Raw genomic sequence first — 55,624 nt, 5'->3', positions numbered from 1 at the left:
GGCGCGTACGAGGTCGGCGAGTGCCTCCTCCGCAGATCCGTGGCGCAACGAGGCGCGCAGTCCGCGTCCCAAGAGCTCCATTGCGACGTGCACGGTCGTCGGCGCTACGTCAGCACCCGTGTCGATGTCGGCATCGGCACCTGCGTCGCTCCGGCCGACGCCGATCTGCGCGATCAGCGCACGCGTGCGCGCATCCGCCGTGCTCGGCGGAATCGCGCGGTAGAACGCGCTTCCCATCTCCAGCATGCCGCGCGCCGACCATGTCGCGGCGCCCGTGTCGGCAAGTGCCGGGTCATCGCCCTGGCCGGACGACATCGCCGCATCCACCAGGAGCGCCGCCGAATCGAGATCTCCGCGCGCCCACGCAGCACGCGCGCGGTTGGCCGCGACGTCTGTCGCGGGCGTGCCGACGCTGACCGCCAGCGCGTACAGCTCCTCGGCACGGCGTGGATCCGAGTCCACCAGTGCGTCCGCGCTTGCCGCCAGCGCCGCACCGAGTCGTCGATCGTTGATCTGGGTCAGCCACTCGCCGTTGGTTCCGATGCCCGCACCGTTGACCCCCAGCTCCGTGATGTAGCCGACCAGCCGTCGCGTGGGAATCGCCGCGCGGACCGCCGAACGCACGACCGGCACAGTCTGCCCGTTCCGGAGCAGGAGACCCTCCGAATAGCCCTGCGCGATCAGGTCGTCCAACTGCTCAGCTCGATCGGACTCGCCGGTCGGAAGGATTTCATAGGCGTCGAAGCTCAAGGTCTCGATCGTCTGGCGAAGGTCGGCCGGGGCGGCATCGATCCTGTGGGCGATGCTCTGCTCGAGGATGCCGGCGAGCGACGCGTGTGTCGGATCATCAGCACAATCCCGGTCGTCGTGTGCGGAGATCGCTGCCGACACCAACCACGAGACCCCGCCGGTCAGCCGAAGGATGAGATCGAGGCATGTGGGTGACAGTTGCCGTTCATGGCTGTCGAGGTAGTCGAGCACATCCGATCGGGACACCTGCCCCAGAACGATCGCCGGCTGACTTCGCTCGAGACTCCGCGTGATGTCGGTCAGTGTCTGCGACTTCGGCCAGGGGCGGCCCGCGACGACGAGACCTGTGCTGGGGTCCTCTCCCCGTGCACGGATGCGGCGCAAGGTCTTCTCGTCGAGTAGATGCACGTCATCAACCAGAAGGACATGCGCACTCGGCATCGCTTCGAGGTCGGTGTCGGCACGAAACAGTGTCCAAGGCGTGTCGTGCTCGTCGAGCAGGAACTGGAGTCGGCGCAGCACGGCAGTCTTTCCTGCCCTAGCGTTGCCGGAGATCACGATGCGAGCGATCCCGGCATCGATGGCCGCCGCATCGAGCGCTGAGGCAGCGAGGTTCGCGCCGGTGAAGTACGTGACGTCGACGAAGGCGCCCCGTGGGCGGGCAGCGGTAGGCATGGTGCTCAGGCGCAGGGGTCAGACGGCCGGGTGAGCGGGGACGGGCCCGGACCCGCGCGCCGCTGGAGGGCTGTCCACGTCGGATCCGCCGTCGACGTCGGTAGCGCCGCCATCGACGTCGACGCTCGTGATGTCGACGCTGCCGTCGGTGGTGGTCCCGTCGGTGGTGGTCCCGTCGGTGGTGGTCCCGTCGGTGGTGGTCCCGTCGGTGGTGGTGCCGTCGGTGGTGGTGCCGTCGGTGGTGGTCCCGTCGGTGGTGGTCCCGTCGGTGGTGGTCCCGTCGGTGGTGGTCCCGTCGGTGGTGGTCCCGTCGGTGGTGGTCCCGTCGGTGGTGGTCCCGTCGGTGCTGGTGCCGTCAGTGTCCTCGCCCCCGCCTGTGGGTGTCGGGGTCTGCGTCTCGCTCGGGGTCGGCTTCGGTGTCGGCTTGGGTGACGGCGAGTCGTTGGAGGGCGTCGGCTTCGCCGACGGCTTGGCCGGGTCGGAGATCGTCTTGACGTTCGTCGTCTCGCGCGTCTCGGTCGTCTTCTGCGGCGCGCGACGCTGCGTTGCGGGTGAGCGGCTGTCAGTCTGCTCCTGCGGCGCGGACTCGGCGACCGGACCGGGGACGGCAGACGCCGGCGCGGGCGGAGCCGCCACCGTGGGGTTCACCTTCGACCAGTCGACCAACGGCTTGACGGTGCTGGCAGTCGGCGTGAAGAAGAAACCGGACCCTGCGGTGAAGGTGCTTCCGAACACGATTGCGCCGGCGATGAGGACCGCGCCGCCCGCAAGGGCGAGGGTGTGGACCTTGCCGGTCTTCGGGGCGGCGGCGTTGACGGGCGCGGCGAGGGTGGCGACAGCGCCGGCCGGCTGGAAGAGCTCCAGCGCTGCATCTCCGGCAGGCTCGATGAGCGCCAGCTCCGACCCCACGCCGAGATCGCGATCGTTGTGACGCACCAGCCCGGTCAGCGCTGCGCCGAGCGCGATGGATGACTTCGGATCGGCGTCGATCGCCGTCGGCCGGTCGAAGCGCTCGGAGAGTTTCTGGGTCACCAGTGGGATGCGCGAGGAACCGCCGATGAGAAGGATGCACTCGATGTCGTCGCCGTCGACGCCGCCTTCCTCGAGCGCGTCGTCGAGCGCGTTGATGGTCTTCTCGAGCGACGGATCGATCATCGACTCGAATTCGGACCGCGTCAGACGGATACGCGCGCTGCGCGTGGGCAGCAGGACGGGGATGGTGGCATCCGAGTCGAAAGAGAGCGCCTCCTTCGCGTCGACGCATTCGCGGCGAAGCTGGGCCAGCGCGAGCCGCGTGTCGGGATCGGCCGGGTCGAGGCCGATGACCTTCGCGGACTGCAGCACGTGCCGCAGAACGGCGTCATCGAAGTCGGCGCCGCCCAGATTGTCGATGCCGACGGGGTTCCCGACGAGGGCGAACGCGCCAGAGGCGTCCTTGCGGAGAAGGACGGCGTCGAACGTGCCGCCGCCGAGGTCGTAGACGGCGAGCGTCTGGCCGACGGCCAGGGGGCGGTAGAACTCGTAGCTGCGGGCTGCGGCTTCCGGCTCGGAGATGAGCTCCACCTCGCCCACACCTTCGACCTCGAGCGCGGCGAGGATGAGGCCCAGCCGATGGGGCCCCCACGTGGCGGGATGCGTGAGCGTGATCGAGTCGGGACGGGCGCCTTCACGTTCCGTGACCTGCTCCACGACCATCGCAACGGTGTGCGCGTACAGCTGTTCTGCGGGGATCGATCGACCCGCCACGACGAGCGGAATCTCGTCGCCCACGCTTCGTTTGAACTCTCGGATGAGACGGTCCGGCTGCGCGACACCGCGGCGCTCAGCGGCATCGCCGACCAGGAGTTGTCCGTCCTCCGCAACGAAGACGACCGTCGACACGCTGTCGCTGCGTCGACCCAACGCGAACGGCGTCGTGAGGATGCTGCCGTCTGCCGCGAGTCTGGCTGTGGCGGCCGCGACGCGGCTCGTCCCCACATCGACCGCAAGGTGGTACTGCTCGTTCATGCGTATAGCCCCCGAACTCTTTGCGCGGGCCCCGTTACCCCGCGCAGCAGACAGACTTCGTCGTCCTGTAATGCGACTACCGTCCCCATGAAGTGGTAGAAGCTGGCTGCTCTCCGATGATACAACTCACGCCATGTTTCTGGGAGGTTTCTCAGAAATGGACCCGTGCGATTTGTTCGGAGCGGCCGCGCGATCGGATTGCACGTCGACGGACGTCACGTTCTGGCACTCACGTTGCATGAGTGCCAGCCCTTCCCTAGACTGGAATTAGCACTCTCAGGTGGAGTTTGCTAATCCAGTCTTGAAGTTTCAAGGAAAGCAGAGGTAGACCGTGTCGGTTTCCATCAAGCCGCTCGAGGACCGCATCGTCATCCGTCAGGTCGAGGCAGAGCAGACCACCGCGAGCGGTCTGGTCATCCCGGACACCGCCAAGGAGAAGCCCCAGGAGGGCGAGGTCGTGGCGGTCGGCCCCGGTCGCATCGACGACAACGGCAACCGTGTTCCGCTCGATGTCGCCGTGGGCGACCGCGTGCTGTACAGCAAGTACGGCGGCACCGAGGTGAAGTTCGGCGCTGACGAGTTCCTCGTGCTGTCGGCTCGCGACGTGCTGGCCGTCGTCGTCCGCTAGGACTTCGCGCACCATTCCAACAGGGCCCGGATGCTTCGGCATCCGGGCCCTGTTGCGCGCTCTACGCTGGGGGAGTGACCCGTGATCCATCCGCAGCCCAGGCCGCGGCATCCGGCACACCCGATCCGGCGCGAGAGCGCGCCCTCGGCGGGGTCTACGCGTTCAGCGCGTACTTCCTCTGGGGATTCCTCCCGCTCTACTTCCTGCTCCTCCTGCCCGTCGGGCCCTTCGAGCTGGTCGCGTGGCGCATCCTGCTGTCGCTGGTGTTCTGCATCATCCTGCTGACGGTGCTGCGGGGCTGGGGTCGCCTCGTCGCGATCATCACGCAGCCGCGACTGCTGATGTGGACGGCGCTCGCCGGTGGCCTCATCTACATCAACTGGCAGGTCTTCATCCTCGCCGCCCTGACCGGGCACATCATCGAGACCAGCCTCGGGTACTTCATGAACCCGATCGTGACGGTCCTGCTCGGAGTCTTCATCCTGCGCGAACGGCTGCGCCTGACGCAGTGGCTCGCGCTCGGGCTGGCTGCCGCGGCCGTCATCGTGATCGTCATCGGATACGGCGCGTTCCCCTGGATCGCGCTGAGCCTGGCGTTCTCGTTCGGCCTGTACGGCTTCGTCAAGAAGCGCATCGGACCGTCCGTGGACGCCGTGAGCGGCTTGACGCTGGAGTCCGCGTGGCTGGTGCCCGTGGCGAGCGTCCTGCTGATCGTCGTCGCCTCGACCACGGGCCTGGAGATGGGACAGAACGGACCGCTGCACACGCTGCTTCTGAGCCTCGTGGGCGTCGTCACGGCCATTCCGCTGCTGCTGTTCGCGGCCGGAGCCCGACGATCGAGCCTGACGACCATGGGACTGCTGCAGTTCGTCGCGCCGATCCTGCAGTTCATCATCGGCGCATGGCTCCTCGGCGAGGAGATGTCGCCGGCGCGCTGGATCGGGTTCGCCCTGGTGTGGCTGGCGCTGACGATCCTGTCCGTCGACTCGATCCGCCACGCACGCAAAGCCCGCGGGGTGTCGGACGTGGGCGAACTGGTCTGAGCCCGTTCGTGCCGCGGAGCCGGGGTGTGCGGGGCTTCGGCTAGCGCACCAGCCGCGCGATCGCGGCCGTCGCCTCGGCGATCTTCGCGTCGGCCTCGTCGCCGCCCAGGCGCGCCGCGTCCACGACGCAGTGCCGCAGGTGGTCATCGAGCAGCCCGATCGCGACGGCCTCCAGCGCGCTGGTCAGCGCGCTGATCTGGGTGAGGATGTCGATGCAGTACTTCTCGTCCTCGACCATGCCGCGCACGCCGCGGGCCTGGCCCTCGATCCGCTTGAGGCGATTGAGGTACTTGTCCTTCTCGGTGATGTAGCCGTGCGAGGCGTGATCGGTCATGCGGACTCCAGACTCTTGAAACGCCGCAGGCGCAGGCTGTTGCCGACGACGAAGACGCTGGACAGCGCCATCGCCGCACCGGCGATCATCGGGTTGAGCAGGCCGAGCGCCGCCAGCGGGATCGCCGCGACGTTGTACGCGAACGCCCAGAACAGGTTGACGCGGATGGTGCCGAACGTCCGTCGCGACAGCCGGACGGCGTCGGCGGCGCTGCGCAGATCGCCGCGGACGAGGGTGATGTCGGATGCCTCGATCGCCGCATCCGCTCCGGTGCCCATCGCCAGGCCGAGGTCGGCCTGGGCGAGCGCGGCGGCGTCGTTGACGCCGTCGCCGACCATCGCCACCACGCGCCCCTTCGACTGCAGCGCACGGATCGCCTCGAGCTTGCCGGCGGGAAGCACGCCGGCCAGGACCCCGTCGATGCCGACCTCGTCCGCGACGCGGCGGGCGACCGTCTCGTTGTCGCCGGTCAGCAGCACGGGTTCCAGGCCGAGCGCCCGGAATCGGCCGACCGCCTCCCGGCTCGTCGGCTTGATCGCGTCCGCCACGACGAGCAGGCCGCGTGCGGCGCCGTCCCAGGCCACGAGGACCACTGTGGAGCCGGATGCCTCGGCATCCGCCTTCGCGGAGGCGAGCTCCGGAGGCAGGTGGATCGCCCAGTCGGCCAACAGCGATTCACGCCCCACGACGACCGCGTGGCCGTCGACCATTCCCGAGACACCCAGCCCGGGCGTCGCGGCGAACGATCCGACGGGCGGCAGGTCGCCGACCTCCTTCGTGGCGGTGACGGCGATGGCGCGGGCGATCGGATGCTCGGAGGCATCCTCCACCGCCCCGGCGAGGCGCAGCAGTTCAGCGCGCGCTGCCGCGGCATCCGCCTGCTCGTCGGTGAGGATCACGTCGACCACGCTCATCCGGCCCGTCGTCACCGTCCCGGTCTTGTCGAGGACGATCGTGTCGACGGCGCGGGTCGATTCGAGCACCTCCGGTCCGCGGATCAGGATGCCCAACTGGGCGCCCCGCCCGGTTCCGACCAGCAGCGCGGTCGGTGTCGCGAGTCCGAGGGCGCACGGGCACGCGATGATCAGGACCGCGACGGCGGCGGTGAACGCGGCCGCGGCCGGGAAGCCGAGGAGCAGCCACGCCGCCAGGGTGAGGACGGCGATTCCCAGCACGATCGGGACGAAGACGCCCGAGATGCGGTCGGCGAGACGCTGCACGTCGGCCTTGCCCGACTGGGCCTCCTCGACGAGGCGCGCCATCTGGGCGAGCTGCGTGTCCTGACCGACGCGCGTCGCGCGCACCACGAGGCGACCGCCGACATCGACCGTCGCCCCGACCACCGCGTCGCTCGCGCCGACCTCGACGGGCACCGATTCGCCGGTCACCATCGACATGTCCACCGCGGAGGTGCCGGAGACCACGACTCCGTCGGTGGCGATCTTCTCTCCGGGCCGCACGACGAACTCGTCGCCGACCTTCAGTGCCGAGACCGGCACGCGGGTTTCGATGCCACCGCGCAGGACGGCCACGTCCTTGGCGCCGAGTTCGAGCAGCGCCCGCAGGGCGGCACCGGCGCGGCGCTTGGAGCGCAGCTCGAAGTACCGGCCCGCCAGCACGAACATCGTGACGCCGGCCGCGACCTCCAGATAGATGTCGTCCGCGCCCTCGGAGGGCTGGATCGTCCACTCGAAGGCGTGCATCATGCCCGGCATGCCCGCGCCTCCGAGGAAGAGGGCGTACAGCGACCACAGGAACGCGGCCGAGACGCCGATGGAGATGAGTGTGTCCATCGTGGCGGCGCCGTGGCGCAGGTTCAGCCAGGCGGCGCGGTGGAACGGCCAGGCCGCCCACACGACGACGGGCGCTGCCAGGGTGAGCGAAAGCCACTGCCAGTACTCGAACTGCAGGACGGGGATCATCGCGAGCAGGATCACCGGCACGGCCAGGACGACGGCACCGATCAGCCGCTGGCGCAGCGATGTCAGCTCGCGGTCCTCGGGCTCGGGCCCGCTGGAGGGATCGGCTGCCGGGGGAGCCGGAAGGACGGCGGTGTAGCCGGTCTTCTCGACCTCGTCGATGAGCAGTCGGGCATCGAAGCCGTCGGGGGCGGTCACGGTCGCCTTCTCAGTGGCGTAGTTCACCGAAGCCGTCACGCCGTCGAGCCGGTTCAGCTTCTTCTCGATGCGGTTCGCGCAGGAGGCGCAGGTCATTCCGCCGATCTCGAGCTCGATGCGCGAGTTCGGCAGCACCGCGGCATCCATCAGCAGCGCACCGCCTCGTACCCCGCCTCGTCCACGGCGGCCAGGACATCTGCTTCGGGCAGCGGCTCGGCGGAGGTGATGACGAGGATGCCGTCGGCTGCGCTCACAGCCACCGATTCGACGCCCGCGAGCTTGCTCACTTCGCCCCGCACCGCCGCTTCGCAGTGTCCGCAGGACATTCCCGTCACCCGGTACTCGTCGATCGCCGCCATCACCCACACCTTCCGTTCGATACCCCTAGGGGGTAGGTCGCCGAGTGAAACGCTATACCCGCGAAGGGTATTCCGGGCCGCTTCGCCGAATTACGGGCGTCGTCTCCGTTGGTAACGATTGGGTCGCGTTACAAACCGTTAACGAACGGCAACATTCGCGAGACCGCTACCGGTTTAGGTTTAGTGCACTGGACAGGCGCCCGAGTCTGCCCGCGTTCATACACAGCAAGGAGCACCATGAGCGTCTTTTCCCGAGGCAACGCCTCCCGCTCGCGCCTGCGGACGGTGATCGGCGGTATCGCCGTCGCCGGAGTCAGCGCGCTCGTCTTGGCCGGATGTTCCGGCGGCGGCGGCACGGCAGACCCCTCCACCTCCTCCGGTCCGAGCGAGGAACTCACCCTCAAGATCGGCACCGTTCTGCCTCAGACCGGCAGCCTCGCCTTCCTCGGCCCGCCCGAGGAAGCCGGCGTGCAGCTGGCCGTGAACGAGGTCAACGAGGCCGGCGCCGGCATCACCGTCGACGCCACGTTCGGCGACTCGGGTGACGCCGACAACAAGGCCTTCGAGACCACGGTCCCGAAGCTCCAGAGCGAAGGCGTCTCCGCCATGATCGGCGCGGCGTCGTCGGGTGTGTCGAAGCTGTTCCTCGACAGCAACGTCTCCGAGGGCATCATCACCTTCTCGCCCGCGAACACCTCGCCGGACTTCACGACGTGGGATGACAACAACCTCTACTGGCGCACCGCTCCCAGCGACCTGCTGCAGGGTGAGGTGCTCGGCAACCTGGTCGCCGAGGACGGTCACAAGAACATCGCGATCATCTACCAGAACGACGCCTACGGCACCGGTCTGTACGGTGTCGTCAAGGAGGTCTTCGAGGCTTCCGGTGGAACCGTCGTCGCCGACGCGTCCTACAACGACGGCGACACCTCGTTCGACGCGCAGGTCGCGACCGTGACGGCTGCGAACCCGGACGCGATCGTGCTGATCACGTTCGACCAGTTCGCGACCATCGCGCCGCTGCTGGTGAATGCCGGCCAGTCCGCCGAGAACTTCTACCTGGTCGACGGAAACCTCAAGCAGTGGGGCACCGACGTGTCGGTCAGCCTCGAGGGCGCCAAGGGCACCACGCCCGGACCCGTGCTCGCGGACGACTTCCAGGAGCGCCTGAACGACGCCTGGACCGCTGAGGGCAACTCGGACCTCGAGGACTTCTCGTACGCAGCGGAGTCCTATGACGCCGTGATCCTGCTCGCCCTGGCTTCGCTGGCCGCCGGTTCGACCGACGCCGCTGACATCGCCGAGAAGCTGCAGGAAGTCTCCGGCGGTTCCGGCGACGGTGAGAAGTGCGACTCGTTCGAGGCGTGCGCCGAGATCATCAACGGTGGCGGCGTCGCCGACTACGACGGCTACTCCGGTGGCGTCGCGTTCGACGACGCGGGCGACCCGACCGAAGCGACGATCGGTATCTTCCAGTACAAGGCCGACAACACGCACGAGCGCATCAACTAGTTCCTGCGCTTGTCGGAAGGGCCCCGGATGCTTCGGCATCCGGGGCCCTTCGCGTTGCGCGTGACGGAGGGAGCTCGGCAGAACGAAACGGAGAGCGGATGCCTCGCGGCATCCGCTCTCCGTTCGTGTCGGCGCGGGGGTTCAGACGCCGTCGGCGCCCAGCGTTCCGAGATACAACCCGATGACCTTCGGGTCGTTCAGCAGGTCGCGACCGGAGCCCTCGTAGGCGTCGCGGCCCTGGTCCAGGACGTAACCGCGGTCGCAGATCTGCAGGCAGCGGCGGGCGTTCTGCTCGACCATGATCGTCGTCACGCCGGCCTTGTTGATGTCGGAGACGCGGATGAACGCGTCGTCCTGCCGGACCGGGGACAGGCCGGCTGAGGGCTCGTCCAGCAGCAGCACCGACGGGTTCATCATGAGTGCCCGCGACATCGCCACCATCTGGCGCTCACCGCCCGAAAGCGAGCCGGCGCGCTGCTTGAGGCGCTTGCCCAGCTCGGCGAAGATGCCGGTGACGAACTCGAGGCGCTCGCTGTAGATCTTGGGGTTCTGGTAGAGCCCCATCTGCAGGTTCTCCTCGATGGACAGCGACGGGAACACGTTGTTCGTCTGCGGCACGAAGGCGACGCCCCGCTGGACGAGCTTGTCGGCCTTCAGCCCGACGATGCTCTCGCCGTTGACGGTGATCTCGCCACCGCGCACCTTCACGAGCCCGAAGATCGCCTTCAGCAGCGTCGACTTGCCGGCGCCGTTGGGCCCGATGATGCCGATCAGCTCGCCCTGCCGGGCGATCAGGTTCGTGCTGTTGAGGATGTTGACGCCCGGAAGGTAGCCGGCCACGAGGTCGGTCACCTCGACGACGACCGCATCGGTCTTGGCGACCGACCGCTCGCCGGCATGGCTCATGTCGAGGGTCACTTCTTCTCCTCCGCCTCGGCGATCGAGGCCTCTTCGACCTCGTGGATCTCGGCGAGCAGCTCTTCGGCTCCTTCGCCCAGCTCGCCTTCGAAGCGACCGGTGATCACACCGAGGTCGACCTCCTGGTGACTGCCGAGGTAGGCGTCGATGACGGCCTTCTCGTTCATCACACTCTCCGGCGGGCCCTCGGCGACCACGCGGCCCTCCGCCATCACAACGACCCAGTCGGCGATGTGGCGGACCATGTGCATGTCGTGCTCGACGAAGAGCACTGTCATGCCGAGGTCCTTGAGGTCGAGGATGTGGTCCAGCAGCGACTCGGTCAGGGCCGGATTGACCCCGGCCATGGGCTCGTCGAGCATGACCAGCTGCGGGTCGCTCATCAGCGCGCGCGCCATCTCCAGGAGCTTGCGCTGACCGCCCGAGAGCGATGCGGCGAAGTCCTTCTCCTTGGCGTCGAGTTTGAACCGCTTGAGCAGATCGCGAGCCTTGTCCTCGATGCCGGTGTCCTGGCTGCGCCAGAACGCGGGGATGAAGCTCGTCCAGAACTTCTCGCCGCGCTGCCCGGTCGCGCCCAGCTTCATGTTCTCCAGCACCGTGAGCAGCGACAGCGCCTTCGTCAGCTGGAAGGTGCGCACCTGTCCCATTCGGGCGACCTTGAACGCCGGAATGCCCGAGAGGGTCTTCCCGTCGAACGACCACGTCCCCGTGTTCGGCTTGTCGAAGCCGCACAGCAGGTTGAACAGCGTCGTCTTGCCGGCACCGTTGGGTCCGATGAGCGCAGTGATGGCGCCGCGGGGGATCTCGAGATGGTCGACGTCGACGGCGGTCAGACCGCCGAACCGGCGGGTGACGTTGTCGACCACCATGATGGGGTCGACCTTGGGGACGCCCGGAACTGACTCGCCTGCGGCCAGTCCCTGCGTCTTGGGGCGGCGGACGCTGCCGGTCGTGGGCACGGTCTCCGCAGAGCCGTACTCCCTTTCGCCACTTGAGGCGCCGTTACTTGACAAAGGTCATCTCCCTCTTGTCGCCGAGGATGCCCTGCGGTCTGAAGATCACCAGGAGCATGAGGGCCACACCGACGAGGATGTAGCGGAGCGTTCCGGCCTGGATGGCGGTCATCGGCAGGATGCCGGCATCCGCCATCTCCGGAAGCAGGTTGCCCAGCAGCGCGATGACGACCCAGAAGATCACGGCACCGAGCGAGGGACCGAAGACCGTGGCCGCACCGCCGAGGAGCAGGATCGTCCACAGGAAGAAGGTCAGCGACGTCGTGTAGCTGGAGGGGACGACCGCCGAAGGCAGGACGTAGACGATGCCGCCCATCGCGCCGATGCACCCACCGACGACGAGGGCCTGCATCTTGTAGGCGAAGACGTTCTTGCCGAGCGAGCGCACGGCATCCTCGTCCTCACGGATGCCCTTGAGCACACGGCCCCACGGACTGCGCATCAGCGACCAGACCAGCAGAATCGCCAGGGCGAGCATGAGCAGACCGAAGACGCGGACCCAGAGGCCGGTCTCGTTGAACGTCCATGGCCCCCAGCCGTACTGGCCGGGCGGGAACGGGTTGGCCGCCCGGAAGCCCTCGTGGTAGCCGCCGAGGCCGTCGGCGGAGTTCGTGAACTGGTCGAACACCTGGGTGGTGAACAGCAGTCGCACGATCTCAGCCGCCGCGATGGTGACGATGGCGAGGTAGTCCGAGCGCAGTCGCAGGGTCGGGATACCGAGGATCACGGCGAACAGCGCCGCGGCCAGCAGCCCGATGATCATCGCGATCCACCACGGGATGCCGAAGCTCAGCACCGAGATGGCGTAGCCGTAGCCGCCGAGGGCCATGAAGCCCGCCATACCGAAGTTGAGCAGTCCGGCGTAGCCGAAGTGCACCGCGAGGCCGGTCGCCGCGAGCGCGTACGCGATCGTGACGGGGCTCAGGATGTAGCTGAGCGTGTTCGAGAGAATTGCTCCCCAATCCATGGCCGCTACCCCAATCTTTCTTTGCGACCGAGCAAGCCCTGAGGTCTGACGAGCAGGATCAGGATCAGAACGACCAGTGCTCCCGCGTACTTGAGGTCGGACGGGATCCAGAGCGTGGAGACCTCGACGACGATGCCGACGATCAATGCACCCAGCAGCGCCCCGAAGGCGGTGCCGAGACCGCCCAGGGTGATCGCCGCGAAGATCAGCAGCAGCATCTGCGTGCCCATGTCCCATTTCACGCCGGGGCGGAAGTACGCCCACAGGATGCCGGAGAGCGCCGCCAGGACGCCGGCGAGGACCCACACGATGCGGATGACGCGATCGACGTTGATGCCCGATGCCGAGGCGAGCTGCGGGTTGTCCGAGATCGCGCGCGTCGCCTTGCCGATCCGGGTGCCCAGCAGGAAGTACGCCACGAACAGGATGACGACGATGCTGACGCCCATGCTGATGAGGTCGATGTACGACAGCGAGATCGGCCCGAACTGGATGGGCGCGGGGCTCGCGCCGGGCAGCTGGTAGGTCCTGCCGCCGATGAAGTACTGGAACGTGTAGCGCAGAGCGAGCGAGAGGCCGATGCTGACGATCATCAGCTGAACGACCCCGAGGCCTCTTCGCCTGAGTGGTCGCCAGAGGCCGGCATCCAACACGAGCCCGAGCACGCCGCCCATGACCACCGCCAGGATGATCCCGATCCAGAAGGGCAGGGACCAGAAAGAGGTGAGGACCAGCGCCATCAGGGCGCCCCAGGTCACCATCTCGCCGTGGGCGAAGTTCGACAGGCCGGTGGTGCCGTAGATGAGCGATGCGCCCATCGCGGCCAGCGCCAGCAGCAGCCCGAAGTTCAGCCCGTTCACGAGGCGCACCATCAACTGGTCGAAGAACGATTGCGTGACGCGTTCACCCTCACCGAGGAACAGGTTCACGATCTTCGAACCGGTGAGTCCGAACTCCACCTCCTGCGAGGCGGACTCGCCGTCGACGATCACGCCGTCCGGGAGCGTCGACTCGTCGACGGTGAGCGTGTAGGTCTCCTTCTCGGGGACGTACAGGCGCCAGCGGCCCTCGGCGTCGGTGATGGTCTCGGCTTCGAAGCCACCGCCGGAGACCGACACGGTCACATCCGGCACGCCCTTCTCCTCGAAGGTGATGACACCGCCGAAGTAGAAGTCCGTCGCCTCCTGATCGCCGCCTGGCGTGTCCGGCGCCGCGGCGAACGCGCCCGGGGCACTCAGGAACACAATCGCGGCTGCCAGCAGCGCGCCGAGAACGGCGACCAGCCAGGGCTGGACCCGTCGAACGTGTGAAGTCGTGGGACTCACAAAACCTCCAGTCCGCTGTCGCGCGCCGAGGCTCGGGTCGCACAGCGCTGATCAACGACGGTACGAGCGTAATGTGTCGTTCTTGTTTCGCCTACAACAACTCTCCCCGGTCGTGATGGATCCGAGACCTTGGTATGGTGCCCGGCTCGAGGAATGAATCCGCGCCCGGGCGGCTTAGAATTCAGTACGGCGCGTTCTTCGCGCACCGGCCGTCGACGTCCACCTCGATCAAGGCGCCGCGCGCGCAGGAGAACTCATGGAGCACAACGACCCGTTCGGTTTCGTCGGACTCACGTACGACGACGTCCTCCTGCTGCCCGGTCACACCGACGTGATCCCGAGCGAGGCCGACACCTCGTCCCGCGTGACCCGGCGCATCACGGTCGCGACCCCGCTGCTCTCCAGCGCGATGGACACCGTCACCGAATCCCGGATGGCGATCGCGATCGCGCGTGAGGGCGGCATCGGCATCCTGCATCGCAACCTCTCCATCGAGGAGCAGGCCGCGCAGGTCGACCGCGTGAAGCGCAGCGAGTCGGGCATGATCTCGAACCCGATCACGACGACGCCCGACGCGACCATCGACGAGGTCGAGTCGCTGTGCGCGCAGTTCCGCATCTCGGGACTGCCGGTGGTCGACCCCGACGGCCGCCTGGTCGGCATCGTCACCAACCGCGACATGCGGTTCGTCTCGGGCTTCGAGCGCTCCACGACGCTCGTCAAGGACGTCATGACCAGCGACGGCCTGGTCACCGCGCCGGTGGGCATCGGCGCCAACGACGTGATCGCGCTGTTCGCCAAGCACCGCGTCGAGAAGCTGCCGCTCATCGACGACGAGGGCAAGCTCGCCGGTCTCATCACCGTCAAGGACTTCGACAAGAGCGAGAAGTATCCGCTCGCCACGAAGGACGAGCAGGGACGCCTGCGCGTCGGCGCTGCGATCGGCTTCTTCGGCGACGCCTGGCAACGCGCCGAGGCGCTGCGGGATGCCGGCGTCGACGTCCTCGTGGTCGACACCGCCAACGGCCAGTCCGCCGGGGTCATCGATCTCGTCACGCGGCTCAAGGCCGATCCGACGTTCGCGCACATCGACGTCATCGGCGGCAACGTCGCCACCCGCGAGGGCGCGCAGGCGCTGATCGACGCCGGTGTCGACGCCGTGAAGGTCGGCGTGGGTCCCGGCTCGATCTGCACCACGCGCGTCGTGGCCGGAGTCGGCGTGCCGCAGGTGACCGCGGTGTACGAGGCATCCCTCGCCGCCCGCGAAGCGGGCATCCCGGTCATCGCCGACGGAGGCCTGCAGTACTCGGGCGACATCGCGAAGGCCCTGGTGGCCGGCGCCGACACGGTCATGCTCGGCTCGCTCCTGGCCGGCACCGACGAGTCGCCCGGCGAGATCGTCTTCCAGGGCGGCAAGCAGTTCAAGCAGTACCGCGGCATGGGATCGCTCGGCGCGATGCAGACCCGCGGGAAGAAGACCTCCTACTCGAAGGACCGCTACTTCCAGGCCGACGTGCCCTCGGACGATAAGCTCATCCCGGAGGGAATCGAGGGCCAGGTCGCCTACCGCGGACCGGTCGCCGCCGTCGCCTACCAGCTGATCGGGGGTCTGCGTCAGTCGATGTTCTACGTCGGCGCCCGCACGATCGACGAGCTCAAGGCGAAGGGCAAGTTCGTCCGGATCACCGCGGCGGGGCTGAAGGAGTCGCACCCGCACGACGTGCAGATCGTCGTCGAGGCGCCCAACTACAAGAAGTAGCGGCCGGCGCGCGGCCGGGGTCGCCGCCGCCGTTTCGGTGGCAGTTCGCGCGGGCTCGGTGGCGCTGAACCCGCAGATGCTGCCACCTCGCGATGGCGGGGTCGTGGCGGGGCTGCTCATGGGACGGGCTGCTCATGGGCGGGGTGGCAGTTCGCGTGGGCTCGGTGGCGCTGAAGCCGCAGATGCTGCCACCTCGCGATGGCGGGGTCGTGGCGGGGTGGGGGTCCCCGTGGGGTCGGCGGCGCTGAACCCGCAGATGCTGCCACCTCGCGATGGCGGGGTCGGGGCGGGGCTGCTCATGGGCGGGGCTGCTCATGGGCGGGGTGGCAGTTCGCGCGGGCTCGGTGGCGCTGAAGCCGCAGATGCTGCCACCTCGCGATGGCGAGATCGTGGCGGGGTGGGGGTCCCCGTGGGCTCGGCGGCGCTGAACCCGCAGATGCTGCCACCTCGCGATGGCGGGGTCGGGGCGGGGCTGCTCATGGGCGGGGCTACTCATGGGCGGGGTGGCAGTTCGCGCGGGCTCGGCGGCGCTGAAGCCGCACATGCTGGCACCTCGCGCTGGCGGGGTCGTGGCGGGGCTGCTCATGGGCGGGGTGGCAGTTCGCGCGGGTTCGGTCGCGCTGAAGCCGCACAACGTGACACCTCGGTCCGCGGCGCGCGTGGCGGAGTCGCACCGCACGACGTGCAGATCGTGGGCGAGGCGCCCGCCGACGAGAACCGGCCCCCGTCGCTAACCTGTGCATATGGCACGGCAGGCGAAGCACAGGTATTACGCGGCGGCGCGGGTCGAGGCCTATACCGACGCGGTGTTCGCGATCGCCGCGACGCTGCTCGTCCTGGATCTAACCACGACGGCCATCGGTGCCGTCCAGACCGACGCCGAGCTGTGGGCGGCGCTGGGCGGGATGTGGGAGACGTTCCTGTCCTTCGGCATCAGCTTCGCCCTCCTGAGCGGCCTCTGGGTGATCCACATGAGCCAATTCCGCGACATCGGCCGCGCTGACGCGACGCTCCTCTGGCTGAACAACGCGCGCCTGCTGTTCGTCGTGCTCATCCCCTTCACCACGAGTCTGGTGGACGAGTACTCCGGGCTCCTGGCCGGACGAGTGCTCCTGCCCATCAACTTCTTCTTCGCCGTCCTGCTGGGGGCTGCCACCTGGACCTGGGCCGCGGCCAAAGGCGGACACCTGCTGAAGGAGGAGGCCAGAGGGGATGCCGCGGACCAGAACATCGGCGGGACGGTCGCCGTGTTCTGCGGGGCTCTGACCGTCGCCTTCTCGCCCTGGTTCGGTTCATGGGCCTTCGTGGCCTTCGTCCTGAACGGTCCGCTCACCGCGATCATCCAACGCCGCCGCTCAAGGCGCCTCGCCGCCCGATCGCAGGGCTGACAGGGCCGGGTCGCCCGCGTACCGTTGTCGGCATGTGCCGGAACATCCACACCCTTCACAACTTCGAGCCCGCTGCCACGAACGACGAGATCCAGGCGGCGGCGCTGCAGTACGTCCGCAAGATCGCGGGGACGACCAAGCCGTCCAAGGCGAACCAGGAGGCCTTCGACCGGGCCGTGCATGAGATCGCCCACATCACCGGGCATCTGCTGCAGGATCTCGTGGCTGTGACCCCGCCGAAGAACCGCGAGGAGGAAGCGGCCAAGGCCCGCGCGCGGGCGATCGCCTCGGGGCGGTACTCGGCCGCGTAGGCGCGACGGTTACGCCGCCGTCGCCGGGCGCTGAGTGCCGATGAGTCGGTTTCGGGCGTACCGAGTGGACTTCAGTCACACCTCGTCCTGCGACCGGCACCCATGACGCAGTTCCTGACGCTGCATCGACCGGGTAGTCTGGTCGGCTCGCCATCTGCGGGCCGGCGGGGAACGCCGACGGATGCCGCGACTCGCGGCCCCACGAGGGTGCCAAGGCTATGGGCTACATCGACATCAACGGCGTCGGCTTCTCGCTGCCCGACGGCAGGCCGTTGCTGGATGACGTCTCGTTCCGGGTCGGCGAGGGATCGACCACGGCGCTGATCGGTGCCAACGGTGCGGGCAAGACCACGCTGCTGCGCATCATCCGCGGCGAGGAGGCCGCGCACGCGGGCGCTGTCACGATCGGCGGTGCGCTGGGCGTCATGGATCAGTTCGTCGGGCACGGCGCTCCCGGTGCCACCGTGCACGAGCTGCTCATCGATGTGGCGCCCCGGCGCATCCGCGCCGCCGCGCTGGAACTCGAGGCGGCAGAGGCGGCGATCATCGAGAATGACGACCTCGACGCGCAGCTGCGGTACGCGACGGCGCTCGCCGACTACGCCGATGCCAGAGGGTACGAGCACGAGACCGTCTGGGACCAGTGCACGGTCGCGGCGCTCGGGGTCCCGTTCGAACGCGCGCGGTTCCGCGAGCTGACGACGCTCTCGGGTGGCGAGCAGAAGCGGCTCGTGCTCGAGGTGCTGCTGCGAGGCCCTGATGACGTGCTGCTGCTGGACGAGCCGGACAACTATCTCGATGTGCCGGGCAAGCGATGGCTCGAAGCGCAGCTGAAAGCCACTGCGAAGACCGTGCTGCTGGTCTCGCACGACCGCGAGCTGCTGGCGCGCGCCGCGGATCGCATCGTGACGCTCGAGACCGGCGCCGCAGGCAGCACGGCGTGGGTGCACGGCGGGAGCTTCTCCACGTATCACCGCGCGCGCACCGATCGGATGGACCGGCTCGACGAGCAGCGACGTCGCTGGGACGAGGAGCACGCCAAGATCAAGGCGCTCGTGGCGGCGATGAAGGTCAAGGCGACATCCAGCGACGAGTTCGCGTCGCGATACCGTGCCGCCCAGACCCGGCTCGCGAAGTTCGAGGAGGCGGGGCCGCCACAGGAGCGCCCACCCGAACAGGACCTGCAGCTGCGGCTGCGCGGCGCCCGCACCGGAAAGCGCGCCGTGGTGGCCGAGGGGCTGGAACTCACCGGCCTCATGAAGCCTTTCGACCTGGAGGTATGGTTCGGCGACCGGGTCGCGGTACTCGGATCCAACGGGTCCGGGAAGTCGCACTTCCTGCGGCTGCTCGCGCGCGGCGGGACCGAGCCGGATGCTCGACTCGGCCACATCACGTCGGCAGCGGCGGGCCTGGAGTCGGTGGCGCATGCCGGTCGAGGCATCCTGGGCGCACGCGTCGTTCCCGGCTGGTTCGCGCAGACGCACCGGCATCCGGAATTCGCGGGGCGGACGCTGCTCGAGCTGCTGCACAAGGGAGACGACAACCGGCCGGGGATGCCGCGCGATGCCGCGAGCTCGGCCCTGGACCGTTACGGGCTCGTCGCCCAGGCACAGCAGAACTTCGAGACGCTGTCGGGCGGCCAGCAGGCACGGTTCCAGATCCTGCGGCTCGAGCTGTCCGGGACGACCCTGCTCCTGCTGGATGAGCCCACCGACAACCTCGACATCGCCTCCGCCGAGGCGCTCGAGCTCGCGTTGTCGCGGTTCGAGGGCACCGTGCTCGCGGTCACGCACGACCGCTGGTTCGCCCGATCGTTCGAGCGGTTCCTGGTCTTCGGATCCGACGGGACCGTCTACGAATCGGACCAGCCGGTGTGGGACGAGAACCGCGTGGCGCGGGCGCGCTGATCCGGCGGGGCGTGGGTGCGGGAGACCTCAGCGCAGGCGGAACGCAGGTGCGGCGCGCGCCGCCGGGTCGAGCGCGAGATCGGCCAGCACCGCGCCGACGCCCGGGGCGAACTTGAACCCCTGACCGGAGAACCCCGCGCCGAACACCACGCGACCCGTGCGGTCGAGCACGAACGCCTCATCGCGGGTCGACGTGTAGGTGCAGCTCAGGTGCACCGCTGAGGCGGGATCGAGCCCCGGCATCCAATCCCGGACGTACTCGGCGAGCAGCCCCGCGTGCTTGTCGAGCCGGAACGGCCGGGCATCCGGGTCGACCTCGTCGCCGATCGCGTGGAAGCCGACCTTCACTCCCTCGCCGGGTGTCGGCATGCCGTAGACGTTCGCCGGCCACGCGCCCGGAGCGACGAAGTGGTTGAACGACGGCCACGGCTCGCGCGGATCGCGCGGCGTGAAATGCGCGGGGTTCTCCTCGGTGACGGTGAGTGCAGGCAGGGGGATGCCGAGACCGCCGAGCGTCGACGATGACCAGGCCCCGACCGTGACGACGGCCGTCCCAGCGCGGATGGTGCCGGACTCGGTGCGAATCGTCACACCGTCCGCATCCTGGTCGATCGAGAGCGCGGGACTCTGCCAGCGCACCTCCCCGCCCGCTTCGACGATGCGGCGCTCGAGTTCTCCGAGCGCGGCCGCGGCCCGGGCGACGCCGGCGTCGGGGGAGTACAGCACGGTCTCCTCGAAGCGCATCCCCGGCCAGCGGCGCGCGGCCTCGGTCCCGTCGAGGAGTTCGGCCGGGATGCCGCGGTCGTGCAGTTGCGCGTGGATCGCCGCCACCCCCGGAGCGGCGCCTTCCTTCGCCGCGCTGCCCAGCGCCGCGCCGGAACCATGCGAGACCAGTCCGTGCAGCCGGAGCAGCGGCTCGCCGCCGACGGAACCCAGCGCGTCCCAGCCCTCGCGGGCGCGGGCCAGGAGATCCAGGTAGTGCTCGTCCGCGTACGCGTTGTTGAAGTTGCGCGTCGCGCCGTGCGACGCACCCTGCGCATGCCCCCGAGCGAAGCGCTCGAGCACGATCGGCCGCTCGCCGCGGCGGCTCAGCGCCCAGGCCGTCGACAGACCCATGACACCGCCACCGATCACGACGAAGGGCGCGCGCTCATCCATGCCTCGATCCTCCCAGGTGTGCCGCCGTAGGCAGATCGGCGCGAGGACTGCCAGGATGAACGCAGGCATCCGGGGGCTGGTCCCCGTCGAGCACGAGAAGCTGGAGCCCTGCATGGACCTGACCCCGCGCGAGATCGACAAGCTGTACGTCTACCAGGTTGCGGAGTTGGCCCGACGTCGTCGCGATCGCGGCACGAAGCTCAACATCAGCGAAGCGCAGGCCCTGGTCACCGAGGCGATCCTCGAGGCCGCGCGCGACGGCAAGTCGGTCGCCGACTGCATGGAGCTGGGCAAGAAGGTCGTCACGGTCGACGAGTGCATGCCGGGCGTGCGCGAGCGCATCACCCTGCTGCAGGTGGAGGCGACGTTCCCGGACGGCACGAAGCTGGTCTCGTGCCACGACCCGATCGCCGGCTGAGCGCGTGCCCACCCCTCGCGTCCGGACGATCCTCGTCGGCGGGCACGAAAGCGCCGATGGCGCACACCTGGTGCGCCTCGAGGCACTGCTCGAGGACACCCGTACCGCACGGCCGGGGCGGCAGTTCCACAATCAGGTGAGCGAGGCGCGCTCGGCGGGCGAGACCGTCGTGGTCGTGCCGATGACGTTCGGGCGGAACCCCACCATGATCGCCGACACCGCCAAGACGCTCCGTTGGCTCGGGCCGCGGCATCCGCATCGCCTCGCCCTTGCGGCACCCTTCGGGACGACCGACCATCTCACCGCGTGGGTGCGCACGGCAGCCAACACCGCGCGAGCGGAGCATCCGGATGCTGCGCTGGTCGTCGTCGCGCCACGGTCCAATCCCTTCGACGAGGCCGAACTGCACCGCATCGCCTACCTGGCCGCCACGCACGGCGCGGCGGACGAGGTGTTCCCGGCGATCCTCGACTCGGACCGCGCCCTTGCGCCCGTGATCGACCGCCTGCAGCGTCTCGGCATCACCCGGTCGGCGATCGTGCCCGCCGGGTTCGCCTCCACAGCCACGGAGGCGTTCGGAGCGGGCGAGTACGCGGGCGCGCGGTTCGCCGGCCCGCTCATGTCCGATGCCGCGATCGCCAGGACGGTGCGCACGCGTGTGGCAGACGCGCTGACCGCCCTCGCCGCCGGGCATGACGGCATCGCCGCTGGACTGGACGCCGATCACGGACACGGCTACGCGCACTCGCACGCCTTCGAGGAGTCCGGGCACGCGCACACGCACTCGCACGGCGGGTACGCGCACGCGCACGCGCGCCCGCACTCGCACGGCGGGAGCGGCGATTCCACGCACACGCATGCCGACGGCGCCACGCACGATCACGACCACGACGGGCTGCACGCCCATGTCCACGCGTCATAGGGGAGGAACACATGGTCAGCAGGAAGCCGCAGTATCAGCACACCGGCGATGACATCGAGATCAACGCCGGACGCGCGTCAGTGACGATCAAGGTCACCAACACGGGCGATCGGCCGGTGCAGATCGGCTCGCACTTCCACTTCTTCGAGGTGAACCGCGCCATCCGCTTCGAGCGCGAGAGAGCGTGGGGCATGCACCTGGACATCCCGGCGGGCACCGGCGTCCGCTTCGAGCCAGGAGAGACCAAGCAGGTCACGCTCGTGGCGTACGCGGGCGGCCGCCACGTCGTCGGCTTCAACGCACTCGTCAACGGCGGTCTGGACGCGCCGCAGACCCGGATCGACGCGATGAAGCGTCTCGCGGAGAAGGAGTTCGAGAACGGCGCACCCGATTCCAAGGTCGGCACGCCCGCCGCGAAGTCGACGACGAAGAACGAGAAGGGGAACTGACGTCATGGCCATCATCCCTCGCCAGACCTACACCGACCTGTTCGGCCCGACCGTCGGCGATCGCGTGCAGCTCGCCGACACGAACCTCATCATCGAGATCGAGAAGGACTACGCCGCCGGCAGCTACGGCGACGAGGTCGTCTACGGGGGCGGCAAGTCCGCCCGCGACGGCATGGCCGCGGACCCGCAGGCCAGCCAGTCCCAGGGCGCGCTGGATCTCGTGATCACGAACGCGATCGTGATGGACGCCGTGATCGGCATCGTCAAGGCCGATATCGGCGTGAGGGACGGGAGGATCGTCGGGATCGGCAAGTCCGGCAACCCGCAGACGCAGGCCGGTGTCGACCCGAAGCTGCTGGTCGGGCCGGGCACCGAGGTGATCGCCGGCGAGCATCTGATCGCCACCGCCGGGGCGATGGACTCGCACGTGCACTTCGTCTCGCCGCAGCAGGCGTACGCCGCGCTCTCCAACGGGATCACCACCCTGTTCGGCGGCGGCACCGGACCGACCGACGGCACGAACGGCACCACCTGTACGCCGGGAGCGTGGAACATCCACCGCATCCTGCAGTCCTTCGAGGGCATCCCGGTGAACATCGGCATCCACGGCAAAGGCAACGGCTCGCTGCCGCAGGCGCTCATCGAGCAGATCGAGGCGGGCGCCGCAGGACTGAAGGTGCACGAGGACTGGGGCACCACACCCGCGGTGATCGACATGGCGCTGCAGGTGGCCGACGAGTACGACGTGCAGGTCGCCATCCACACCGACTCGCTCAACGAGGCCGGATTCGTCGAGGACACGATCTCGGCCATCGACGGCCGCACGATCCACACGTTCCACACCGAGGGCGCCGGCGGCGGCCACGCGCCGGACATCATCCGGGTGGCCGGGTACCCGAACATCCTGCCGTCCTCGACGAACCCGACGCTGCCCTACACGGTCAACTCGGTCGACGAGCTGCTGGACATGGTGATGGTGTGCCATCACCTCTCCCACGACAGCCCGGAAGACCTCGCCTTCGCCGACTCGCGCGTGCGGGCCGAGACGATCTCGGCCGAGACCGTGCTGCACGACATGGGCATCATCTCGATGTTCTCGTCGGACTCGCAGGCAATGGGCCGCATCGGTGAATCCGTGACGCGCGCCTTCCAGACGGCGCATCACTGCAAGGACAAGCGCGGGCCCCTCCCCGAGGACGCGGACGGAAACGACAACTTCCGCGTGCTGCGCTACCTCGCCAAAGTCACGATCAATCCGGCGATCGCGCACGGCGTCTCGGACTACGTGGGATCACTCGAGCCGGGGAAGATGGCCGACATCGTGCTGTGGCCGATCGACGCGTTCGCCGCCAAGCCGAAGATGGTCATCAAGGGCGGCCTGATCAACTGGGCGCTCATGGGTGACCCGAACGCATCGCTGCCGACGCCGCAGCCGGTCTACTACCGGCCGATGTTCGGCGCGTTCGGAACGACGCTGCAGAAGACGCGTGCGACATTCATGTCGAAGGCCTCGATCGCGAAGGGCGTCCCGGAGCAGCTCGGTCTGCAGAGCCAGATCTTCCCGGTGCACGGCAACCGCACGATCGGCAAGAAGGACATGGTGCGAAACGACGCCACGCCGGTCATCGAGGTCGACCCCGAGACGTACACGGTCACCGTCGACGGGGAGCGCGTCCACATCGAGCCCGCCCAGTCGCTGCCGCTCAGCCAGTTGTTCTTCCTCGTCTAGCGGGGCCATGACGACATCGACCTCGATCGGACGGCTGCTGGTCAGCCTGCAGCTGTCCGACTCCGCATTCCCCAGTGGCTTCTACACGATGTCGCACGGGCTGGAGGGCTTCGCCCAGGCACGGCTGATTCCTGCCGGTGGAGCGGGCGCGCTCCTCGAGGACCTGCTGGTGGCATCCATCGGGCCCGGGGACGCGACGGCGCTCGCCCGCGCCCACAACGCCGCGGAGCGGCGGGACTGGGACGCGGTGACCGAGCTCGACCATCTGCTGTTCGCGTCGAAGCTGAACGCCGAGCTGCGCGTCGCCTCTACCCGCAGCGGTCGGCAGCTGATCGACATCGCCGCCGAGACCTTCGCCGGAGCCGAGGGCGGCGCCGACATCGCGGAGTGGGCCCGGCGCGTGAAGGCCAAGGCATCGCCGGGGTGTCAGCCCGTCGCCACGGCGGTCTGCTACGCGGCGACCGGAGTGCCGGTGGCCGAGGCCGTGGCATCCGATCTGTTCGCCTTCTGCGTGAGCTTCGCGGGCGCCGCACTGCGTCTTCGTCTGACCGACCATCGCGGCGCGCAGGTGATGCTGCGCGAGATCCAGCCGATCATCGAGGTCGTGACAGCGGATGCCGCGGTCCGGCCCGCAGCCGACATCGGCGGCTTCGTCCCGAACGCCGACATCGCCTCCGCCGCCCACGAGCGTGCCGACGCGCGACTGTTCACCAGCTGACCCCCACCAAGGAGACACCCATGAGCGACAACGTCCTGCGACTCGGCATCGGCGGTCCCGTCGGAACCGGCAAGACGGCCCTGACCGAGGCCCTCGTGCCGCTGTTCATCGCCGCCGGCCGCACTCCGGGCGTGATCACCAACGACATCTACACCCAGGAGGACGCGCACCACGTGCGGCGCGAGCTCGCCGGCATCCTCGACCCGGAGAAGGTGATCGGCGTCGAGACCGGCGCCTGCCCGCACACCGCGGTCCGCGACGATCCGACGATGAACCTCGCCGCGGGCGAGGAGATGCTCGAGCGCTTCCCCGAGATCGACACGCTCATCTACGAGTCCGGCGGCGACAACCTGACGCTCACCTTCTCGCCTGCGCTCGCGGACGTGTTCGTCTTCGTGCTGGACACCTCCAACGGCGAGAAGATGCCGCGCAAGCGCGGCCCCGGGATCACCGAGAGCGACATCCTCGTGATCAACAAGATCGACATCGCCCAGTACGTGCGCACGAACCTGGAGATCATGGAGCGCGATGCGCACGCAGTGCGCGACGGGAAGCCGGTCGTTCTGACCAATTCCCTGGACGGCACGGGCCTGCACGAGCTCTTCGACCGGATCCTCGCGCACTGGGACGCCACCAGACCCGAGCTGGTCGCGTGAGCCCCACCGCCACGGCGGCGGACGGTCCGCTGTACGGCGGACCCCGCCTGCAGCCCGCGCACTTCGAACCGGATCGCGTGCCGGTCGAGGTCGCCCGGCACGGCGTCGACCCGCACACCCTGCAGGTCGGCAGCCCGGGCAAGGTCGGCATCCTCGAGCTGGACTTCGAGCTGCGCGGGGCCGCGGATGCCGGAAGCGGCCTGCGGCGCACCGATCTGGTCCACCACTACCAGAAGACACCGCTGCAGATCATGCGGCCGCTGTACTACAACCCGCTGCGGCCCGACATGCCCTACACGTACATCCTGACCACGGGCGGCGGCGTGCTGCACGGGGACCGGCAGCGCACCGACCTGCGCTTCGGCGCGGGGACCTCGGCGCATGTGACCACGCAGGCGCACACCAAGCTGTACCGGATGGAGACCGGCTACGCGACGGCGCTCGTGAACATCGACGTCGAGGCCGGCGCCTACGCGGAGTACCTTCCGGACCCGGTGATCCCGTTCGCGGGGTCGCGGTACTACCAGCGCGTCGCCGTCACGATGCAGGAGGGCGCATCGCTGGTGACGGGCGAGACGATCTACGCCGGCCGCCTCACCCGCGGCGAGCACAACCAGTACGACGTCTACGCGAGCGACTTCGAGGTGCGAAGGGTCGGCGGCGGCGCGGAGGGCCGCCCGCTCGCGATCGATCGGGTGCGCCTCGTTCCCGAGCGCGGACACGTCGGTGGACTCGCCGTCCTGGACGGACGCGACATCTTCGCCAGCCTGTACGTCCTGTCCGGACTCGTTCCCGCCGCACGCATCGCCGACGCGCTGTACGCGGCGGTGGGCGCCGTGGTCGCGGCATCCGATGATCCATCCGCCCGCTTCGGCGTGAGCGTCCTGCCCGGCGACACCGGAGCCTGGCTGCGCCTGATCGCCGATGACACCATCACGGCGCTCGCATCCCAGACCGCCGCCGCGGCGGCTGCGCACGAGCTGCTGACCGGCCGCGCGGCGCCGCGCATCCGCAAATCGTGACGGTGGCGACCTCGACATGAGCACTGCGACCGCGAAGACCGGACCGAACACCTGGGTGCAGTACGGGCTGGGCATGCTGCACGGGCCGTCGCAGATCTACTTCCAGCAGAACGTCGTCACCGGCCTGCTGATCCTGGTCGCGTTCGTCGTCGCAGACTGGCGGATGGGGATCCTCGCGGTGATCGGGGCGACCGGCGGGATCCTCGGCGGGCGTCTCATCGGGTTCGACCTCGCATCGGTCGCGGCCGGCATGCAGTCCTTCTGCGGCACCCTCGTCGGCGCCGCAGTCTTCGCCGCGCTCGGCGGCGATGCGTGGTGGAGCTACGTGCTGGCCTTCGTCGGCGGCATCGCGACCGGGCTGGTGACCTGGCTCGTCACGCAGCTGTTCGCACAGACGCCGCTGCGCTCCTACGATCTGCCGTACACCACGGCCCCCTTCGTGATCGTCGCCGCCGTCATCGCCCTCTCGACGCTGCAGCTGGCGGTGGACTCGCCGCCGACGATCCTGACCACCGATCCGGTGCCCGCGTTCCTGGCCTCCCTGCTCACGAACGTCTCGCAGGTCGTGCTCGTCGACAGCCTCCTCTCGGGCGCGCTGATCCTCATCGGATTGTTCGTGGCGAACTGGAGGGTCGGCATCGCCGCGCTCCTGGGCAGTGTCGTCGGGTCGGTCACCGCGGTGGTCATGGGCGAGCCGCAGAGCGAGATCGCCAACGGCCTCGCGAACTACTCCGGGGTCCTGACGGCCATCGCGCTCGCCGTCACGTTCCTGCGCAGCAGCACCTGGTCGTGGCTGTACGCGCTGCCGTGGATCGTCGTCACCGCCGTGGTGACCCTGGTGATGCACCGGCTGGGCCTGGAGACCTACACCTGGCCCTACATCCTCACGACGTGGGCCGCGCTGATCGTCGCGCATCACGTCGGTGCGCTGAAGCGGACCTGAGCTCAGCGCGGATCGGGCGTGCGCAGGGGATCGAAGCCCCACGGCAGCTCGAGCCCGTGCGCGGCCATGAACGCGGCGTCTGCCAGGAGTTCGCGCGTCGGTCCGTCCGCGACGATGCGGCCCCCATCCAGCACCAGCGCGCGCGGACACAGCTCAAGCGCGTAGGGCAGGTCGTGGGTCACGACGATCACGGTCGCCGGCAGTGCATCCAGCGTCGCGGAGAGCTCGCGGCGCGCGGACGGGTCGAGGTTCGAGGTCGGCTCGTCCAGCACGACGACATCCACATCCATCGAGAGGATGGTCGCGATCGCAGCACGGCGGCGCTGACCGAGCGACAGATGCTGCGGAGGGCGGGATGCCGCATCCGCCAGTCCGACCCGAACCAGCGCGCTCGTGACGCGGGCCTGGAGCTCTGCGCCGCGGACGCCGAAGTTGGACGGCCCGAATGCGACGTCCTCCCCGACGGTGGGCATGAACAGCTGGTCGTCCGGATCCTGGAAGACGAGCCCGACGCGCCGGCGGATCTCGCGCAGCGTGTCGCGCGCGAGCGTGGTGCCGCCGATAGCGACCTCGCCCGAGGATGGGGAGAGGATGCCGTTGAGCTGCAGCATCAGCGTCGTCTTGCCGGCCCCGTTCGGTCCCAGAACCGCCACACGCTCGCCAGCCGTGATCTCGAAGCTCACACCGTCGAGTACGGCCGGCGCGCAGTCGCGACCGCCCGGGTACGCGAAGCGCAGGTCGCGGACCGACACCGATGCGCCCGTCGAGGTCACGGGGCTCCGCCTTCGGCGTATCCGCGGGCGAGCATCGCCAGGTGCACGCGCTCGCCGCGGGCGTGGGATCTCGCGAAGAGCGCTCCGACACCGGTGGCCAGCACGCCCCACGACCGCGGCCCGCGCGGCTCGAAACCGCGGGACGCGCGCGCGGTGCGCATGCGCCCCGACTCTCCGACGATCACATCGAGGTAGCGCAGCATGAACGCCATGATCGAGGTCAGCTGGCGCGGCAGCCTGAGCGACTCCAGCGCCAGCACGATGCGGCGCGGCTCGGTCGTGCTCACGAGCACCACGGAGGCCAGCAGCGCGAGGGTCGCTTTGATGAGCAGACCCCACGCGCCCCAGAGTCCCTCGACGGAAAGCGTGAACGGGCCCACCTCGACGCGTGGGCCGGTGGCGATGAACGGCATGAGCGCAGCGAACACGAGGAACGGCACCTCGATCACCATTCGTCGCAGCACGGTGCGGAGCGAGACTCGGGCGAGCACCAGCATCCCGATGACGAACGCCGCGTAGCAGGCGAACGCGACGAACCACTCCCGCGGAGTGGCGACGACGATCACCGCGAAGACGACGAGGCAGATCAGCTTGAGCCGAGGCGACGCGCGGTGCAGTGCGGAGTCGCCGGGCGAATGCCCCCACACCGATCGGGTCATCTCAGCCGTCGGTCGAGCGTCGCTTGGCGGCGCGGCCGACCAGCCAGGCGAGCCCGAAGGTGACGGCGCAGCCGATCGCGCCGGCGAGGGCCACCGAGAGCCATGGGTTGTCGACGAACACGACGCCGTAGTCGGCGAGCGGGCTGCCCGCCGTCGCGCTGTCCTGTGCGGCGTCGAGGAAGCCGGTCGAGCCGGCGACGAACTCGAGGCCGTCGGGGTTCGCCGATGCCCACAGGCTGACGACGCACGCGATGACCAGGGCGATCCCCAGAGCGGCGATCGTGAAGGCTCGGGTGGAGATGCGCCCGCGCTGTGCGGCGGATGGCGGGGGCGACTCCGAGGCGCTCATGCCCTCACCTCTGCCGCGCTGCGCACCCGTGCGGGGCGCTCGAACCTCGCACCGTAGACGAGGTCGGGTCGGGTGGCCAGGACCGCCGAGACGATGAGGCCGGTGATGACCGCCTCCCCGAGGCCGATGACGGCGTGCCAGCCGACCATGGCGGCCATCACCGCATCCAACGGCACCGGCACGGCGCCGCCGATCGCGAACAGGAGGACGAAGACGGCGGCGGCGGCGGGCACCGAGACGAACGCGCCGACGGCGGATGCGACGGCCACCGACCAGCGTCGACCGGGGAGCAGGAGCATCAGGGCGCGGAAGACCCCCCAGCCGACGAGCACGGTCACGACGCCGATGAGGGTGATGTTCGTGCCGAGGGCGGTGATCCCCCCGTCGGCGAAGAGGAACGCCTGCACGATGAGCACCACGCTGATGCATAAGAGGCCGGTCGCGGGACCGACCAGGACCGCCGCGAGGGCGCCGCCCATCAGGTGTCCGCTCGTGCCCGCGCCGACCGGGAAGTTGATCATCTGGGCTGCGAAGATCAGCGTCGCGACGATCCCGACCATCGGGGCCTTGCGGTCGTCGACGAACTCCGATCGGGAGCGGCGCAGGGCCACCGCGATGGCGCCTGCTGCCACCACGCCGGTGGCGATCGATGTGGGCAGATTCAGGAATCCGTCGGGAACGTGCATGCGACCTCTCGGAGCGATCGTGCGGACAGTCCGCTCCGCTCGGGAGGGACTCCTGCGGCACACTCTAGTGCGACGCAGTCGCAGGACGCCAGACGACCGAGATCCGGAGAGGCGCACGTGCCACGATGGGGCCATGTCCGCAGACACGACGTCGCCGCCATCCCCGCACGATGCGCACGAACTGCTGCATCGGACGGCGCCGGATGCCGCCGTCGAGGCCGCGCTGGACGACCTGCGGGCCCACGGTCAGCGGGTCACGCAGGCCCGCCGCGCTGTGCTCGAGGTCCTCGCAGGAACCCCGGATCACGTCACCGCGGATCAGGTGGTCGCGCTGCTGTCCTCGTCGCACCCGCAGGTGCACCGGGCGACGGTCTACCGCACGCTGGAGACCCTCGTCGAGTTCGGCCTGGTCTCGCATATGCACGGCTCGGCCGGCGCGACGCTGTACCACTTCGCCTCCGCCGCGGAGGGCCACGGTCATCTGCACGCGCACTGCCGCATCTGCGGCCGGGTGGTCGTGCTCGAGGCGGACGTGCTGGCCGAGGCCGCTTCGAGGTCGGCCGACGAGACCGGATTCCGCCTGGAGCCGTCGCAGTCGGTGCTGGTGGGTCTGTGCGCGGCCTGCGCCGCGTGAGCGTCAGCTCGGCGAAGAGAGGGTGAGTTCGGGGGAGGATGCTGCGGCGGCGGGCTCAGCGGGGGCGAAACGCCCCGAACGACCCGACGGGAGCCAGAACGCCGCGATCATCCCGACCACCAGCACGGCGGCACCGACCAGGACGGCGGGGCGGGCGGCATCCACATACAGGTCCGGACGCAGTTCGCCCCCGGCGCTCACGAACACCGCCGTCATCACGGCCGTCCCCAGGGCGATGCCGATCTCGCGCACTGTGGAGTTCACGCCCGACGCCTTCGCGTGGTCGACCAGCCCCAGGGTCGCCAGCAGCGCCGTCGCCGAGGGAGCGAAGACCAGGCCCATGCCGACCCCCGCCATCACGAACGGGATCACGAGCTGCGCGTAGTCCAGGTCGGTCGACAGCAACAGCGCCAGCCAGCCCAGCGCGATGGCCTGCAGCCCGAGCCCCGTCACCATCAGCACGCGGGTGCCCACGCGCGGCGCGAAGATGCCCGCGAGCGGCGCGACGATCATCGGCGCCAGGGTCCAGGGGGTGGTCTGCACAGCTGCTTCCAGCGGCGACGAGCCCTGGACGACCTGCATGTACTGGATCAGGATGAACACCGCCCCGAACGTGCCGAAGCTGAACGCGAAGCCGACGACGTTGGTGACCGAGAACGATCGGTCCGAGAAGAGCCGCAGCGGCACGAGCGGCGACGTCGCGCGCACCTGCCACAGGACGAAGCCGACCAGCAGCACGACAGCGCCGACGATCTCCGCGATCACTCCGAGCGAGTCCCACCCGTCGTCGTTGCCCCGCACGATCGCGTGCACCAGGGCGAGCACGCCGAGTCCGGCCAGCAGCGCCCCGAAGACGTCGATCCGCGAGCGTGAGCCGAAGTCGTTGCGCAGCACGAAGTACGCGAGCGGGATCGCGATGAGGGCGACCGGCACGTTGATCCAGAAGATCGCCTGCCAGTTCCAGCCCTCCATGACGGCGCCGCCGACGAGCGGGCCGACCGCGACGCCGAGCCCCGAGATGCCGCCCCAGATGCCGATGGCCAGCGGCCGGCGTTGCGGAGCGACTCCGCCGGAGATCAACGCGAGCGAGAGCGGCAGCACTCCGGCGCCGCCGAAGCCCTGTAAAGCACGAGCGGCGATCAATTGCGCCGGGTCGGTGCTGAGGGCCGCCAGCACGGAGCCGACGCCGAAGATCGTGATCCCGATCAGGAACACCGTGCGGCGCCCGAACCGGTCGCCGAGGGCGGAGGCCACCAGGATCATGCTGGCGAACGCGAGCGTGTAGGCGTTCACGAACCATTGGAGCTCCTCGACCGTCGCCCCCAGCCGCTCGTGCAGCACCGGGAGCGCGTTGGTCATCACGAGGTTGTCGAGCGTCGCCATGAACATCGGGACGGATGCTGCGGCCACGACCAGCCCGAAGGCGCGGCGTCGCGGGGGTGCGAGCTGAAGGGTGTCGGTCATGAGGAGCGCCTCTCGAACGTGGTTGTAATCGGATGATTACTGCGACTCGAGCAACTGTAGTAATCGACTGATAACATGTCAACTGTGAGCGCGCAGAAGATCGACGAGGCTGGAACCGCCCCCGACCCGACCAGGCGGATGAGCTCCGACGAGCGACGGGAGCAGATCGTCGAGGCCGCGATCGCGGTCTTCGGCGCCAAGGGCTATGTCGGCACGACCACGGACGACGTCGCGCGCGCGGCATCCGTTTCCCAGCCCTACGTCGTCCGCCTCTTCGGGACGAAGGAGAACCTCTTCCTCGCGGCGCTCGACGATGCGCTGAAGCAGCTGCTCACGGCCTTCCGGACGGTGCCCGACGACACGGACCTGCACGATCGCGGCGAGGCGATGGGCGCCGCCTACCTCGGCCTGCTGCGGGTGCGGGGACTCCATCAGATCCTGTCGCACGCGTTCCTGCTCGGCGCCCACCCGGTCATCGGGCCGGTCGCGCGGGGCGGATTCGCGCAGGTGTGGCACTACCTGCGCGACGAGGCCGGCTTCTCGGCGGAGGAGGCGCAGAAGTTCCTCGCCGCGGGGATGCTCATCAACACGATGATCGGCCTGCGCCTGACCGACGAGTACGGCAAGGACGCCGGGATGACCGAGCTGTTCAACGAGTGCTTCCCGGTGAGCGTCCAGTACGTGCTCGACGAAGCGCCGCGCGTCGACGAGGCCTGGTAGCGCTCCCGGGACTGCTCCGCCGTCGCGAACCGCCCTTCGCGCTGCGCACCAGGGGCGGTCGGCGACAGGGGAGCAGTCCCCGTCCGCGTCGCTGAAGCGGCCCCGCGATAGGCTTGGTCCGTGAGCATGGAGATCGAGATCGGCCGCGCCAAGCGCGCTCGTCGCGCGTACACGTTCGACGACATCGCCGTCGTCCCGTCGCGCCGCACGCGCAATCCCGAGGATGTGTCGACGGCCTGGTCCATCGACGCGTTCCAGTTCGCGATCCCGGTGCTGGGGGCGCCGATGGACTCGGTCGTCAGCCCGACGACGGCGATCATGCTCGGCCAGCTCGGCGGCCTCGGCGTCCTCGACCTCGAAGGCCTGTGGACGCGCTACGACGACCCCGAGCCGCTGCTGGTCGAGATCGCATCGCTCGACGACGGCCGGGCGACCCAGCGCATGCAGGAGCTGTACGCCGAGCCGATCAAGCCCGAGCTCGTGCGCGACCGCCTCGCGCAGATCCGCGAAGGCGGCGTCACCGTCGCCGGCTCCCTCACCCCGCAGCGCACGCAGGAGCTCTACGAGACCGTGGTCGCCGCGGGGGTGGATCTGTTCGTCATCCGCGGAACGACCGTCTCGGCAGAGCACGTCTCGAGCGTCGACCAGCCGCTGAACCTCAAGAAGTTCATCTACGACCTCGACGTCCCGGTCGTGGTGGGCGGCGCGTCGACCTACACCGCGGCGCTGCACCTGATGCGCACCGGCGCCGCCGGCGTGCTCGTGGGCTTCGGCGGGGGAGCCGCGTCGACCACGCGCGCCACCCTCGGCATCCACGCGCCGATGGCCACGGCCGTCTCGGATGTCGCCGGGGCCCGCCGCGACTACCTCGACGAGTCGGGCGGACGCTACGTGCACGTGATCGCCGACGGTGGCGTGGGCACGTCCGGTGACATCGTCAAGGCGTTGGCGATGGGGGCGGATGCTGTGATGCTCGGCGTCGCCCTGGCTCGCGCCACGGACGCGCCGGGCCGCGGGTTCCACTGGGGTCCTGAGTCGCATCACCCCAAGCTTCCGCGCGGTCGCCGCGTGGCAGTCGACCAGGTGACCACCCTCGAGTCGGTGCTGTACGGCCCGGCTCCGGTCGCCGACGGCACGGCGAACCTCATCGGGGCGCTCCGCAAGTCGATGGCGACCACGGGATACTCCGACCTCAAGGAATTCCAGCGGGTCGACGTGGTGGTCGCTCCGTACAGCGCGGGATGACGTTCCCCGACCCTTCGGCGGGTGCTGGGACCGGGGCAGACGCGCCCGTCGAGGTGTTCCCGCCGACCCTCCGCGAAGTCATGCTGCGAGGCCGGTGGATCGCGATGCTCGCGCTCTGCCTCGTCGTCGCGGGTGTCTTCGCGTGGCTGGGGCAGTGGCAGCTCGGCCGCGCGATCGACACCGACCCGACGCCGCCGGGCGCGACCGAGGAGGTCCTGCCCCTGGCCGAGGTCGCCGCTCCCGGCGAGTACCTCTCCGAGCCCCTGGTCGGACAACGCGTCACGGTCACCGGGACCTGGGTCCCGGACGACTTCGTCATCGTCTCGTCTCGCTTCAACGACGGCGCCGCGGGGTACTGGGTCACCGGACAGCTGCGCATCGCGGGTGGCGACGCCGACGGCGCGCCCGCATCGATCGCGGTCGCGATCGGCTGGGCGGGCACGGAGCAGGAGGCGATCGAGGCGGCCGGGCAGCTCAACGAGACCGCATCGACCGCCGACACCGATGCCGCGCTGGCCATCACCGGTCGCCTGATCTCCGACGAAGGCCCCGTCCTTCCGCCGAAGGGCGCCGACCCCGAGACGCTGACCCGCATGTCGCCCGCTGCCCTGCTGTCGCGCTGGCACGATGTCGAAGGGCTGAACGTGTATCGCCCGTACCTGGCCTCCGAGGTCGCACAGGGACCGCTCACCGACATCGCATCGCCGGCCCCCGACGAGGGGTCCGGCGTCAACTGGCTCAACATCTTCTACGCGATCGAGTGGGCCGTCTTCGCCGGCTTCGCGTTCTACCTCTGGTACCGGCTGGCTCGTGACGCCTGGGAGAAGGAAGTGGAAGACCTGGAGGATGCCGCTGGCCAGGCATCCTGAGCCCGTCACCGCGCAACCGGCGCGCCGGATCGCGCGGGTAAACTGGGGCCATGCCCCGAGCCCCGAAACTCGCCTCGTTCCCGGCGATCCGCGGAGCCCTGCGGTTCTACCAGATCTGCTCGGTGATCACCGGCGTCGGCCTGCTGCTGCTGTGCGCGGAGATGGTCCTGAAGTACACGCCGCTGCACGTCGAGCTGTTCCTCGGCGGATCCGGCGGGTTCCTCTGGTTCGCGCCCGTCGTCGAGGGCGCGGAGGGACTGGTCTCCACCGGCGACGGGATCAACCTGTCGCTGGGCATCCTGATCGTGCACGGCTGGTTCTACGTCGTGTACCTGTTCAGCTGCTTCCGGGTGTGGAGCCTGATGCGCTGGAACTTCCTGCGCCTGGTGATGCTCGCCTCCGGCGGCGTCATCCCGTTCGTCTCCTTCATCATGGAGGCCATCGTCGCCCGCGACGTGAAGCGCTACCTCGCGGAGCGTGAGGCGGCCGAGGGTGCCGCCGGCGCGGCATCCGTCCCCTCCACCGCCCCCGTCCAGCCCGCTCCGGAAGGCACCCGTTGACCGCACAGACCGAGACCGATCAGCGCCCCGTCCTGGTCGTCGACTTCGGAGCGCAGTACGCCCAGCTGATCGCCCGTCGCGTGCGCGAAGCCGGCGTCTACAGCGAGATCGTGCCGCACACCGCCTCGGCCGCCGAGATCGCCGCGAAGAACCCGGTCGGCATCATCCTGTCCGGCGGTCCGTCCTCGGTGTACGAGGAAGGCGCGCCGGCGCTGGACGGCGGGGTCTTCGACCTCGGCGTGCCGACGCTGGGCATCTGCTACGGCTTCCAGGTGATGGCCCAGGCCCTCGGCGGCGAGGTCGCGAACACCGGCCTGCGCGAGTACGGGGCGACGGATGCTGCGGTCACCGGCGACGGCGGCGTGCTGCTCGGCGGTCAGCCGATCGACCAGAACGTGTGGATGAGCCACGGCGACCAGGTCTCACGGGCTCCTGAGGGATTCGACGTGCTGGCATCGACGTCGGCCACCCCGGTCGCCGCGTTCGGAAGCGACGAGCGGCGGATGTACGGCGTGCAGTGGCATCCGGAGGTCAAGCACTCCGACCACGGCCAGCGGGTCATCGAGAACTTCCTGCATAAGGCAGCTGGGCTGCCGGCGGACTGGAACAGCGGGAACGTCATCGCCGAGCAGGTCGCGCGCATCCGCGAGCAGGTCGGCAGCGGTCGCGTGATCTGCGGCCTGTCCGGCGGGGTGGACTCCGCGGTCGCCGCGGCGATCGTGCACGAGGCGGTCGGCGACCAGCTGGTGTGCATCTTCGTGGATCACGGTCTGCTGCGCAAGAACGAGCGCGAGCAGGTCGAGAACGACTACGTCGCATCGACGGGCGTGCGCCTGGTCACCATCGACGCCCGCGAGCAGTTCCTGAACGCACTGGCCGGAGTCAGCGACCCCGAGCAGAAGCGCAAGATCATCGGCCGCGAGTTCATCCGGTCCTTCGAGGCCGCCGAGAAGGCGCTGGTGGCCGAGGCGGCCGCCGACGGCGAGCCGATCCGGTTCCTCGTACAGGGCACGCTCTACCCCGACGTGGTCGAGTCGGGCGGCGGCACCGGCACCGCGAACATCAAGTCGCACCACAACGTCGGCGGCCTGCCCGAAGACCTGCAGTTCGAGCTCGTCGAGCCGCTGCGCACCCTCTTCAAGGACGAGGTGCGCGCGATCGGCCGCGAACTGGGGCTTCCCGAGGTGATCGTGGGCCGTCAGCCGTTTCCGGGCCCCGGCCTCGGCATCCGGATCGTGGGTGAGGTCACCGCTGACCGCCTCGAGATTCTGCAGGATGCCGACGCCATCGCCCGCGAGGAGCTGACGCGCGCCGGGCTGGACCAGGAGATCTGGCAGTGCCCCGTGGTGCTGCTGGCCGACGTGCGCTCGGTCGGCGTGCAGGGGGACGGCCGGACCTACGGGCATCCGATCGTCCTGCGCCCGGTGTCCTCAGAGGACGCGATGACCGCCGACTGGACGCGCCTGCCCTACGACGTGCTGGCGCGCATCTCCAACCGGATCACCAACGAGGTGCGCGAGGTGAACCGCGTGGTGCTCGATGTCACCTCGAAGCCTCCGGGGACCATCGAGTGGGAGTAGCGCTCAGCGCCGAGTGCACGCCTTCGCTGCGAGTGCACGGCATCGCCGCGGTGCGCAGGCCGTGCACTCGGCGCGAAGCCGTGCACTCGCGTCGCAGCAGAGCCCGCGTCACACGGTGATCAGCTGGAACTCGCCCGCAGCCAGGTCGACCTGACGCGGCGCGCCGCCGGTGAAATCCGTCGCGGCGAGATCGATCGCCACGGGCGTGGGATTCGCCTGCGTGCGCACGATGTAGCGGCCCGCGCTCAGGCTCGCGATGCTCGACCACTTCGTCTGGTCGTCCTGCTCGAGGCCGGTGCCGCCCACACCGCTCATCATCCCGATCGGGATGTCGAAGTTGTTCAGGGCGTGCAGGCTCAGGCTCTCCAGCGCCGGAGCGTCGGCGGGAGCCTGCAGCGTCATCACGTAGGCGGTCGCGCGCAGGAAACGCCCCGTGCTGCCCGAGTCGCCGGGAAGGCCGACGAACCCCTGGCCCTGTGACAGCGGCGCGAACTCGACGCCGTTGATCGTGACCGGTGCAGGGTTGGCGGCGCTCAGCCGCGGCATCCAGTTGCGCACGTTGTCGTAGTGCCAGTCGAGGTAGGGCGCGTTCGTCGCGACGCCCAGCGGATTCCCGCGGTGCTGCTGCGCGCCGTCCTCGAACTCGATCACCCCGGACGCACCGGTCGCATCGTGCAGCACGAGGTGCAGCGGCGGGACGCCGTTCAGGACCGGGTTGGATGCTCCCCACACCGTGATCTCGGAGAATGCGGCGAACACCTCTGCGACCGTCGCGCAGGTCGTCAGGGCGTAGACGACCGCATCGAGCACCTCCAGGTTGCGCGAGGCATCGGCATCGGGCTGTTCGTACGACGCGAACCCCGGCATGTAGAGCGCGCCGGCGTACAGCCCCTGCTCGTTCTGGCCGTCGGTGAGCAGCTGCGCGGCGCCCACGGCGTCCATCCCGACGACGCCGTACTGCGTCGTCCACGCGAGGCCGGTGCCGTCCGGTGCGGAGGAGTGCAGGTTCAGGCCGCGGGGCATGACGGTGAGCTTCGCGCCGAGCATGTCGGGGAACTCCATCGTGCGCGCGACGCACACGCTTCCGTCAACGGCCTTCAGCTGAAAACTCGTGCACACGCGTCTGCGCCCCCTCGTCGGTGAACCGGTCGATTCCGGCGTCAGGCTACACCGGGCGCGTGACGGGCGGGTTTCCTGTCGCCGCGGCATCCGGTCGGGCAGGATGAGGGGGTGAGATACGTGCGACCGTCTGGAATCGACGGGGTCTTCAACGGCGTGGTCGGCTGGCTGACCCGCATCGGCCTGCCGCTGGCGGGCAGCCGCGTGCTGTCGGTCCAGGGTCGCAAGAGCGGCGAGTGGCGCTCGACGCCGGTGAACCCGTTGCGCTTCGATGGCGTGCGCTATCTGGTCTCGCCGCGCGGGCATACCCAGTGGGTCCGCAACATCCGCGTCTCCGGTCGGGGGCGGCTGACCACCGGCCGCCGCACCGAGGAGATCAGCGCCATCGAGATCGGCGATGACGAGAAGCCGCCGATCCTGCGCGCCTACCTCAAGGCATGGGCGTGGGAGGTGGGGCGGTTCTTCGAGGACGTGGATGCCTCGTCCTCCGAGGAGCGCCTGCGCGAGATCGCCCCCGACTTCCCCGTCTTGCGCATCCAACCGGTGGCCGGCACGTGAGCGAGGGGGAGTTCCCCGATGCCGAGTACGTGATCGTCTCGAGTCGCCTCATCCCCGATCACGATGGCGGCTTCACGCTGGCCACCCTCGCCCGCGCGAGGCAGATGGCTGCCGCCGGCGTGCACGACGGTGCGGGTCCACTGCTGCTGACACTGGACCCCGGCATCCCGACCGATCACGCGCGGCACCGCGCGGCGTTCGCCGGTCGCGACCTGGTGGTGGATCCCGCGCGCATGCGAAACCTCTTCGACGAGGCCGCCGACTCGCGGGGCGGGGCAGCGGCATGGCTCCGGGCCGCGGCCGAAGCCGGTGCGCCCGATCCTGCGCTGGAATACCGGGTGATCGCGGATGCCGCGGACCGCCCGGTCGTCTCACTCCCGGTCATCGCCGGCGATCCGGACTGGCACGTCACCACGGCGCCCGTCGCGGTCCACGACGAGCACGGCCGCGTCATCGGTGTCGTCGGCGGGTTCGGGGCGCTGTACCGGGCGTGGCTGGAGCACGTCGTCGCGCAACTGCGGAGCAGGTCCGGTGCGGGTTCGACCGAAGCGGATGCTGCGGCACGCCCGGTCGTCGTGATCTGCGAGTCGCGTCAGCTCGGCGAGCTGCTGGCCGGGTGGGACGACCCCGATGTGCGCCTCGTCCACACGATCCACACGATTCATCTCGAACCGCCATTCACCCCCGATGCGACGGTCAACGCGCTGTGGTCGCGCTGGTTCACGCTCGCGGAGCGATTCGACGCGGTGCTCTGGCCGACGGCCGCGCAGCGGTCGGACGTGCAGGAGCGGTTCGGCGCATCGGACGTGCACGTCGTCGTCCCGAGTGCGGTCGCGCCCGTGGCATCCGTCGCCCCGCTCGCCGCCCGCGCCCCGCACCGCATCGTGATGCTCAACCGCCTCGCGCCCGGCAAGCGCATCGATCATGCCGTCCGCGCGCTCCAGAGGGTGCTTGCGTCCGTTCCCGACGCGACCCTGGACATCTACGGCGACGGGCCGGAGCGCGAAGCGCTTCATGCGCTCATCGACGAGCGAGGACTCGAGGCGCACGTCGCCCTGCGCGGGCTCACCGGGAATCCCGGCGGGGTGCTGGACGAGGCATCCGTCTTCCTGTCCACCTCCGCCTTCGAAGGGCAGGGGCTCTCGTTGGCCGAGGCCCTTGTGCACGGCTGCCCCGTGGTCGCGTACGACGTGCGCTACGGACCGGCCGACATGCTCGCGGAGGGCGGAGGCATCCTCGTGCCCGACGGGAACATCGACGCCCTGGCCGCTGCGCTCGTGCACCTCCTGACCGACATCGAACTGCGGGCGCGCCTGACCGCCGAGGCGGTGGCCGCCGCGCGCGCGGTGCATCCCGATGCCACGATGGCCGCGCTCGCGCAGGCCGTCGACGACGTGCTCGGCCGGCCGTCACGGCGCACCCCGCCTCGCTGAGGGTGTCGCGCCCGCGTTCGCTGCCTCGTCACGATCCCTCTTGCGTACGATTTGCCTGTCCACGACACTGTTCGCGGGGGCGGAACACATTTCAACGACGAGATGTCTGGGGTTTCACCATGGGTACACCGAACACACGCAGGAGTCCGCGCCGGATCGTGACACTGGTCACCGCCGCAGCGGCGGCGATCGTCCTCGTCTCGGCAGGCGCATCCGCCGCCTCCGCTGACGGGCAGCAGCCGTGGACCGTCGCCAGCGGACTGGACAATCCACGCCAGGTCTCCATCGGCGCCGGAGGAACCGTCTACGTGGCCGAGGCGGGAACCGGCGGCGACGGGCCGTGCGTGCCGAACCCCGAGGATCCGACCGCGACCGAATGCCTCGGCGCCACCGGCGCCGTCACCGAGATCCGTCGCGGATCCCAGACCCGCGTCGTCACCGGCCTTCCCTCGCTGGCCGGCCCGGACGGTTCCGGCGCGACCGGACCGGCTGCGGTGAGCGTGCGGGGCAACACCATCGCGGTCCTGATGGGCCTCGGCGGCAACCTCGACAAGCGTGCTCAACTCGGGCCGGACGGCGCCACGATGGGCACGATCCTCACCGGGCGCATCGGTCAGCCCCTGAGCGTCGCCGTCGATGTGACGGCATACGAAGAGGCCAACAACCCCGACGGCGCGCAGGTCGACTCCAACCCGAGCGGCTTCACTGATGTGAACAGCAAGCGGTGGGCCGTAGCGGATGCCGGGGCCAACGCCATCCTCACGCTCGGTGGCAACCTGCCCGACGCCACGATCGCCGTGCTGCCGCCGGCTTCGGGTGTCCCGCCGTGGGGCGGCGACCCGATCCCGGCCGAGGCGGTCCCGACGAATGTGGTGACCGGACCGGACGGCGCGTACTACGTGTCGCAGCTCGTCGGCTTCCCCTTCCCGCTGGGCGAATCGCGCATCTGGCGGGTCGTTCCCGGTCAGGCGCCGACGGTCTACGCGTCCGGCCTGAGCAACGTGACGAGCCTCGCATGGCAGGGGCAGACGCTGTACGCCGTGCAGTTCAGCGACAGCAGCTTCCTGAGCGACGGCCCGCCGATCGGCTCGCTGCGCCAGATCGTGCCGGGCGCCAGCGAGCACCCCGCGGTGCTGGCCGGCCTGTTCGCCCCGTACGGCGTGGCGATCTCCGGCAAGACCGCGTACATCAGCACGGGGTCGGTCCTGCCCGGCGGCGGCGAGGTGCAGGCGCTGAACCTGCGCTGAGCGGGGAGCGGAGAGCCGCGCGGCTGACAGCGGATCGGCCGGCGGCAGAGCAGCGGGACAGGACGGATGCCGGCTGTGCAGGCTGTTCGCATGGCTGAAGACGGAAAGATCCCGCAGTTCGGAGCCGAGGCACGGCGCGAACTGCTCCACCAGCGCGTCCTCGTGCTCGACGGACCGCTCGACGACGACAACGGCACGATGATCGCGACGCAGCTGCTCGCGCTGGCCGCCGAGGACGAGGCATCCGACATCGCCCTGTGGATCCATTCACCCGGCGGCTCGGTGCCCTCGATGCTCGCGATCCGCGACGTCATGCGGCTGATCCCGAACGACGTCGCGACCCTCGCGCTGGGGCTCGCGTGCAGCGCAGGGCAGTTCCTGCTGTCCGCGGGGACGAAGGGGAAGCGCCGGGCGCTCCCGCATGCGCGGATCCTGATGCATCAGGGTTCCTCCGGCATCGGCGGCTCGACCGTCGAAGTCGAGGTGCAGGCCGGCGACCTGCGGCACATGCGCGATACGGTGCTCGGACTGATCGCTTCCGATACGGGCCAACCCGTGGAGCGCATCTTCGAAGATTCGCTGCACGACCGCTGGTACACCGCGGCCGAGGCGCAGGCATACGGCTTCATCGACGGGATCGTCACCGACTTCGCGCAGGTGGTGCCGCGGCGACGGCGGCCGGCCGGGCTCGGACTCGGCCAGCCCGCTGGGGACCGTGCGGGGGTGGCGGCATGAGCGGCTACACGATCCCGAACGTCGTGTCGCAGCATCCGCGCGGGGATCGCATCATGGACGTCTACTCGCACCTGCTCGCCGAGCGCGTCGTCTACCTCGGCACCGGCATCGACGCCGGGGTCGCCAATGCCCTGATCGCACAGCTGCTGCACCTGGATGCCGACAGCCACGACCGCGACATCCAGCTCTACATCAACTGCGAGGGCGGCGATCCGTCAGCGATGCTCGCGATCTACGACACGATGCAGCACATCCGCCCGGACATCGCCACGACGTGCGTGGGCCAGGCGATCGGCGTCGGTGCGGTGATGCTCGCCGCCGGCGCGCCCGGCAAGCGCGCGGTGCTGCCGCACGCCCGGGTCGTGCTGCACCAGCCGGCGGGCCAGGGGAGAGGCACGATCCCGGACCTCATCCTGCAGGCCGATGAGCTGGTGCGCGTGCGCGGCGAGGTCGAGGAGGTGCTCGCGACGCACACGGGGCAGGATGCCGCGAAGCTGCGCGCCGACACCGACCGCGATCGCGTGTTCACCGCTGACGAGGCGGTCGCCTACGGCCTGGCGGACCGGGTGCTCGTCCGAGCGCTGACGACTCAGCGCTCGGACGGCCCCCCGGGCCAGGACTTGCCCGCCCACGGGTCGTAGTCGGCCAGCAGCTCGCCCTGCTCCGGCCTGGACGCCTCAGGGACGTGCTGCAGGTTGATCCGGACGCGGTACCAGAGCGAGCTCGACCCGCGCATCCCGTCGATGAGGACATCGGCCGGATGCAGCTGCGCAGCCACCTCCGGATTCGCGGATCGCCACTGCTCGAGCAGTTCGGTCGCCTCGGGCTTGGTCTTGGTCCGGGCGATCTCGATGAGCGGCATCGTCGAGGCGCGCCTGCCCGATCCGTCCGACCCGCGCGGCGGCTTCTCGGCTGGTCCGAGCTCCTTCGCCAGTGCCAGCAGGCCGTCCAGCGTGCCGACGGCGTCGTCGATGCCGGCGTGCGGATCCCCGAGTTCGGCGAACCGCGCAGGCACGGTGAGCGCGGTGAACTCCTCGGGCCGGCGCTCGCGCACCTCGTCCCAGTCCAGCGGTGTCGAGACGCGTGCATCGGGCAGCGGGCGGATCGAATACGCCGATGCCACGGTGCGATCCTTCGCGTTCTGATTGAAGTCCACGAAGACGCTCTCGCCGCGCTCCTCTTTCCACCACCGGGCGGTCGCCAGCCCGGGCGCCCGGTTCTCAACCTCGCGCGCGAGGGTCTCCGCCGCCAGGCGCACGTCACGGAAATCCCACTCCGGCGCGATGCGCACCAGAATGTGCAGACCGCGCGACCCGCTGGTCTTCGGCCAGCCGACCAACCCGACGTCATCGAGCACCTCACGCGCAACGAACGCCACATCGACGATCTGCGACCAGTCCACGCCCGGCATCGGATCCAGGTCGATACGCAGCTCGTCGGGATGATCGAGGTCTTCGGCGCGAACGGGGTGGGGGTTCAGGTCGAGGCAGCCCAGGTTCACGACCCACGCCAGGCCAGCGGCATCCCGGATCACCGCCTCCTCTGCCGAGGTGCCTCTCGCGTAGTGCAGGGTCGCGGTGTCGATGTAGTCGGGGTGGTTCTCGGGGACCCGCTTCTGGAAGAACGCCTCCTGATCGATGCCCTTCACGAAGCGCTTGAGCACCATCGGGCGGCCGGCCGCGCCCCGCAGCGCGCCCGGCGCGACGGACAGGTAGTAGTTCACGACGTCGAGCTTGGTGAGCCCGGCGTCTGGGAAGACCACCTTGTCCGGGCTCGAGACGCGCACCTCGACGCCGTCGACGTCGATCATCAGCTCTTTGCGGGCGGGGCTCACCCGGTTCACGCTACCCAGGAGCGGATGCCGCGACCAGGCCTTGCCTCGGGAGCGAGAAGCCACTCGCGCGGCGACCTCGGCGGATCAGGCGACGAGGACGAGCGCGGTCTGCACGCCGACGGCGGCGGACGAGCCCGCCGCGCGGTCGCCTGAGCGGTCGCGCAGCTCATCGCCGACGGCGGCGGTGAGGTCGACCAGGCTGATCTCCAGCGCGCCTGCGACGGCCGCGATCATCTCGCTCGAGGGCTCTTTGAGGCCGCGCTCGATCTCCGAGAGGTACTGCGGGGAGACGCCGGCGCGCTCCGCCGTATCGGCGAGGCGCTCGCCGCGTTGCTGCCGGATGCGCCGCAGCTGGGCTCCGAGCGCATCGCGCCAGAGCGGCTCGGGCTCGCGAGCCGGACGTTCTCGGCGCTTGGGCAGCGGGATGAGCTCGGCCATGCCTTCACGATAGGACGGCTCTGCGCGGCATCCCGAGTCGTTCCGCTCAGAGCAGAACGCCCCGACGACGAAGGGGCCGCCCGGATGGACGACCCCTTCGACGACGTTCGACGGTCAGTTGCTGCCCCGCGCGATCGCGATGATGCGAAGGATCTCCAGGTAGAGCCAGACGACCGTCACCATGATGCCGAAGGCACCGAGCCAGGCGAACTGGCGGGGAGCGCCGTTACGCACACCCTGCTGGATCTGGTCGAAGTCCAGGACCAACGAGTAGGCGGCCATGATCACGACGAGGACGCCGATGAGCACGCCCCACGGAATGCCGAACAGTGGGCTCGGCTGGCTGCCGATTCCGAACGCGTCCGGTACCACGCCGGTCCACATGAGGATGAGGTTGAGCAGCGAGAACGCGAGATAGCCGAACATCGCGACCATGAAGATCTTGGTGGCCTTCTTGGAGGCGCGGATCTTGCCGCTGGCGAACAGCGCGAGCGTCACGCCGACCACGGCGAGCGTCGCGAGCGTCGCCTGCAGGACGATGCCCTCCCACCGGATCTCGAAGAACGCCGAGATCCCGCCGACGAAGAGCCCCTCGAAGGCCGCGTAGGCGAAGATCAGCGCGGGGCGGATCTTCTTGCGCGAGGTGAAGATGACCACCATCGCCAGGACGAAGCCGCCGAGCGCGCCGATGATCCAGGGGAGAAGGGTGGGCTGACCGGTACTGGCGACCGGAGCCATCGTCCAGATCCACCCGGCGACGGCGGCGACGACGAGGATCGCGAAGAGCCCGACCGTTTTCCAAACGGTGTCCTCGATCGTCATCCGGCCGGTCTCCACGGCGCCGGCGGGCGGGGCGGCGAATGCGCCCTCGAGCTGAGCGTTGGCTGCCGCATTCACCGTCGCGTGCTGCGCGGAAGCGGTCTGCGTCTGCGTCCCGTAGGGAGCGGGCGGCGTATTGGTGGGGTACGCCTTGCCGGCTTTCGGGTCCTGGAAGGCGGGGTTGTTGAACGCGGGGTTGTTGAGGGCCACTGCTCTCACACTCCAAAGTCGAAGGTTCGACAGCACCGTGCTGTTGCGCTCTACGATATCGGACCCGTGGTCCAGCGCCGAGGGTGGCACCTGTGAGAGGCCTTTGAGGGCGCTCCCGGCATGCGCCCTGCCATCGGCGCACGCTCGAGCCGCGGGTAGCCTGAAACGGTGCCGCGCACCTCACCGCTGATCATCGGCCACCGCGGTGCGCCCGGGTATCGGCCAGAGCACTCGCGGTCTTCGTACGACCTCGCGTTCGCCATGGGCGCGGATGCCGTGGAGCCCGATGTCGTCATCTCGCGCGACGGGGTGCTCGTCGTCCGTCACGAGAACGAGATCTCCGGAACCACGGACGTCGCCGACCGGCCGGAATACGCGAACCGCCGCACCACGAAGATCGTCGACGGTGCCGAAATCACCGGCTGGTTCACCGAGGACTTCACCTGGGACGAGCTCTCCACGCTGCGCTGTCGCGAGCGGCTCCCCGCCCTGCGGCCCTCCAGTGCGACGTTCGACGACCAGCAGCCGATCCTCCGGCTCCGCGACGTGCTCGACCTCGTCCGCGCGGCGTCGCTCGAGCGGGGGCGCGAACTCGGCGTCGTGCTGGAGATCAAACACGCGACCTACTTCGACGGCCTCGGTTGGGATATGGCCGAGCTCGTCGAGACAGAACTCGCCGACGCCGGATGGGCGTCCGGGCAGCTGCCGCTGACGATCGAGGCGTTCGAGTCCACTGTGCTCGGGCGCCTCCGCGAGCGCGGCATCCCGGCGGTGTACATCTACCTGCTCGAAGCGGCTGGGCGCCCGGCCGACCTCCTCGCCTCGCTCGGCGCCGCTGCACCGACCTACCGCCGCACCGCGCAGCCGGCGGGCCTGGACGCGCTGGTCGGGGTCGTCGACGGCATCAGCGTGGACAAGCGGATGATCCTCGCCCCCGACAAGCTCGGCCGCGCCACCGGCCCGTCGGCCGTGGTCGGCGACGCGCACGCCCGCGGCATGCGGGTCTTCACCTGGACCTGCCGTCCCGAGAACGCGTTCCTGGTCGGCCAGTTCCGCAGTCGCGGGGGATCGGGAGCGTTCGGCGACTATGAAGCCGAGTGGGGGATGATCCGGGATGCCGGGGTCGACGGCGTCTTCGTCGATCATCCAGATCTCGGGGTCGACGTCTTCCGCGGCTGAACCGCCGCGCACCTTCAGCGCTCGGCGAGGACGTCCAGGTAGTGCTGGTTGAACATCACGCCGACCACGTTGCCGAACGGGTCGTACACCGACCCGGTGACGAAGCCCGGACCCTGCTCGGTGATCGGGATGTGCGGCTCGGCGCCGTGCTCGATGAGGCGGTCGTACGCCGCCTTGACGTCATCGACCGCCCAGTACGCGACCGTCCCGCCCTGCTGCTGCGGGGACGGGCCGACGTAGCGCCGATCGAGGATCCCGAGCTCGTGCGAAGCATCGCCGAGGCGGAATTCGACGTAGGCGAGCGCGTCGCCGAATTCCTTGCGGAAGTACGGTTCAACCCCCAGCACCTCCTCGTACCACCGGGCGGCGGCGGCGACATCGTCGGCGGAATACGTGATCGTGGTGAGCCCTCGGAACATGGTGTCCTCCTCGTCGATGCAGCCATTCTCCTCGGGGACTCCGACATCCCGACGAGTTGCACCTGCGTCGATCGCTGACATACGGTTGAGGTAAGGCTCACCTTATCGTCGCCCTTGCACGGGGCGCGTCGATATCGTTCCCACGAGTCGCCTGAGCCTTCAGCATCCACCGATCACACGGGAGTTCCGCATGCGTTCCAACCGATTCCTCGCCGTCGCGGCGATCACCGCGACGGCCGCGCTGGGCCTGGCGGCGTGCAGCGGCACGACAGCCGCAGACCAGAGCGCAGACGCCGGTGCGTCCGCCGAGGGGTACCCGATCACGATCGAGAGCGCGCTGGGCACCGCGACCCTCACCGAGAAGCCGGAGCGCGTGGCGACGGTGAACTGGGCAAACCACGAGGTGCCGCTCGCGCTCGGCGTGGTGCCGGTCGGTATGGCCGCGGCCAACTTCGGCGACGACGACGGCGACGGCCTGCTGCCGTGGGTGTCCGAGAGGCTCGAGGAACTCGGAGCCGAGACCCCGGTGCTCTTCGATGAGACCGACGGCATCGACTTCGAGGCGGTCGCCGACACGAACCCCGACGTCATCCTGGCCGCGTACTCCGGCCTGACGCAGGAGGACTTCGACACCCTGAGCGAGATCGCCCCCGTCGTCGCCTACCCCGACGCGCCGTGGTCGACGTCGTGGCGCGACGTCATCGAGGTCAACGCGGCCGGCATGGGCATGGCCGCCGAGGGCGAGCAGCTCGTGGCCGACATCGAGGACGAGATCGCGGCATCCGTCGCCGAGTATCCGCAGCTCGAAGGCAAGTCGACCATGTTCCTCACCCACATCGACCCCGCCGACCTCAGCGAGGTCAGCTTCTACACGTCCAACGACACGCGATCCGCGTTCTTCGAGGACCTCGGCCTCGCGACACCCAAGAGTGTGCAGGAGGCATCGGCCAGCGGCGAGTTCTCCGGCACCGTCAGCGCCGAGCAGGTCGACACATTCGAAGACGTCGATCTCATCGTGACCTACGGCGACGGCGACCTGGTTGCGACGCTCGAAGGCGACCCGCTCCTGTCGCAGATGCCCGCGGTGCGAAACGGCGCGATCGTCGCGCTGGACGGCTCTGGCCCCCTCGGTACGGCCGCCAACCCGACGCCGCTGGCGATCTCGTGGGTCCTCGACGACTACCTCGCGCTGCTGGCCGAGGCCGCCGACAAGGTCCAGTGACCTCTGCCGCGTGACCTCGACCACACTCGCATCCGATTCGGGCGTCGCTCTCGTGCGACGCCCGAATCGCGTGCGCCTGCTGTGGCTGCTGGTGGTCCTCGTGCTGCTCGTCGTCCTCTCGGGGATCTCGCTCGCCGTGGGCTCGCGAGACGTCTCGTGGGACGACCTGATCGCCGGTCTCGCCGGCGGGACGGAGAACCTCAGCCAGGCGGCGGTCGTCAAGCGCATCCCGCGGACGGTGCTGGCGCTCGTCGTCGGCGCGGCGCTCGGTCTGTCCGGCGCGGTCATGCAGGGCGTGACCCGCAACCCGCTGGCCGACCCCAGCATCCTGGGTGTCAGCATGGGCGCGTCCCTCGCGGTCGTCGCCGGGATCGCCTGGTTCGGACTCTCGAGCGCCTCCGGCTACATCTGGACGGCGATTCTCGGCGCCGCACTCGCGGCGGTGTTCGTCTACGCGATCGGCTCGCTCGGCACAGGTGGGGCGACACCGCTGAAACTCGCGCTCGCCGGGGCGGCGACCTCAGTCGCACTGGTCTCGTTCATGACCGCGATCGCGCTGCCGCGCGGTGACATCTCGGCGATCATCCGCTCCTGGCAGATCGGCGGCGTCGGCGGCGCCTCGTTCGACACGATCCTGCAGGTGGCGCCGTTCCTCGTCGTCGGAGCCATCGTCTGCCTGCTCTCCGCGCGCAGTCTGAACTCCCTCGCGCTCGGCGACGACCTGGCCGCGAGCCTCGGCGAACGCGTCGCGATCGTCCGTGCGTTCGCCGCCTTCGGCGCCGTGCTGCTCTGCGGCGCCGCCGTCGCGGTGGCCGGACCCATCGCGTTCCTCGGGCTCATCGTCACGCACATGTGCCGGCTGCTGGTCGGCGTGGACCAGCGCTGGCTGCTGCCGTTCTCAGCACTGACAGGCGCGGCGCTGCTGGTCGTCGCCGACATCGTCGGACGCATCGTCGCCCGGCCGAGCGAGATCGACGTCGGCATCATCACCGCGCTGATCGGAGCACCCGTCTTCATCGCCATCGTTCGACGGCAGAAGGTGCGGGCACTGTGAGCGGCGCACCCGTGCACGCCCCGACGCGAAACCCGACCGCGCTCGCGGTGGCCTCGGCACGTGGACGCCGGACTCGCCGGTGGCGGTCGATGGTCGGCATCCTGCTCCTGCTCATCCTCACCGTCTTCGCGATCAGCCTCATGGTCGGCCAGACGTTCTATCCGCCCGCCGACGTCCTCGGCGTCCTGCTGGGACAGGACGTCGACGGTGCCTCGTTCACCGTCGGCCGCCTCCGTCTGCCGCGCGCGGTGCTCGCGATCGTGGCCGGATTCAGCTTCGGTCTGGCGGGCGTCACGTTCCAGACGATGCTGCGCAATCCGCTGGCGAGCCCGGACATCATCGGCATCAGCGCCGGCGCCAGCGCAGCGGCCGCCTTCGCGATCGTGATCCTCGGGCTGAGCGGCACCGCCGTGTCGCTGTTCGCGATCGTCAGCGGGCTGGGCGTGGCTCTGCTCGTCTACGTCCTGTCGTACAAGGGCGGAGCGGCCGGCACGCGGCTGATCCTGATCGGAATCGGGATGGCGGCGATGCTGGATGCCGCGATCAACTACATCCTCTCCCGTGCGGGTCAATGGGACCTGCAGGAGGCCCTCCGCTGGCTCACCGGCAGCCTCAACGGGACCACGTGGACCCAGGTCGTCCCCGCCCTGATCGCGATGATGATCCTCGGTCCGCTGCTGCTCAGCCGGTCGCGGAACCTGGGCGCCCTGCAGCTGGGCGACGACACCGCCGCGGCCCTCGGCGTCCGCGTCGAGCGGACTCGACTCGTCGTGATCGTCGCCGCCGTCGGCCTCATCGCCTTCGCCACGGCTGCGGCCGGACCCATCGCCTTCGTGGCGTTCCTGTCCGGGCCGATCGCCGCCCGCATCCTCGGTCCGAACGGATCCCCGATGCTGCCAGCCGGTCTGATCGGCGCACTGCTGGTCCTGGTCGCCGACTTCTGCGGACAGTACGCCTTCGGCACCCGGTTCCCCGTGGGCGTCGTCACCGGCGTCCTCGGCGCCCCTTACCTCATCTACCTCATCGTCCGCACGAATCGTGCGGGCGGCTCGCTGTGATCGGCAGGCACATGACCGAGAACCATCAGCTCACCGCAGAGAACCTGACGCTCGGGTACGGCGATCGCACCGTGATCGAGGCGCTCGATCTCGCTGTGCCGCCCGGGCGCATCACTGCGATCGTCGGCCCGAACGCCTGCGGCAAGTCCACCCTGCTGCGCTCGATGTCGCGGCTGCTCGCACCGCGCGGCGGTCAGGTGCTGCTGGACGGCGCGCAGGTGCACAAGATGCCGGCCAAGGAACTGGCCCGCACGCTCGGTCTCCTCCCGCAGTCGCCGATCGCGCCCGAGGGCATCACGGTCGCCGATCTGGTGGGACGGGGCCGTCAGCCGCACCAGGGCATCTTCTCGCGCTGGACGCGCGAGGATGACATCGCCGTGGCCGAGGCCCTGGACACCACCGACACGGCGACGCTGGCGGACCGCGCGGTCGACGAGCTTTCCGGCGGGCAGCGTCAGCGCGTCTGGATCGCCATGGCGCTCGCCCAGCACACCGATCTGCTGCTGCTGGACGAGCCCACGACCTTCCTCGACGTGAGTCATCAGATCGAAGTGCTCGATCTCCTCACCGATCTGAACCGCAGCCGTGGGACCACCATCGTGATGGTGCTGCACGACCTCAATCTCGCGGCCCGCTATGCGGACCACCTGATCGCCCTGGAGGGCGGACACGTCCACGCGGCCGGACCCCCGGCATCCGTCCTCACCGAAGCATGCGTGCTCGCGGTCTTCGGCATCGACAGCAAGGTCATCACCGACCCGACCTCGGGCAAGCCGCTCATGCTGCCGATCGGGCGGCACCACACCGAATCGGGCTGACCATCAGATCGAGTCGGCCCAGTTCTGGTCGTCGTCGCGCGGCGACCGCGCCTGCACGTGGATGACCGGTCGCTGCGCCATCGTCCGCGCCACGACGCGCTCCACGGTCGGAACGTCCTCGAGCTCCGGCCAGTCCGATTCGACGCTGCGGGCCACGATCTGACTCGCCGGCCCCAGAAGCAGCCGTGCGCGGCCGATCGTGCCGTCGGGCTCGACGACGGGGATGTCCAGCGTCTCCGCCGCTTCGGACTCCGCCAGAGCGGCGCAGTACTCCAGCACCGCCTCGGCGATGTCGTCACCCGTCATGAGCTCGGCTCCGGCGTAGATGAGGATCTTCATGCAACAGGTCTATCCCTCACCGACGGGTTCACCGAGGGGGTTGCCCCGGGCAGAAGCGACCGCTAGTCCGGTCGTGCGTAAATGGAGGGGTGAGCGAGATCCCGACCGTCCTGTTCGTGTGCGTGCACAACGCCGGCCGCTCTCAGATGGCCGCCGGGTATCTCTCGTCGCGGGCCGGGGATGCCGTCAATGTGCGCTCGGCAGGCTCGGAGCCGAAGGACCGGATCAACCCGCTGGCGATCGCCGTCATGGCCGAAGAGGGCATCGACATCGCCGGTGGCACACCCAAGATCCTCAGCGTCGACGCGGTGCGCTCGGCGGACGTCGTGATCACGATGGGCTGCGGCGATGCGTGCCCGATCTTCCCGGGCAAACGGTACGAGGACTGGGAGCTCGAAGACCCGGCGGGGCAGGACATCGGCGTCGTCAGACGGATCAGGAACGACATCCGAGACCGGATCGATGCGCTCCTGACCGATCTGCTGCCCGCGGGCGAGTGGCAGGGTGGGACCATGAGCGAACACACCTCCGACGCCGCGATGACCGACGAAGAGAAGCGGCGCGACCAGTTGCTGGCCGCACCGAACGCCGTCGAAGCCGACGCGGCACCGCGCATCGATGTGACCGAGCACGATGGCATCACCCGGATCGACATCCGCGATGATGCGGTGGTGCGCCCCGGCAACCCCGAGGAGACGTCGGCGGAGAAGGGTTAGGAGCTCAGCCGGGTTCCTCCGCGCTCCTCCAGCAGCCTCGCGACCAGCAGTTCTCCGTCCACCGCGCCGAACCGTTCCAGCGTCTCGCGATGCAGGCGGGCGACCGTCGCGGACACCTCGAACGGCGTCCCGGTCTCGGTCGCCAGCGCGGTCAAGGTGTCGAGTTCGTCGACGACCTCGCTCACCCCGAAGGTCGCCATGTCGTCGCCGTCCAGGAGCAGATCGAGGTGACGCTGCGCGAAGGCACTGTCGCCTGCCGACCCAGCGATGAGACCGCGGAGCGTCTGCGGTGTGATCCCCAGCCGCTTCCCGAGCAGGAGCGCCTCGGCGACCGCGGCGACCTGACCGAACCAGAGCAGGTTGATCAGGAGCTTCGCGGTGAAGGCCGACCCGACCGCGTCACCCACGACGCGGATCCCGTCGGGGCCGGAGAGCACGCCGAGGATCGGCGCGACCCGCTCGCGGGCGCTCTTCTCGCCGCCGACGAAGAACCCGAGGCTCGCGGCCTCCGCGGCGTCGACGCCGCCGGCCATCGGCGCGCCGACCGCGTCGATGCCGCGTTCGCGGGCGATCGCGGCGATCTGCTCGGCCACGCCGGGATCATTGCTCGTCAGGTCGAGCCAGCACGCGCCCGCCCGGAGGTCCTCCAGCAGCGGAGCGGCGCCGAGCATCAGTTCGCGCGACTGCGCCGCGCCCGGCAGCACCGTCAGCAGGATGTCGGCGCGCGTCGCGGCCGTCGAGGCGGAGGGCGCGGTGTCCAATCCGGCCGCTTCGGCGCGCAGCATCCGCTCCTCGTCCACGTCGAAGACGACGACGCGGAAGCCCGCTCGATCGAGGTGGGTCGCGATCGGCAGCCCCATCCGGCCGATTCCGACCACGGACACCGCACTGTCGCTCGCCATGCCCGAACGCTACCGAATGCAGGGCGATGCAGTCCGCCGGGGCGACGGAGCTCAAGGGGTTGCGTCTTCCCGGCGCACGCGGTGCTGTGGAGGCATGACCACTTCTTGGGATGACGTACGACCGTATTTCGAGCGGGATGCCGTGGCGCACGTGGCGACGCTGATGCCGGATGGGGCGCCGCACTCGGTGCCGGTGTGGATCGGCGTCGAAGGCGACCGGCTCGCCTTCTTCAGCGTCGCGGGGTCGCGCAAGGACGAGAACGTCCAGGCCGACCCGCGCGTGGCGTTCTCGATCACCGCGCCGGACAACCCGCTGGACATGGCCTTCGTGCGCGGAGAGGCGGTCGAGCGGATCACGGGCGACGCCGCGTTCGAGATCATCGACCCGATCTCGCAGAAATACGCGGGGAAGCCGTACTTCGACCGCTCGGCCCACACCGCTTTCCTGGTGCGGCCCGACACGTCCTGGTTCCACGACTACTCGGCCGACTGAGTCTCGTGCGCCGGATGTCGTCCATCCTTGACAGAATCGTCCCGTGAGCTCTCTTCCCCTGACCGGCGCCGACGTCGGTGAGGACGAGCGGCGACGCCTCGAGGAATGTTCGCGGGAGCCGATCCGCACCCCCGGTGCGATCCAGCCGCACGGCGTGCTGCTCGGCGTGGATCGCGAGCGGTTCGTCATCGAGGTCGCCAGCGAGAACTGCGCGGCGATGCTCGGATGCGCCGATCCGCTGGGCGAACCCCTGGCACGCGTCGTGGGCGCGGAGTTCGCCTCGACGATCCAGCACTTCGTGGCGACCGGCGGTGCGAATCCGCTGATGTTCGCGACCGCGTCCGCGGCATTCGATGTGATGGTGCACGAGGTCGGCGAGACCGTCGTGATCGAGTTCGAGCCGGTGCTGCCGCGCACGCTGCAGCAGACGACCTCGGCCCTGTACGCGATCATCCAACGGCTCGCCCACAGCGCCGACAGCCGGTCGCTGCGCGCGGAGACCGCCCGGGAACTGCGCGAACTGACGGGCTTCGACCGGGTGATGGTCTACCACTTCCACCCGGACGCGCACGGCGAGGTCGTCGCCGAAGCCCGCGCCGATGACATGGAGCCCTACCTGGGGCTGCATTTCCCGGCATCCGATATTCCCGCCCAGGCTCGCGAGCTCTACCTGACGAAGCTCTCGCGCGCGATCGTGGGCACCTCGACCGACAGCGTCGACCTGCTCAGCGTCGACGACGCTTCCGGCCGGTCGCCGCTGGATCTGAGCAGCGCGGAGCTGCGCAGCGTTTCTCCGCACCACCTGCAGTTCATGCGGAACATGGGACAGGATTCGACGCTGTCCTTCTCGATGGTCCGCGACGGCGTCCTCATCGGCATGATCACCTGCGCCCATCGGTCCACGCTTCGCGTGCCGTTCATCCTCCGACGCGGGATGGAGGTGCTCGCCGGTCAGGTGGCGCTCCAGTTGAGCGCGCTGGATCGGGTCGCGCAGCTGCAACGGCAGGCGGCCATCCGACGGCGGCGCACCGACCTGATCCTGCAGATCGCGGACGCCGACGACCTCGCCCGGTCGCTGGTGAGCGGCCGCCTCACGGTCCTCGACGTGATCGAGGCCGACGGCGCGGTCGCGTGCATCGACGGGCAGACGCACAGCATCGGGTCGGTGCCGTCGATTTCCGAACTCGAGGCGCTGTACCGCGCCACACGCCCGGGCGCGCGCGGCGGGCTGTATGTCACGGAGTCGCTGCGGACGGATGATCCCGACCTGGCGCGCGTCGTCCCCTCCGTCACCGGCGCCCTCGTGGTGCACATCGGCGGTGCGGGCGACTTCCTCGCCTTCTTCCGCGACGAGATCCTCCGTGAGGTGAACTGGCTGGGAGACCAGACGACCGCGAACCGGCGGACACCGCTGTCACCCCGCAATTCATTCTCATCATGGACGGCCGGGGTCACAGGCAGCTCGGCGCCATGGGGAGATCTGGTCGGCGAGGCCGTCGAGCTGGCTCGCGATCTGGAGGGCGCCCTGTTCCGCCGGATCGAGTCCGAGCTGGCCCATCTGGCGATGCGTGACTCGCTCACAGGCCTGCCCAACCGCCGAGGTCTGATGGAACAGCTCGACGCCGCCATCGATCCGGAGGCGGTGGGCGACCTGTCGGTGCTGTTCATCGACCTCGATCGGTTCAAGCAGATCAACGACGCGTTCGGCCACGACGTCGGCGACTCCGTCCTGGCGGCCGTGGGGAAGCGGATCCAAGATGCCACGCGCGCCGGCGACACGGTGGCGCGCATCGGCGGCGACGAGTTCGTCGTGCTCTGCGACCGCGCCGACGACGAGCACGTCCTGGTGGTCGCCGAGCGCATCCGCGAGGCGATCCACGAGCCGATCGTGCTCGAGACGCTCACGCTCGAGGTCGCAGCCTCGGTGGGCGCGACCACGGTGAGCGCCGGCGACACCGCGCTGGATGCGCTGCGTGCAGCCGACCAGGCGATGTACCGGGCCAAGCAGGGCGGGCGCAACCGCTCGTCTCGCTGACCCCACGACAGTCGCCGCCGGGACTACCATCGGCGCCATGAACGCCGTCCGCGTGCGGGCATGGGCCGGTACGATGATCTTCCTCGCGCTCGCGCCCGGAATCGTCGCCGGGCTGATCCCCTGGCTCCTGACCGGCTGGCGCATCCCGTGGTCTCCGCCGTGGCTCGTCCCGGTCGCGATCGTCTCGGTGCTGCTGATCGGCAGCGGCGTCGTCGTGCTGCTGGACGCCTTCATCCGCTTCGCTCGCGCGGACGGCACACCTGCGCCGCCCGTCCCCACGGCGCACCTGGTGGTCATCGGGCCGTACCGGTTCGTCCGCAACCCGATGTACCTCGCGGTTCTCGCGATCATCCTGGGGCAGGCGCTGCTGTTCGCCAGCACGGCGACCGTGATCTATGCGGCGCTGGCCTTCGCTGCGGTGTTCCTGTT

At 69.5% G+C, this 55,624-nt stretch carries 56 protein-coding genes and 1 pseudogene (2 of these 57 running past the window's edge); 35 read left to right on the top strand and 22 right to left on the bottom strand.

Translation table 11 applies throughout. The annotated features are described in order from the left end of the window. A protein-coding gene (locus BLT19_RS16920; protein ID WP_091492763.1) for a LuxR C-terminal-related transcriptional regulator crosses the window boundary here: on the bottom strand, positions 1–1,425 show its 5' portion. The gene continues 1,119 nt to the left of window position 1, outside the view; only the first 1,425 of its 2,544 coding nucleotides appear in the window; the start codon lies at positions 1,423–1,425; its stop codon lies off the left edge, out of view. An 18-nt stretch (positions 1,426–1,443) separates the two neighbouring features. Beyond that, positions 1,444–3,432 (bottom strand): Hsp70 family protein, encoded by a 1,989-nt coding sequence (locus BLT19_RS16915; protein WP_091492760.1) that lies wholly within the window; start codon positions 3,430–3,432, stop codon positions 1,444–1,446. A gap of 331 nt (positions 3,433–3,763) precedes the next feature. Here BLT19_RS16915 and groES point away from each other — a divergent pair, with 331 nt between their 5' ends. Both groES and rarD read left to right on the top strand, forming a co-directional pair. After that, the gene (gene groES / locus BLT19_RS16910; protein WP_091492757.1) at positions 3,764–4,060 is read left to right on the top strand and encodes a co-chaperone GroES; all 297 of its coding nucleotides are present in this window, start codon (positions 3,764–3,766) and stop codon (positions 4,058–4,060) included. 74 nt (positions 4,061–4,134) lie between these two features. After that, positions 4,135–5,103 carry an EamA family transporter RarD gene (gene rarD / locus BLT19_RS16905; RefSeq protein ID WP_091492755.1) on the top strand — a complete coding sequence of 323 codons (969 nt, stop codon included), beginning with the start codon at positions 4,135–4,137 and terminating at the stop codon, positions 5,101–5,103. A 40-nt stretch (positions 5,104–5,143) separates the two neighbouring features. On the opposite strand, the gene BLT19_RS16900 is transcribed toward rarD, so the two are convergent. Genes BLT19_RS16900 through BLT19_RS16890 form a run of 3 tightly spaced genes read right to left on the bottom strand, consistent with a single transcriptional unit; the run spans position 5,144 to position 7,913 of the window. Next, on the bottom strand, positions 5,144–5,437 hold the full coding sequence (locus tag BLT19_RS16900) for a metal-sensitive transcriptional regulator (protein WP_091492752.1): 294 nt from the start codon (positions 5,435–5,437) through the stop codon (positions 5,144–5,146). Next, a complete protein-coding gene (locus BLT19_RS16895) occupies positions 5,434–7,701 on the bottom strand; it encodes a heavy metal translocating P-type ATPase (protein ID WP_091492749.1) in 2,268 nt (755 codons plus the stop codon). Before BLT19_RS16895 ends, BLT19_RS16900 begins: the two co-directional genes overlap by 4 nt. Beyond that, positions 7,701–7,913: a heavy-metal-associated domain-containing protein gene (locus BLT19_RS16890; protein WP_091492745.1), complete on the bottom strand. Its 213-nt coding sequence runs from the start codon at positions 7,911–7,913 to the stop codon at positions 7,701–7,703. The genes BLT19_RS16895 and BLT19_RS16890 overlap by 1 nt, the downstream gene beginning before the upstream one ends. 237 nt (positions 7,914–8,150) lie before the next feature. Between BLT19_RS16890 and BLT19_RS16885 the strand changes: the two genes are divergently transcribed. Continuing rightward, complete coding sequence (locus tag BLT19_RS16885; RefSeq protein WP_091492742.1) at positions 8,151–9,425, top strand: ABC transporter substrate-binding protein; 1,275 nt, start codon at positions 8,151–8,153, stop codon at positions 9,423–9,425. 141 nt (positions 9,426–9,566) lie between these two features. Here the strand turns inward: BLT19_RS16885 and BLT19_RS16880 are convergent, their stop codons facing one another. From BLT19_RS16880 to BLT19_RS16865, 4 genes are all read right to left on the bottom strand, one after another. After that, complete coding sequence (locus tag BLT19_RS16880) at positions 9,567–10,331, bottom strand: ABC transporter ATP-binding protein (RefSeq protein ID WP_091494337.1); 765 nt, start codon at positions 10,329–10,331, stop codon at positions 9,567–9,569. An 8-nt stretch (positions 10,332–10,339) separates the two neighbouring features. Then, positions 10,340–11,212 carry an ABC transporter ATP-binding protein gene (locus BLT19_RS16875; RefSeq protein WP_172825712.1) on the bottom strand — a complete coding sequence of 291 codons (873 nt, stop codon included), beginning with the start codon at positions 11,210–11,212 and terminating at the stop codon, positions 10,340–10,342. Between the two features lie 133 nt (positions 11,213–11,345). Further along, the gene (locus BLT19_RS16870) at positions 11,346–12,323 is read right to left on the bottom strand and encodes a branched-chain amino acid ABC transporter permease (protein ID WP_091492737.1); all 978 of its coding nucleotides are present in this window, start codon (positions 12,321–12,323) and stop codon (positions 11,346–11,348) included. Positions 12,324–12,328: 5 nt separating this feature from the next. Beyond that, a complete protein-coding gene (locus BLT19_RS16865; RefSeq protein WP_231917703.1) occupies positions 12,329–13,648 on the bottom strand; it encodes a branched-chain amino acid ABC transporter permease in 1,320 nt (439 codons plus the stop codon). A 256-nt stretch (positions 13,649–13,904) separates the two neighbouring features. Here BLT19_RS16865 and guaB point away from each other — a divergent pair, with 256 nt between their 5' ends. The 4 genes from guaB (at position 13,905) to BLT19_RS16845 (ending at position 19,013) form a co-directional block, all read left to right on the top strand. Next, on the top strand, positions 13,905–15,407 hold the full coding sequence (gene guaB / locus BLT19_RS16860; protein ID WP_091492734.1) for an IMP dehydrogenase: 1,503 nt from the start codon (positions 13,905–13,907) through the stop codon (positions 15,405–15,407). 743 nt (positions 15,408–16,150) lie between these two features. Further along, positions 16,151–16,795: a TMEM175 family protein gene (locus BLT19_RS16855; protein WP_091492731.1), complete on the top strand. Its 645-nt coding sequence runs from the start codon at positions 16,151–16,153 to the stop codon at positions 16,793–16,795. 32 nt (positions 16,796–16,827) lie between these two features. Further along, a complete protein-coding gene (locus BLT19_RS16850; protein ID WP_091492727.1) occupies positions 16,828–17,106 on the top strand; it encodes a DUF2277 domain-containing protein in 279 nt (92 codons plus the stop codon). A gap of 218 nt (positions 17,107–17,324) precedes the next feature. Further along, positions 17,325–19,013, top strand: coding sequence for an ABC-F family ATP-binding cassette domain-containing protein (locus BLT19_RS16845; RefSeq protein WP_091492724.1), 1,689 nt, complete (start codon positions 17,325–17,327; stop codon positions 19,011–19,013). Positions 19,014–19,040: 27 nt separating this feature from the next. Here the strand turns inward: BLT19_RS16845 and BLT19_RS16840 are convergent, their stop codons facing one another. Then, a complete protein-coding gene (locus BLT19_RS16840) occupies positions 19,041–20,171 on the bottom strand; it encodes an FAD-dependent oxidoreductase (RefSeq protein ID WP_091492721.1) in 1,131 nt (376 codons plus the stop codon). A 112-nt stretch (positions 20,172–20,283) separates the two neighbouring features. Between BLT19_RS16840 and BLT19_RS16835 the strand changes: the two genes are divergently transcribed. From BLT19_RS16835 to BLT19_RS16800, 8 genes are read left to right on the top strand one after another with little or no spacing between them, the layout of a single operon-like run. Next, the gene (locus BLT19_RS16835; protein WP_091494329.1) at positions 20,284–20,589 is read left to right on the top strand and encodes an urease subunit gamma; all 306 of its coding nucleotides are present in this window, start codon (positions 20,284–20,286) and stop codon (positions 20,587–20,589) included. A gap of 4 nt (positions 20,590–20,593) precedes the next feature. After that, positions 20,594–21,511: a sirohydrochlorin chelatase gene (locus BLT19_RS16830; protein ID WP_091492719.1), complete on the top strand. Its 918-nt coding sequence runs from the start codon at positions 20,594–20,596 to the stop codon at positions 21,509–21,511. Positions 21,512–21,522: 11 nt separating this feature from the next. Further along, entirely contained in the window at positions 21,523–21,960 is a 438-nt protein-coding gene (locus BLT19_RS18165; protein ID WP_091492716.1) for an urease subunit beta, read from the top strand. Between the two features lie 4 nt (positions 21,961–21,964). After that, on the top strand, positions 21,965–23,689 hold the full coding sequence (gene ureC / locus BLT19_RS16820; protein ID WP_091492713.1) for an urease subunit alpha: 1,725 nt from the start codon (positions 21,965–21,967) through the stop codon (positions 23,687–23,689). 7 nt (positions 23,690–23,696) lie between these two features. After that, complete coding sequence (locus BLT19_RS16815; protein ID WP_091492711.1) at positions 23,697–24,407, top strand: urease accessory protein UreF; 711 nt, start codon at positions 23,697–23,699, stop codon at positions 24,405–24,407. Positions 24,408–24,427: 20 nt separating this feature from the next. Then, the gene (gene ureG / locus BLT19_RS16810) at positions 24,428–25,063 is read left to right on the top strand and encodes an urease accessory protein UreG (RefSeq protein ID WP_091492708.1); all 636 of its coding nucleotides are present in this window, start codon (positions 24,428–24,430) and stop codon (positions 25,061–25,063) included. Further along, positions 25,060–26,085: an urease accessory protein UreD gene (locus BLT19_RS16805; RefSeq protein ID WP_197672985.1), complete on the top strand. Its 1,026-nt coding sequence runs from the start codon at positions 25,060–25,062 to the stop codon at positions 26,083–26,085. The genes ureG and BLT19_RS16805 overlap by 4 nt, the downstream gene beginning before the upstream one ends. 16 nt (positions 26,086–26,101) lie before the next feature. Then, on the top strand, positions 26,102–27,028 hold the full coding sequence (locus BLT19_RS16800; RefSeq protein ID WP_091492705.1) for an urea transporter: 927 nt from the start codon (positions 26,102–26,104) through the stop codon (positions 27,026–27,028). Positions 27,029–27,030: 2 nt separating this feature from the next. Here BLT19_RS16800 and BLT19_RS16795 read toward each other — a convergent pair whose 3' ends face one another. The 4 genes from BLT19_RS16795 to BLT19_RS16780 are packed head-to-tail and all read right to left on the bottom strand — an operon-like array spanning position 27,031 to position 29,495. Beyond that, the gene (locus BLT19_RS16795; RefSeq protein ID WP_091492701.1) at positions 27,031–27,801 is read right to left on the bottom strand and encodes an energy-coupling factor ABC transporter ATP-binding protein; all 771 of its coding nucleotides are present in this window, start codon (positions 27,799–27,801) and stop codon (positions 27,031–27,033) included. Then, complete coding sequence (cbiQ, locus tag BLT19_RS16790) at positions 27,798–28,460, bottom strand: cobalt ECF transporter T component CbiQ (RefSeq protein ID WP_091492698.1); 663 nt, start codon at positions 28,458–28,460, stop codon at positions 27,798–27,800. The genes BLT19_RS16795 and cbiQ overlap by 4 nt, the downstream gene beginning before the upstream one ends. Before the next feature lies 1 nt (position 28,461). Then, positions 28,462–28,809, bottom strand: coding sequence for a PDGLE domain-containing protein (locus tag BLT19_RS16785; protein ID WP_091492695.1), 348 nt, complete (start codon positions 28,807–28,809; stop codon positions 28,462–28,464). Beyond that, complete coding sequence (locus BLT19_RS16780) at positions 28,806–29,495, bottom strand: energy-coupling factor ABC transporter permease (protein WP_091492692.1); 690 nt, start codon at positions 29,493–29,495, stop codon at positions 28,806–28,808. Before BLT19_RS16780 ends, BLT19_RS16785 begins: the two co-directional genes overlap by 4 nt. A 133-nt stretch (positions 29,496–29,628) precedes the next feature. Between BLT19_RS16780 and BLT19_RS16775 the strand changes: the two genes are divergently transcribed. Next, positions 29,629–30,129: a Fur family transcriptional regulator gene (locus BLT19_RS16775; RefSeq protein ID WP_091492689.1), complete on the top strand. Its 501-nt coding sequence runs from the start codon at positions 29,629–29,631 to the stop codon at positions 30,127–30,129. Between the two features lie 3 nt (positions 30,130–30,132). On the opposite strand, the gene BLT19_RS16770 is transcribed toward BLT19_RS16775, so the two are convergent. Then, the gene (locus BLT19_RS16770; protein WP_091492685.1) at positions 30,133–31,593 is read right to left on the bottom strand and encodes an MFS transporter; all 1,461 of its coding nucleotides are present in this window, start codon (positions 31,591–31,593) and stop codon (positions 30,133–30,135) included. Between the two features lie 84 nt (positions 31,594–31,677). On the opposite strand from BLT19_RS16770, the gene BLT19_RS16765 reads away from it, so the two are divergent. From BLT19_RS16765 to guaA, 5 genes are all read left to right on the top strand, one after another. Beyond that, positions 31,678–32,313 (top strand): TetR/AcrR family transcriptional regulator, encoded by a 636-nt coding sequence (locus tag BLT19_RS16765; protein ID WP_172825660.1) that lies wholly within the window; start codon positions 31,678–31,680, stop codon positions 32,311–32,313. 126 nt (positions 32,314–32,439) lie between these two features. Further along, positions 32,440–33,558, top strand: coding sequence for a GuaB3 family IMP dehydrogenase-related protein (locus BLT19_RS16760; protein WP_091492681.1), 1,119 nt, complete (start codon positions 32,440–32,442; stop codon positions 33,556–33,558). An 80-nt stretch (positions 33,559–33,638) separates the two neighbouring features. After that, entirely contained in the window at positions 33,639–34,427 is a 789-nt protein-coding gene (locus tag BLT19_RS16755) for an SURF1 family protein (protein ID WP_091494323.1), read from the top strand. 50 nt (positions 34,428–34,477) lie between these two features. Beyond that, the gene (locus tag BLT19_RS16750; RefSeq protein ID WP_091492678.1) at positions 34,478–34,987 is read left to right on the top strand and encodes a DUF3817 domain-containing protein; all 510 of its coding nucleotides are present in this window, start codon (positions 34,478–34,480) and stop codon (positions 34,985–34,987) included. Further along, positions 34,984–36,567, top strand: coding sequence for a glutamine-hydrolyzing GMP synthase (guaA, locus tag BLT19_RS16745; RefSeq protein WP_091492675.1), 1,584 nt, complete (start codon positions 34,984–34,986; stop codon positions 36,565–36,567). Before BLT19_RS16750 ends, guaA begins: the two co-directional genes overlap by 4 nt. A gap of 108 nt (positions 36,568–36,675) precedes the next feature. Here guaA and BLT19_RS16740 read toward each other — a convergent pair whose 3' ends face one another. After that, positions 36,676–37,776, bottom strand: a complete 1,101-nt coding sequence (locus BLT19_RS16740) for a linear amide C-N hydrolase (protein ID WP_091492671.1) — start codon at positions 37,774–37,776, stop codon at positions 36,676–36,678. 21 nt (positions 37,777–37,797) lie between these two features. On the opposite strand from BLT19_RS16740, the gene BLT19_RS16735 reads away from it, so the two are divergent. The 5 genes from BLT19_RS16735 (at position 37,798) to BLT19_RS16715 (ending at position 42,300) form a co-directional block, all read left to right on the top strand. Continuing rightward, complete coding sequence (locus BLT19_RS16735) at positions 37,798–38,244, top strand: nitroreductase family deazaflavin-dependent oxidoreductase (RefSeq protein ID WP_091492669.1); 447 nt, start codon at positions 37,798–37,800, stop codon at positions 38,242–38,244. Then, complete coding sequence (locus BLT19_RS16730; RefSeq protein WP_091492666.1) at positions 38,241–39,677, top strand: glycosyltransferase; 1,437 nt, start codon at positions 38,241–38,243, stop codon at positions 39,675–39,677. The genes BLT19_RS16735 and BLT19_RS16730 overlap by 4 nt, the downstream gene beginning before the upstream one ends. A gap of 119 nt (positions 39,678–39,796) precedes the next feature. Then, positions 39,797–40,924, top strand: a complete 1,128-nt coding sequence (locus BLT19_RS16725) for a ScyD/ScyE family protein (RefSeq protein ID WP_157681889.1) — start codon at positions 39,797–39,799, stop codon at positions 40,922–40,924. Between the two features lie 90 nt (positions 40,925–41,014). After that, positions 41,015–41,659 (top strand): ClpP family protease, encoded by a 645-nt coding sequence (locus BLT19_RS16720; protein WP_091492661.1) that lies wholly within the window; start codon positions 41,015–41,017, stop codon positions 41,657–41,659. Then, a complete protein-coding gene (locus BLT19_RS16715) occupies positions 41,656–42,300 on the top strand; it encodes a ClpP family protease (protein WP_091492658.1) in 645 nt (214 codons plus the stop codon). The genes BLT19_RS16720 and BLT19_RS16715 overlap by 4 nt, the downstream gene beginning before the upstream one ends. Here BLT19_RS16715 and ligD read toward each other — a convergent pair. From ligD to BLT19_RS16700, 3 genes are all read right to left on the bottom strand, one after another. Beyond that, positions 42,249–43,469: a non-homologous end-joining DNA ligase gene (gene ligD, locus BLT19_RS16710; protein WP_407939836.1), complete on the bottom strand. Its 1,221-nt coding sequence runs from the start codon at positions 43,467–43,469 to the stop codon at positions 42,249–42,251. The genes BLT19_RS16715 and ligD overlap by 52 nt on opposite strands. Positions 43,470–43,577: 108 nt before the next feature. Then, on the bottom strand, positions 43,578–43,931 hold the full coding sequence (locus tag BLT19_RS16705; RefSeq protein ID WP_091492652.1) for a helix-turn-helix domain-containing protein: 354 nt from the start codon (positions 43,929–43,931) through the stop codon (positions 43,578–43,580). Between the two features lie 114 nt (positions 43,932–44,045). Beyond that, positions 44,046–44,960, bottom strand: coding sequence for a Bax inhibitor-1/YccA family protein (locus BLT19_RS16700; RefSeq protein ID WP_091492649.1), 915 nt, complete (start codon positions 44,958–44,960; stop codon positions 44,046–44,048). 168 nt (positions 44,961–45,128) lie between these two features. Between BLT19_RS16700 and BLT19_RS16695 the strand changes: the two genes are divergently transcribed. Next, positions 45,129–46,139, top strand: coding sequence for a glycerophosphodiester phosphodiesterase family protein (locus BLT19_RS16695; RefSeq protein ID WP_091492646.1), 1,011 nt, complete (start codon positions 45,129–45,131; stop codon positions 46,137–46,139). A gap of 14 nt (positions 46,140–46,153) precedes the next feature. Here the strand turns inward: BLT19_RS16695 and BLT19_RS16690 are convergent, their stop codons facing one another. Then, positions 46,154–46,558 carry a VOC family protein gene (locus BLT19_RS16690; RefSeq protein ID WP_091494319.1) on the bottom strand — a complete coding sequence of 135 codons (405 nt, stop codon included), beginning with the start codon at positions 46,556–46,558 and terminating at the stop codon, positions 46,154–46,156. A 190-nt stretch (positions 46,559–46,748) separates the two neighbouring features. Here BLT19_RS16690 and BLT19_RS16685 point away from each other — a divergent pair, with 190 nt between their 5' ends. Genes BLT19_RS16685 through BLT19_RS16670 form a run of 4 tightly spaced genes read left to right on the top strand, consistent with a single transcriptional unit; the run spans position 46,749 to position 50,710 of the window. Continuing rightward, positions 46,749–47,780 (top strand): iron-siderophore ABC transporter substrate-binding protein, encoded by a 1,032-nt coding sequence (locus BLT19_RS16685; protein ID WP_091492643.1) that lies wholly within the window; start codon positions 46,749–46,751, stop codon positions 47,778–47,780. Positions 47,781–47,790: 10 nt separating this feature from the next. Then, entirely contained in the window at positions 47,791–48,834 is a 1,044-nt protein-coding gene (locus BLT19_RS16680) for a FecCD family ABC transporter permease (protein ID WP_091492640.1), read from the top strand. Beyond that, on the top strand, positions 48,831–49,892 hold the full coding sequence (locus BLT19_RS16675; RefSeq protein ID WP_231917701.1) for a FecCD family ABC transporter permease: 1,062 nt from the start codon (positions 48,831–48,833) through the stop codon (positions 49,890–49,892). Before BLT19_RS16680 ends, BLT19_RS16675 begins: the two co-directional genes overlap by 4 nt. Positions 49,893–49,903: 11 nt before the next feature. Next, positions 49,904–50,710: an ABC transporter ATP-binding protein gene (locus BLT19_RS16670; RefSeq protein ID WP_091492635.1), complete on the top strand. Its 807-nt coding sequence runs from the start codon at positions 49,904–49,906 to the stop codon at positions 50,708–50,710. Positions 50,711–50,713: 3 nt separating this feature from the next. Here BLT19_RS16670 and BLT19_RS16665 read toward each other — a convergent pair whose 3' ends face one another. Further along, positions 50,714–51,049, bottom strand: a complete 336-nt coding sequence (locus BLT19_RS16665) for a hypothetical protein (protein ID WP_091492633.1) — start codon at positions 51,047–51,049, stop codon at positions 50,714–50,716. Positions 51,050–51,138: 89 nt separating this feature from the next. Here BLT19_RS16665 and BLT19_RS18045 point away from each other — a divergent pair. Then, positions 51,139–51,540, top strand: a pseudogene (locus BLT19_RS18045) (arsenate reductase ArsC); the annotation flags it as partial. Positions 51,541–51,761: 221 nt separating this feature from the next. Here BLT19_RS18045 and BLT19_RS16655 read toward each other — a convergent pair. Beyond that, a complete protein-coding gene (locus BLT19_RS16655) occupies positions 51,762–52,667 on the bottom strand; it encodes an NAD(P)-dependent oxidoreductase (RefSeq protein ID WP_091492627.1) in 906 nt (301 codons plus the stop codon). Between the two features lie 94 nt (positions 52,668–52,761). Here BLT19_RS16655 and BLT19_RS16650 point away from each other — a divergent pair, with 94 nt between their 5' ends. The 3 genes in view from BLT19_RS16650 to BLT19_RS16640 are tightly spaced (at most 43 nt apart) and all read left to right on the top strand, a layout consistent with a single transcriptional unit that may run on beyond the window. Further along, a complete protein-coding gene (locus BLT19_RS16650) occupies positions 52,762–53,160 on the top strand; it encodes a pyridoxamine 5'-phosphate oxidase family protein (RefSeq protein WP_091492624.1) in 399 nt (132 codons plus the stop codon). A 43-nt stretch (positions 53,161–53,203) separates the two neighbouring features. Continuing rightward, complete coding sequence (locus BLT19_RS16645) at positions 53,204–55,195, top strand: bifunctional diguanylate cyclase/phosphodiesterase (protein ID WP_091492622.1); 1,992 nt, start codon at positions 53,204–53,206, stop codon at positions 55,193–55,195. 37 nt (positions 55,196–55,232) lie between these two features. Further along, positions 55,233–55,624: the 5' portion of a methyltransferase family protein gene (locus BLT19_RS16640; RefSeq protein ID WP_091492620.1), read on the top strand. 124 nt of this gene lie beyond the right edge of the window; the window shows 392 of its 516 coding nt (coding positions 1–392); the start codon lies at positions 55,233–55,235; its stop codon lies off the right edge, out of view.

The organism is Microbacterium pygmaeum (assembly GCF_900100885.1).
GTDB classification, from domain to species: domain Bacteria; phylum Actinomycetota; class Actinomycetes; order Actinomycetales; family Microbacteriaceae; genus Microbacterium; species Microbacterium pygmaeum.
The sequence above is the reverse complement of the archived record's forward strand: the minus strand, read 5'-3'. Positions and strand labels throughout refer to the sequence as shown.

What these genes read in the sequence shown, in the direction of transcription:
- BLT19_RS16915 (WP_091492760.1), bottom strand. Translation starts at nt 3,432, where the DNA reads ATGAACGAGCAGTACCACCTTGCGGTCGATGTGGGGACGAGCCGCGTC.
- BLT19_RS16900 (WP_091492752.1), bottom strand. Translation starts at nt 5,437, where the DNA reads ATGACCGATCACGCCTCGCACGGCTACATCACCGAGAAGGACAAGTAC.
- BLT19_RS16895 (WP_091492749.1), bottom strand. Translation starts at nt 7,701, where the DNA reads ATGGATGCCGCGGTGCTGCCGAACTCGCGCATCGAGCTCGAGATCGGC.
- BLT19_RS16890 (WP_091492745.1), bottom strand. Translation starts at nt 7,913, where the DNA reads ATGGCGGCGATCGACGAGTACCGGGTGACGGGAATGTCCTGCGGACAC.
- BLT19_RS16885 (WP_091492742.1), top strand. Translation starts at nt 8,151, where the DNA reads ATGAGCGTCTTTTCCCGAGGCAACGCCTCCCGCTCGCGCCTGCGGACG.
- BLT19_RS16880 (WP_091494337.1), bottom strand. Translation starts at nt 10,331, where the DNA reads ATGAGCCATGCCGGCGAGCGGTCGGTCGCCAAGACCGATGCGGTCGTC.
- BLT19_RS16875 (WP_172825712.1), bottom strand. Translation starts at nt 11,212, where the DNA reads ATGGTGGTCGACAACGTCACCCGCCGGTTCGGCGGTCTGACCGCCGTC.
- BLT19_RS16870 (WP_091492737.1), bottom strand. Translation starts at nt 12,323, where the DNA reads ATGGATTGGGGAGCAATTCTCTCGAACACGCTCAGCTACATCCTGAGC.
- guaB (WP_091492734.1), top strand. Translation starts at nt 13,905, where the DNA reads ATGGAGCACAACGACCCGTTCGGTTTCGTCGGACTCACGTACGACGAC.
- BLT19_RS16855 (WP_091492731.1), top strand. Translation starts at nt 16,151, where the DNA reads ATGGCACGGCAGGCGAAGCACAGGTATTACGCGGCGGCGCGGGTCGAG.
- BLT19_RS16850 (WP_091492727.1), top strand. Translation starts at nt 16,828, where the DNA reads ATGTGCCGGAACATCCACACCCTTCACAACTTCGAGCCCGCTGCCACG.
- BLT19_RS16845 (WP_091492724.1), top strand. Translation starts at nt 17,325, where the DNA reads ATGGGCTACATCGACATCAACGGCGTCGGCTTCTCGCTGCCCGACGGC.
- BLT19_RS16840 (WP_091492721.1), bottom strand. Translation starts at nt 20,171, where the DNA reads ATGGATGAGCGCGCGCCCTTCGTCGTGATCGGTGGCGGTGTCATGGGT.
- BLT19_RS16835 (WP_091494329.1), top strand. Translation starts at nt 20,284, where the DNA reads ATGGACCTGACCCCGCGCGAGATCGACAAGCTGTACGTCTACCAGGTT.
- BLT19_RS18165 (WP_091492716.1), top strand. Translation starts at nt 21,523, where the DNA reads ATGGTCAGCAGGAAGCCGCAGTATCAGCACACCGGCGATGACATCGAG.
- ureC (WP_091492713.1), top strand. Translation starts at nt 21,965, where the DNA reads ATGGCCATCATCCCTCGCCAGACCTACACCGACCTGTTCGGCCCGACC.
- BLT19_RS16815 (WP_091492711.1), top strand. Translation starts at nt 23,697, where the DNA reads ATGACGACATCGACCTCGATCGGACGGCTGCTGGTCAGCCTGCAGCTG.
- ureG (WP_091492708.1), top strand. Translation starts at nt 24,428, where the DNA reads ATGAGCGACAACGTCCTGCGACTCGGCATCGGCGGTCCCGTCGGAACC.
- BLT19_RS16800 (WP_091492705.1), top strand. Translation starts at nt 26,102, where the DNA reads ATGAGCACTGCGACCGCGAAGACCGGACCGAACACCTGGGTGCAGTAC.
- cbiQ (WP_091492698.1), bottom strand. Translation starts at nt 28,460, where the DNA reads ATGACCCGATCGGTGTGGGGGCATTCGCCCGGCGACTCCGCACTGCAC.
- BLT19_RS16785 (WP_091492695.1), bottom strand. Translation starts at nt 28,809, where the DNA reads ATGAGCGCCTCGGAGTCGCCCCCGCCATCCGCCGCACAGCGCGGGCGC.
- BLT19_RS16780 (WP_091492692.1), bottom strand. Translation starts at nt 29,495, where the DNA reads ATGCACGTTCCCGACGGATTCCTGAATCTGCCCACATCGATCGCCACC.
- BLT19_RS16775 (WP_091492689.1), top strand. Translation starts at nt 29,629, where the DNA reads ATGTCCGCAGACACGACGTCGCCGCCATCCCCGCACGATGCGCACGAA.
- BLT19_RS16770 (WP_091492685.1), bottom strand. Translation starts at nt 31,593, where the DNA reads ATGACCGACACCCTTCAGCTCGCACCCCCGCGACGCCGCGCCTTCGGG.
- BLT19_RS16760 (WP_091492681.1), top strand. Translation starts at nt 32,440, where the DNA reads ATGGAGATCGAGATCGGCCGCGCCAAGCGCGCTCGTCGCGCGTACACG.
- BLT19_RS16755 (WP_091494323.1), top strand. Translation starts at nt 33,639, where the DNA reads ATGCTGCGAGGCCGGTGGATCGCGATGCTCGCGCTCTGCCTCGTCGTC.
- BLT19_RS16750 (WP_091492678.1), top strand. Translation starts at nt 34,478, where the DNA reads ATGCCCCGAGCCCCGAAACTCGCCTCGTTCCCGGCGATCCGCGGAGCC.
- BLT19_RS16740 (WP_091492671.1), bottom strand. Translation starts at nt 37,776, where the DNA reads ATGCCGCGGCGACAGGAAACCCGCCCGTCACGCGCCCGGTGTAGCCTG.
- BLT19_RS16725 (WP_157681889.1), top strand. Translation starts at nt 39,797, where the DNA reads ATGGGTACACCGAACACACGCAGGAGTCCGCGCCGGATCGTGACACTG.
- BLT19_RS16720 (WP_091492661.1), top strand. Translation starts at nt 41,015, where the DNA reads ATGGCTGAAGACGGAAAGATCCCGCAGTTCGGAGCCGAGGCACGGCGC.
- BLT19_RS16715 (WP_091492658.1), top strand. Translation starts at nt 41,656, where the DNA reads ATGAGCGGCTACACGATCCCGAACGTCGTGTCGCAGCATCCGCGCGGG.
- ligD (WP_407939836.1), bottom strand. Translation starts at nt 43,469, where the DNA reads ATGATCGACGTCGACGGCGTCGAGGTGCGCGTCTCGAGCCCGGACAAG.
- BLT19_RS16705 (WP_091492652.1), bottom strand. Translation starts at nt 43,931, where the DNA reads ATGGCCGAGCTCATCCCGCTGCCCAAGCGCCGAGAACGTCCGGCTCGC.
- BLT19_RS16690 (WP_091494319.1), bottom strand. Translation starts at nt 46,558, where the DNA reads ATGTTCCGAGGGCTCACCACGATCACGTATTCCGCCGACGATGTCGCC.
- BLT19_RS16685 (WP_091492643.1), top strand. Translation starts at nt 46,749, where the DNA reads ATGCGTTCCAACCGATTCCTCGCCGTCGCGGCGATCACCGCGACGGCC.
- BLT19_RS16670 (WP_091492635.1), top strand. Translation starts at nt 49,904, where the DNA reads ATGACCGAGAACCATCAGCTCACCGCAGAGAACCTGACGCTCGGGTAC.
- BLT19_RS16665 (WP_091492633.1), bottom strand. Translation starts at nt 51,049, where the DNA reads ATGAAGATCCTCATCTACGCCGGAGCCGAGCTCATGACGGGTGACGAC.
- BLT19_RS16655 (WP_091492627.1), bottom strand. Translation starts at nt 52,667, where the DNA reads ATGGCGAGCGACAGTGCGGTGTCCGTGGTCGGAATCGGCCGGATGGGG.
- BLT19_RS16650 (WP_091492624.1), top strand. Translation starts at nt 52,762, where the DNA reads ATGACCACTTCTTGGGATGACGTACGACCGTATTTCGAGCGGGATGCC.